We start from the raw sequence: 55,757 nt of genomic DNA, 5'->3' as shown, positions 1-55,757 counted from the left end.
CGGGGCCACGGTGTGAACATTTCCGATGGCGCCGCCATCTGGTGGGGATTCGGGATTGTGGCGGTGTCGCTGGGCATTACCGCCACCGGCTTCTTCGGTTTCCTGATGCTGGTGGGGGCTTACTGATTCCCCGACAGGCTCCGCAGCAGGTCCCGGAACCACACCAGCGCCGGTTCGCCTTCATAGGCCTTGTGCCAGTACAGGTGCACGTCTAACGACGGCAGCTGTGCCGGCGGGCTCATCACCTGAATATCGGAACGCTCGGCGATAATCCGGGCGTAGGTTTCCGGCATGGTCAGCAGCAGGTCTGAATTTTCCACCACCCGGCAGGCGGCATAGTAATGCTGGCACCGCAGGCGGATATTGCGGCGAACGCCACGGCGAGACAGCTCGAAATCCTCAATGCCCGGCCCCTCGGTTCGGGACGACACCAGCACGTGTTTCGCCGCCAGATAGCTGTCCATATCCAGCCCGCCTTTCACCACCGGGTGCCCTCCACGGGCCAGCACCACCAGCCGGTCCTGCCGCAGTAATTCATGGCTGGTGTGATTGCTCACCGGCAGCAGCACATCAATGGCAAAGTCCAGCTTGCCGGCGGCCAGCTGGGTTTCCATATCCCGCCGGGCCACCCGCTGGCTGACGATTTCCATTTCCGGATAAGGCTCCAGCCGGTTCATAAGCTGGGGCAGGAAGGTGGACTCCAGCACATCCCGCAAACCGAGCGAGTAGGTTTTACGCTGTGTGGCCGGGTCAAAGGCGTGGAACTGGTTCACCGCACTCTGGACCTGGTTCAGCCCCGGGCGCATAGACTCCAGAAACCTCCGAGCCAGCGGCGTGGGCACCATCTGGTTACCCTGGCGGGTAAACAGCGGATCGTTGAAGTGATCCCGCAACCGGGCCAGGGAATGGCTGATGGCGGGCTGGGTCAGGTGCAGGGCCTTGGCGGCACGGGTCAGGCTGCCTTCCCGGTAGATGGTGTCGAAAACGTGCAGCAGGTTCAGGTCCAGTCGATTCAGGGCCATGTGGGAATCCGTTATCTGAATTAGTGGTGCTAATGATAAATGATAAGAACAATTCAGTCGCGTAATAGCACATGGGCTCCTAGACTGTTCGCCATCTGACTGAAAGTGCGCCCCCAACGGGGCAGGCAAGCGCGAGGAGCTGCACCATGGATTTCAACATTTCCGAGAAAGGCCAGGATTACCTCAACCGCGTGAAAAAATTCATGCGCGACGAGATCTATCCCATCGAAGAGCAGTACCACAAGGAGCTTGCCTCCCTGGACAACCGCTGGGTGGTGCTGCCAGTCATCAAGGAGCTGAAAGAAAAGGCCAAGGCCCAGGGCCTGTGGAACATGTTCTTCCCGGACGACAAATACGGCTGCGGCCTGCTGAACTCCGACTACGCCCTGATTGCCGAAGAAACCGGCCGCAGCTTCATCGCCCCGGAAATCTTCAACTGCAACGCGCCGGATACCGGCAACATGGAAGTGCTGATCCACTACGGCTCTGAAGAACAGAAAGCCGAGTGGCTGCCGAAACTGCTGAGCGGCGAAATCCGCTCCGCCTTCTGCATGACCGAACCGGCCGTGGCCTCCTCCGACGCCACCAACATGGAAGCCACCGCCACCGTTGAAGGCGACGAAGTCGTGCTCAACGGCCGCAAATGGTGGAGCACCGGCATCGGCCACCCTGACTGCAAAGTTGGCATCTTCATGGGCGTAACCGACCCGGACGCCCAGAAACATCGCCGTCACTCCATGGTGCTGGTGCCGCTCGACACCCCGGGCATCACCGTTGAGCGCATGCTGCCGGTCTTCGGTGCCTACGACGAGCCCTATGGCCACGGCCAGGTACTGTTCGACAACGTACGCCTGCCCAAAAGCGCCATCATCGCCGGCCCCGGCCGCGGCTTCGAAATCGCCCAGGGCCGCCTTGGCCCGGGCCGCGTACACCACTGCATGCGCGCCATCGGCGCTGCTGAACGCACTCTGGAGATCATGATCAAACGCGCCATGACCCGCGAAGCCTTCGGCCGCCCGATCGCCAAACTAGGCGGCAACCCGGACATCATCGCCAATGCCCGAATGAACATCGAACAAGCTCGGCTCCTAACCCTGAAATGCGCCTGGGCGCTGGACACCAAGGGCATCATGGGCGCCTTGCAGGAAGTCTCCATGATCAAGGCAGTGGTGCCGAAGATGCTGCAGCAGATTGTGGACGATGCGATTCAGATTCACGGCGGTGCCGGTGTCAGCGACGACGATTTCCCGCTGACGGCGTTGTTCGGTTACGCTCGGGTTCTGAGATTGGCCGATGGTCCCGACGAAGTGCATCGAGCCATGGTGGCTCGCCTGGAGCTTCGGAAGTATAAGTCCTGATTTTGGGCTTGGGTGCTTTGGCTCTTCTGGCCTCTTGGCTCGGAGTGGGTGGCCGTTGGGGTGGCGCTTCTGAAAAGCGCTCCTTCGGCACGTCCATGTGGCGCTTGTGTTCCGCCATCCATGGCTCCACAAATTTTCAGAAGCGCCACCCCAACGGCCACATCCAACTTTTGGGAGGGACTTCCCTGAACAAATGCTGGTGGTTTTGCCAAGGTGGATCTCGAATGGGTTACCGAGCGGTGCGCCAAAGAATTTTCTTCTTTTGAACAGCATACTGGAGAGTATGGGAGTTGGTGCCAGAGGGCCCTTTCCAAAAATTTCGGAGGCCATGGATGGCCGGAGAGAAGCGCAGATGGGTGAGGCAAGCGTTTATGAAGCGAAGCTTCATGCGCAGCCGAACGACAGCAATCTGTGATTGCTGGCTGGACCCGCTTGCGGGTGCTTGTAGCGGTTTTTGGAAAGGGCTCTCTGGCACCAACTCTTTCTCATAAGCATAAAGAACGCGAACACCAAAATACAAAACGAACTCAAACGTAGAAACGGTGAGCACGAACATGACACAGAGAGTATTCATAACCGGCGGGGCCAGTGGCCTGGGCCGGGCGATTGCATTGCGGTACGCCAAAGAAGGCGCGAAAGTCTGCATCGGGGACATTAACCCGGAACAGGGCGTGGCCGTTGAGGCGGAGCTGAACAACGCGGGTGGCGAAGGCTACTTTGTTGAGTGTGATGTACGCCGCCTGAGCGACTTCGAGAAAGTCCGTGATGACCTGGTACAGAAATGGGGTGGTGTGGACGTTGTCGTCAACAACGCCGGCGTTGCCTCCGCAGGCTCCATTGAAGACACCACCATGGCAGACTGGGAATGGATCCTCGACATCAACGTACTGGGCGTAGTGCGTGGCTGCAAAGCCTTCACCCCGCTGTTCAAGGAACAAGGCTCCGGCGCGTTTGTGAACGTAGCCTCCATGGCCGGACTCATGCTTGCCCCCTTGATGGACAGCTACAATGTCTCCAAGGCCGGAGTCATTGCTCTGTCTGAAACTCTCAGCCAGGAGCTGCGGGATGCCGGTATTCACGTCAGCTGCGTATGCCCGGCGTTCTTCCAGACCAACTTGACCAGCACCATGCGTTCGGACATTCCCGGTATCCAGCAGAACGTGAACAAGCTGATGAAGCGCTCCAGCATTACCGCCGAAGACGTGGCCGAGGATATTTTCCGCAGTGTGAAAGACAAGGATTTCTGGGTGCTGCCCCACGCCAAGGAGCGCCGTATGTGGGTGCTCAAGCGCCATGCGCCCTGGGCGTTTGACTGGCTGATGCACCAGGAAACCAAGCGCTGGATGAGCAAGATGGGTGGCAAGGCGAACGCCTGAATACATCACAGGAGAGAATGAATGACACAGATCGACCAGGCCGTAGACATCCGCGAAGGCGAAGAGCTGGATATCAGCGCCGTCGACCGGTTCATGAAGCAGGCGATTCCGGGCCTGGAAGGCCAGCCGAGCATCAAGCAGTACCCGGGCGGTGCGTCCAACCTGACCTATCAGGTGGATTACGGCGACCAGTCCTACGTGCTGCGCCGGCCGCCGTTCGGCAAGATTGCCAAGTCTGCCCACGACATGCTGCGGGAAGCTCGCGTGATGGAGGCCTTGAAGCCGGCGTATCCCTACGTGCCCAATATTGTCGCCATCTGCGACGATCACAGCGTTCTGGGCTGTGACTTCTACGTGATGGAACGGCTCAAGGGCATCATTCTGCGCCAGGATTTCCCCAAGGATTTCGAGCTGAGCGCTGAAGACACCCGCAAGCTGTGCCTGAACGTGATCGACAAGCTGGTAGACCTGCATACCGTGGATGCCAGGGCCGCAGGCCTGGACAAGCTGGGTAAGGGCGCCGGTTACGTGCAGCGGCAGATTGGCGGCTGGAGCGATCGGTTCCGGAAGGCTCGTACGGAAGACGTGGGTGACTTTGAAGAAGTGATGGCCTGGCTCAATAACAAGATGCCGGACGACATTGCCCAGGTGGTGATCCACAACGACTACCGTTTCGACAACGTGGTGCTTAACCCGGACAACCCGTTTGAAGTGATCGGCGTGCTGGACTGGGAAATGGCCACCATCGGCGATCCTCTGATGGATCTGGGCAACAGCCTGGCCTACTGGATTGAAGCGGACGATGAAGGCCCGTTCCAGATGCTTCGGCGCCAGCCCACCCACCGCCCTGGCATGCTGACCCGGAAGGAAGTGGTGGACTACTACATGGAGAAGTCCGGATTTCGTGCCGAAAAGTTCGATTTTTATGAAATCTATGGCCTGTTCCGGTTGGCGGTGATCATCCAACAAATTTATTACCGCTTCTACCACGGCCAGACCAAGGACAAGCGCTTTGCCGCCTTTGGCCATGCCGCCAACTACCTGGAAAAGCGCTGCCAGCGGCTGATCCGCGAGAGCACCCTGTAATGGCCACCATCTATCTGGTACGCCATGGCCAGGCCAGTTTTGGCAAGGAAAACTACGATCAGTTGTCTCCCCGCGGCTGGGAGCAGGGCAAGATCCTGGGCCGCTGGCTGGCGGACAAGGTGGAGCCCGGCGCCATCTTTGGCGGCAACCTGCAGCGCCATCGCGAAACCGTAGAGGCCATCGCCACCGGCTATGGCTCCGCCTTGCCCGGCATGCAGGTGCTGGAAGGCCTGAACGAATTCGATCACCTGCAAGTGGTGGAACGCCTGCGCCCGGAGTGGGCGGATAAACAGGTAATGGCGCGGGACCTGGCCAGCTTTCCCAAGCCAGCCAAAGCGTTCCAGCAAGCGTTCGAGAAAGCCGTGGCCCGCTGGGTCAGTGGCGAGTACGACCACGAATACGCCGAAACCTGGATCGGTTTCCGGCAGCGGGTCGGTGCAGCGCTGGATGAGTTGATCGAGCTGGCGGGCGGCGCTGATGTGATCGTGTCCACCTCCGGCGGCCCCATTGCAGTGATTGCCCAGCATCTGCTGGAGCTCTCAGACCGCAAGGCGCTGGAGATGAACAACGTGATCGCCAATACCAGCGTGTCCCGCATCCTGTATTCCGGTCCCCGGCGCAGCCTGGCCGTTTTCAACAACTATAGCCACCTGGAAGCGGAGAACCCTTCCCTGGTGACATTCCGATAATTCTTTACCCGAAAACCAAGAGGGAACCCCATGAGCAACCTGAACCTGTTTGATCTGAGCGGCAAAGTCGCCCTGGTAACCGGTGCCAGCCGCGGCATTGGCGAGAGCATTGCCCGCACCCTGGCTCATTACGGCGCCCATGTGATTGTCAGCAGCCGCAAGATTGACGGTTGCGAAGCCGTGGCCAGCAGCATCCGGGAAGATGGCGGCAGCGCCGAAGCCTTCGCTTGCCACATTGGTGAGATGGACCAGATTGAAGCGGTGTGGGAACACATTGCCAAAGAGCACGGCAAGCTGGATATCCTGGTCAACAACGCTGCCGCTAACCCGTACTTTGGGCCGGTGGAAGATACCGATTTAGGTGCCTTCAACAAAACCGTAGACGTGAACATCCGCGGCTACTTCTTCATGTGTGCCCGTGGCGCTCAGATGATGAAGAAGAACGGAGGCGGTTCTATTGTGAACGTGGCGTCGGTTAACGGTGTGAATCCCGGCCACTTCCAGGGCATCTACTCGGTAACCAAGGCGGCGGTGATTTCCATGACCAAGTCCTTCGCCATGGAACTAGGCCAGCAGAATGTGCGGGTGAATGCCCTGCTGCCGGGCCTGACCGACACCAAGTTCGCCAGCGCGTTGACCACCAACGAGGCCATCAAGAAACAGGCCATGGCCCACATTCCAATGAAGCGTGTGGCGGATCCGGACGAAATGGCCGGCACTGTGCTGTACCTGGTGTCCAATGCGTCCAGTTACACCACCGGCGCCTGCATTAACGCGGACGGTGGTTACCTGACCGTTTAACGATTGCAGCGTAGCCAAACAAAAAGCCCGGATGACGGAAAATCATCCGGGCTTTTTGTTTGGCTGAATGAAAATTCAGCTACAAGTGAGGGTGGTGAAGTCGCCGTTCAATTCGCCGGCCTTGGCCAGCAGATGTTCCTGGTGCCGGCTGCTGCCTGCCTGCAGCAGGTTATGCATCAGCTCTGCCATGGCTTGCTGGCTCTCATCCAGCATTGCCTGGTACTCAGGCCCCCGGGCTGTCTCCGAGTTCACCACCAGCTCCCGGATATTGGCACTGAAGCCGGGTTGGTTCCGGGTTTCCAGCGTGGCCAGAAGGGCTTTTTGCCAGTTCTCCCGACCTTGCAGCCAGATTTCGGTTTGCCGGCCCCGGTCGGCAGACCAGGCCTCAACCAACGCCTGCTGCTGCGAATTCAGTGAACCCAGCCAGCGTTCCAGCCGCTCGCTGGTTCTTTCCGCCCGGGCCCTGGCTGTTTCCTGCTCGGTGCCAGCCAGCATTTCGTCTTCCAGTTCCCGCTGATCACGGGCCATGTTCCGGGCCAGCTCCTGAACCTGGTCATCTGACAGGGTTTTCAGCAGGTTGACTGCGACCGGCACGGCCCGGTCGAGCAAGTCCGGGATAAAGGCAGTGAGCTGCTGGCGGTGGTAGTGAATAGTATCGACATCGGGCGTGCCGCGGGCCAGGTCGGCTTCCAGTTCATCCAGCCAGAGGGTATAGCGGGGAAGCTCCGCGGAGCAGTGCCACTGGCGCAGGGCATCAAGGTCCCGGTTCAGGGTGGCTTTTTGTTCACCGGTCAGGTCGACGTAGTCTTCCACCCACCAGACCACACCCCAGTCGGCATAACGGTAGGCCAGTTTGGTTGAGCTGCACCCGGCAAGTATCAGCATCAGGACTGCGAGGCCGAGGAAGCCAGGGCGTTTGCTGAGCCTTCGATGATCCATCATGAAAGTCTCTCGGTAATAAGCCGTATGGAAAAATGTTGCATGCTTACTAAGATGCAAGCCTTACCTATACAATACGCCATCGCCGGCGGAACAGATGCCGGCAGACCCGATGGAATCCTGGAGTTGGAATGTCAAAGTTTACTGTAGCCCGTGCGCGCCAGTTTATCTTCTCGCTTTATATGTCCTGCATCATGTCGCTGATGATCTCCGGCATTATCACCCTGATCAACACAGGGATGTCGGACGGGTTCTTGTCCCGGTGGATCGGCGCCTGGCTGGTGGCCTGGGCGATCGCCTTTCCGTTGGTGATTTTTATTGCGCCGCTGGCGGGCAAGATGGCCGATGCCACCGTTGCGAGGCTATCAGGCCCGAAATAATTTTCGGGCCTATTGAATCGAGGTACTGGCGGAATCTGCCCGGGACACGGCGGTACCGGTAGGCGGCCGGTAGTGCAGGGAGTGCAGAACCCGGTCGAGTACGGCTCGGCCGTTCCAGGCCGGGGAATTATTGACCATACCAACGATTGCCCAGGTGGTGTTGTTTTCATCGCGGGCAAAGCCTGCAATGGAACGTACGTCTGCCAGGGTACCGGTTTTGATGCGCCCTTCACCATCCATCCCCGTGTTGCGTAACCGCCTGGCCATGGTTCCGTCCATGGCAATGATCGGTAGCGAGGCCATCAGGTCAGAGGCATACCGGCTTTCCCAGGCATGCTGCAGAATTCGGGCACCCTGCCGGGCGGTGATGCGGCCATGGCGGGTCAGGCCGGAGCCGTTGTCGATCACCATGCCAGCGGTGTTGATGCCTTTCTGCTCGAGCCAGTCATAAATGGCCCGGATACCGGCTACCCGGTCATCGTTGTCCGAGTCTTGCCGCACTTCTGCGCCAATGGCCAGAAGCATCTGCCGGGCCATTACGTTGCTGCTCCACTTGTTGATGTCCCGCACCATGGTTACCAGGTCGGGCGAGGTGGTTCGCATGACCAGCCGCAGGTCTTCCGGCGTGTGTTCAAAACGGTCGCCGCCGCTCACGATAATGCCCATTTCTGACAGTACCGTGCGAATGGTCGAGGCCGCGTAGTGATCGTGGGGTAGCAGTGACATATAGGTAGTGGTGCGGCAACCCTGAGGCAGCTCGCCGGTCACCTGCACGGTCACCCGCTGGTCGTCATGAAACACCGGTTGCCATTTGAAGTCCCGACGGGATGGGCAGGGGCCTTCCGGCACGGCGGTTACCCGGTTGTCGATGGTGACTTCGCCAAGGTTGGGGGTGGTCCAGGCCTGAGTGCCACGCTCGTCTGCCCGTACCTGGAAATGCAGCAGGTTCAGGTTGGTGAGGTAGGCCGAAGGCTCCACCAGGAAAGGCGCGTACGGGTTGTTGCCATTATCTTCAAAATGCGGGAAGCCGCCATCAACCTGAAAATAACTGCCGTCCAGCACCAGGTCGCCGCTGATGCGGTTTATTCCCATGTCTTTGAGTTCCCTGAGTGTGCCCCACAGCCGCTCCAGGGTCAGCTTCGGGTCGCCGCCGAAGCGCACATAAAGGTTACCTTCCAGGGTATCGCCCACCATCTGGCCATCGGTCAGAAAATCGGTATTCCAGTGGTGATTGGGGCCAAGCAGTTCCAGGGCGGCGTAGGTGGTTACCAGCTTCATGATGGAGCCGGGGTTCATCAGCTGGTCAGCGTTTACATACTGGTCGATGCCCGGGCCGTTCAGGGGCACGGCGGCAACGCTCAGGCCTTGCTCGTTGTTCAGGGATTTGGAGGCGTAGTCACGGATCTCGGAAGCCCACAGCCCGGAACTGGAGAAGCTTCTGGCCGCATCCTCCTGGCTCTGGGCCAGTGCCGGCGCGCTGAGTGAGAAGGCCGTAGCCGCAGCAATCAACAGACGGCTGGGTTTTGAAAATCTCCAGAGTGAGCATGCACTCACCCTTGAACCTTGCAGTCGCATGGCCTGAGTCCCTTGTTAGCTTCTTTTCCTACCATAGCCCATCTTACGGGTTTGTACTATGCAAAAAAGTGATACATGACGTTAAAAAATGACAGTAGCCACGTTGTTTCTATTGAAGTTTTGTTTCAATTTTCCGCTGGGCTTTGTGAATCAGTGAGTTACTGTGACCCCGGGTTTGTGGCCCTGCAGCCAATGGTGAGTGCAAAATATGTGGGACAATGCCTGAAATACTCAACAACAAAGGGAAACATCCATGTTTCGAGCCCTCAAGCATCAGGTTAACGTGCTGGAGTCTGTGGCCACGTCTTCGTTTTCGGCCTGGCGCGGGTGTCTTGTGGTCAAGGCCGTGCCGCAACCGGAAAAGCCGCTGATTCTCTTTGATATTGAAGCCTGCCCGTTCTGCCGCAAGGTGAGGGAAGCGTTGACTGCCCTGCACCTGGATGCAGAGATTCGCCCGTGCCCGAAAGGCGGCCGGATTTTCCGGGCGGAAGCCGAGGCCGTTGGCGGCAAAAAGCAGTTTCCGTTGCTGGTGGACCAGAACACCGGTGAAACCCTGTATGAGTCAGACGCGATTGTGGAGTACCTGTTCCGTCAGTACGCCAATCGTCCTGTGCCGGGTTATTACAAAGGCAAATCCTGGCAAACCGCCCTTGGCGCGGCTGGCTCTGCCGCCAGTGAGTTGAGGGGCATGCGGGCGAGGCCTGCCAAACGCCCGGCCCAGACGCTGCATTTGTGGAGTTTTGAGGGCAGCCCGTTCTCCCGTTTGGTTCGAGAACGCCTGTGCGAATTCGAAATTCCCTACACTCTGCATAACCTGGGCAAAGAGCATTGGACCGAAATCGGCCCGGCCGTTCAGCGCATCAAGCCCGGCCCCTATGAGCCCGAGGCTGGCGGCAAGCGTGATGCGTTCTTTCAGGCGCACGGTCGGGTACAGGTGCCGTACCTGGAAGACCCCAACACCGGCCAGAAGCTGTTTGAATCTGCCCGTATCCTGGCCTACCTGGAAAAAGAATACGCCATGTGACGCGCAGGCTGCTCCGGGTATGGCAATCGTGCCTGGAGCAGGTATCATCGGCGCCGGTAACCTGACAGCCGATTCCGGGAGAGTGCGATGTATACGGGCCAGTGTTTGTGTGGCGAGATCAAGTTTGAATACGGTGGCCCGCTTGGCCCCATCGCGTTGTGCCATTGCAGCCAGTGTCGCCGAGCCCACGGCAGTGCCTTCTCGGCCAGTGCTCCGGTTCAGAAGGTGCGTTTTCACTTTACCCGGGGCGAAGACAAGGTGACCGAATTCGAGTCTCGTCCAGGCAAGTACCGGGCCTTCTGCAGCTGCTGCGGCAGCCAGTTATACAGCCGGGTAGACGCCATTCCCGGTATTCTGCGTTTGCGCATCGGCGTGCTCGATGAACCGGTCGGCAAGAAAGCGGCCCAGCATGTCTACGTGGGTACGAAGTCTGACTGGTTCGATATTACCGATGATCTTCCGCAGTTCGAGAAAACCGAAAGAACCAACGATCCGCACTGACCGTCTATTTCGCCGGAACCATTCGGTAAACCTTGCCCCTTGGTGAATCTGTCAGTAACCAGAGGGCGCCGTCTGGCCCCATTCGTACATCCCGGATGCGCTCTCCCAGCTCGGTCAGTAAATCTTCCTCTTCGGTAACCTTCTCGCCATCAAAACTCAGGCGCACCAGTTTGCGCATTTTCAGCGCACCAACAAACACATCACCTTGCCACTGGGGAAACAGCTCTCCGGTATAGAACGCCATGCCCGATGGCGCGATGGAAGGATCCCAGTAGTGCAGGGGATCGGCCGCGCCCTCCATGGTGGTTCTGCTGGAAATCGGAACGCCTGAGTAATCAATGCCGTAGGTCACCTTCGGCCAGCCGTAATCGTTGCCAGCCCTGATGATATTGATTTCATCGCCACCCCGGGGGCCGTGTTCGTGGCTCCAGACCTCACCGGTGTCCGGGTGCAGGGTCATGCCCTGAATGTTGCGGTTGCCGTAGGTGAAGAAGGTGTCGTTGATGTCCGAATTGCTGAGGAAGGGATTGTCAGGTGCGGGTTCTCCGTTAATGGTGATGCGGTGCACGCCACCGGCGTCGTCCCGGGTGTCCTGGGCCCGCTCCATCTCGCCGCGGTCACCAACAGAAATGTATAGATGGCTATCCTGGCCAAGCACCATGCGCCCGGCAAAATGCCGGGTGGTGTTGCCTCGCGGCGATGCTTCGAAAATTACCTCCGCATCACTCAACGCCTTGCCGTCAAACCTGGCCCGGGCTACCCGGGTGGTCATGCCCTCACGATTTCTGTGGGCATAGCTGAGAAACAGCGTCTGGTTATCTTCAAACTCCGGATGCAGCAATACATCCAGCAGGCCGCCCTGGCCGGCAACTACTAAATCCGGCACACCGGTAACCGGCTCCTTGTGCAGCTCCCCGTCGCGAATCACCCGAAGCCGGCCGGCCCTTTCGGTGACCAGTTGCGAGCCGTCTGGCAGGAACGCGAGGCTCCAGGGGTGTTCGAGTCCCTCGGCAGCGGTTTCCAGCTGAACACGCCCATTATCGGAATCAAAGGTCTGATCCGCGGTGGCCTGGGTTGCGGCGATAAAGACTCCCAAAGCCAGTGCCAGCGGTTGGTGAAGGAACATAAAAACCTCCTGGTGTGTGCTTCCAGTCGATGCTCTGGCTTTAACCATAGTACCTGGATGCCGTTTCTTCTGAACCTAAGCTCTCCGGGGTTTGTAAAAATAATCTACCAGCTATTTCAAATCATAATGATTCGCATTAATATAATTGTGTCAGGTTTTGACCTTTAATCCTCCCACTCTTGATTCGTTAAACTACGGAGTCGTTTGATGTACCGAAATCCGGAACCCCGTTTTCGCCGCAAGGCCCTGATCACCGCTATTGTGTGCACCAGCTTGTCCGGCATGGCCGCCGCGCAGGAGAACGAACCCACGGCATTGGATGCATTAGACGTGACAGCGCCCCGGAGCCAGGTTACTTCCGAGTCGACGGGCAGTTACATCAGCGGCACAACAACGTCTTCTACCAGAATGGAGTTGACCCACCGCGAAACTCCGCAGGCTGTTACCGTGATCACCCGGGAACAGATGGACGATTTCGCCCAGAACGACATCAATGACGTTCTCGAAGGCACCACCGGTGTCACCGTCGAGTCGGTGGAAACGGACCGCACTTACTACACCTCACGCGGTTTCGACATCAACAACTTCCAGTACGACGGTGTTGGCATGCCAGCGGTATACGACAACGTGCAGGGCGAGCTGGATACCGCCTTCTTTGATCGCGTGGAAGTGGTTCGGGGCGCCAACGGTTTGATGACCGGTTCCGGCAGCCCGGCCGCCACCGTCAACTTCATCCGCAAGCGCCCAACCGCAGACACCAATGCCTCGGTTGCGGTGACTGGTGGTTCCTGGGACAAAAAACGGATTGTCGGTGATGTTTCCGGTGCCGTGTCTGAATCCGGTGCGGTGCGCGGCCGTGTGGTGGCCGGTTATGAGGACAAAGGCTCCTACCTGGACCGGTATAACAACGAAAAGCAGATGTTCTACGGGGTGCTGGAAGCAGGCCTGACCGATACCACGTTGCTGACTCTTGGCCACGCCATTCAGACGTCTGATACGGACAGCCCGTTGTGGGGTGCGCTGCCTCTGTTCTACTCCGATGGCTCAGCGACAGATTTTGCGCGTTCAACCAGCACGGCTTCCGACTGGTCCTACTGGGACAACACCCAGCACAACAGCTTTGTTGAATTGCGCCAGGAGCTCGCCGGTGGCTGGAGAGCGACAGGCACGGTGTTCCGGCTGGAGAATGAAAGCGAGTCCGAACTCTTTTACCAATACGGTACGCCTGATCGCCAAACGGGTGAGGGGCTTAAATCCTATCCGAGCCAATACGACCTGGATGTGGCGCAGTGGGTAGTAGATGCATACGCCACCGGTCCGTTCCAGCTGGCTAACCGCACCCATGAGCTGGTGTTGGGAGCATCCTGGTCTCGCTCGGAGACGGTAGACGAGTCCCGCTATGGCCGCGGCATCGGGGATCCATTGCCACCGCTGAATGAGTGGGATGGCAACTATCCCAAGCCCGCTTTCGATAATGGTGTTGGCGGCTCTGACTGGACTGACCGTGAAACGTCTACCTATGCTGCCGCTCGCTGGACGCTGACTGATCAACTCACAGCAATCACAGGGCTCCGTCTGACCTGGCTGGATAACAAGGGGGAGAGCTACGGTGCAACCAAGGAAAGCAGCTACGATGCGGTAGAAACGCCGTATGCGGGCCTGATCTACGACATCAACGATGATCATTCGGTCTACGCCAGCTATACCGAGATTTTCACTCCGCAGACTGAGGTGGACATCAATCGCGATCGACTGGATCCCATTGACGGGGTCAACTATGAGCTGGGCCTGAAAAGTGAGTTTCAGAACGACCGTGTGAACACCACTATTGCTTTGTTCCAGACTGAGCAGAAGAACGTAGCTGAGGCAGCAGGAGTGTTACCCGGGACCAATGATTCTTACTACACCGCTGTGGATGGGTTGACCAGCCGGGGTGTGGAGGCCGAAATAGTGGGTGATCTCACCGACCGAATCCAGCTTTTCGCCGGTTATACCTATGTGGATATTGAGGGCAAGGATGGTAAAGGGGCCAAGTCCTTCGTGCCGGAGCATCTAGCCCAGTTACGTGCTACCTGGAAGGTGCCTGGGGTCGAAGGGTTCAAGCTTGGTGGCAAGGTACGCTGGCAGTCTGAGATTACCCAGGAACAGGGTGTTGCTACCACCGGCCCGAATGCTGGTGAGACCATCGTCACAGAACAGGGGAGCTATGCGGTGCTGGATCTGATGGCAAGCTATGATTTCGCCCGAGACTGGAATGCAACCCTGAACGTAAACAACGTTACCGAGGAGAAGTACATCGAGAGCCTGAAGAAATTTGGTGCCTCGGCCCAGGGTTTCTACGGTGAGCCGGCCAATGCCAGCCTGACCGTTTCCTGGGTGTATTAACGAGTGTCAGGGCAGCCGGCGGTACTGGCTGCCCTTATTGTTTCAGCCCATACGTTCTTTTCGATAGATCCCACACGTCCCGCAATAGCCACCTCCTGGCAGTAAATATTTGAGGCAGCACCCTTTGCGCTGAGGGATGGCGCACCGCTGTTGGCTGAATTCCGCCGGAATCCAGTCAATATAGCGGTTGGCTTCGCATTTGAACTGCGCCAGCCAGCTACCGGCCTGTTTACACAACTCCTCTGGATTAACCTGGTTCCACACCACCGAATAGGGCGCCCCCAACGCCAGCCCGACACTGCTCCAATAGGCCCCCGGGCTGACACCAAAATGCTGTCGGAACACACCGTACCAATCTTGCATCTGCCCACTCAGAGACTGTATGAACGCCTCAGGCTCCAAGCGCTCCTGTGCACTGGCTGCATATTGCCAGCGGGACTGGCCTTCTGGTCCAGATGGTTCCCGGCACAGAAAAACCCGCTTGGGATTCAGGGCGACACTGCTGCCATCCCGGAACAGCCGGATCACCAGTGGTCCGATAATCTGAAGTGCCAGGCTCTGATGCAGGACAGAAAGCCGCGCCTTGCGAAGTCGCGGATGATCGGCATCCGGATAATCCTCGAGGACCTGTTGTTGCAGAAGGTCTGGATTTGCCAGTAGCTGGGCAAGGGAGAACAACGCGGGTTGTTCGCGGTTGGCGGGAGTCAGTGCGCTGTCCATCAGAGTGGTAGCGTCAAGGCCGTGGCGGGCCGACAGATTGTGGTAATCCGTCAGCCATTGCGTTGCTGCCTCAGCCGCGACCATGACGGCTTAGCCCCCACAAGAAGTACAAGCCGCCAACCAGGGCCGCCAGCAGTCCGGCGGGTAGCTGATTGGGATACACCAGAACCCGGGCCAGATAGTCTGCCAAGGAGAGCAGTAGCCCGCCGGCCAGGGCCGCGACCAGCATTTGCCGGCCCACGGTCTGCTGGCCCAGTACCCGGGCCAGGTGCGGGGCGATCAATCCGACGAAGCTTAATGGCCCGATGACCACGGTCGACGCTGCGGTAAGCACGGCAGCCAGCACCAATAGCAGAAGCCGTGCCCGCGGTACCCTCAGGCCGAGGGACGAAGCCGATGTTTCACCCAGCGGCAACAGCGTAAGCGGTCGCAGGGCAAGCAACAGCAAGGCACCGAGGCTGACCACCAGTGCCAGTAAACCGAAGGCTTCGGATTCGGAGATCAGCCAGGTTGAACCGTACATCCAGTTCAGCAGGCGAGAGGCAACGGTGCCGCCAGAGGCCATTACCAGCCTCAGGCCGGCATCCATGAATACGTACAGCGCCAGGCCGCCAAGCAACAGTTGATTGCCCGCGAAGTGGTGCTTGCGGGCCAGCAGCAGTAACAGCCCCAGGGCGCCGGCGGCACCCACCGTGGCGGCGGCCAGTTGGCCAAGACGGCCAATCTCGAGTCCGGTCAGAACCAGAACTACCATCACTAACGCTGCTCCGCCGCTGATGCCCAGCAGTTCCGGGCTGCCCATGGGGTTGCCGGTCATCCGCTGGATCAGGGTGCCGGCCATACCCAGCGCCATGCCGGCGAGGATGGCGGCCATTAATCTCGGGCCTCGCCATACCCACGCGTCTGTCCACTGTGCCACGGGCGTCCAGTTCCAGCCCTCAAGGCCCGGAGACCAGCCCATGGAGAGAATGATGGTCAGAGCCAGTATAGAGCACAGGGCTGCGGCGACCATTGCGGGATGTCGCCGGCGGGGCAGAAACCCCGCGGGGCTGCTGTCCTGACCGGGCATATGGTGCGTGTTACGGAAGCCTTGAAGTGCAAGCAGAATGATAGGCCCGCCAATCAATGCCGTGGTGGTGCCGGTAGGCACCAGCGAGCCACCATCCCAGGTGGTGGCCCACTGCGCGAGGGTATCAGCCAGCAATAGCAGGCCCCCGCCGGCCAGAGTGCTCCACAGCAGTCGTTCAGTCAGGCTCCTGGCCCCCAGCAGTCGCGCCAATACCGGTGCAGCCAGCCCCACGAAGGCCACTACGCCCACCCGGCTGACCACCACCGAGCTCATGATCACCACCAGAAACAGCGCAACAGCACGAAGCAGTGAGACTTTCGCCCCCAGTGAGTTTGCCGATGCCTGGCCGAGCTGAAGCAGCTGTAGCGGGCGCATCAGGGCCACCATCGCAGCGGCAATAACCAATACCCGGGGGAGCAGATCAAAGAAGGGGCCCCAGTTGTTCTGTACCAGGGATCCAGCGCCCCAGATAAACAGGTTGCCGAGCCATTCACCTTTCAACAGCAGGAATGCCATGTTGATGGCGCCCAGAAAGAAGGTGACAACCAGCCCGGCCAGAATCACGGTGACCGGCGAGAAGCCGAGTCGCCAGGTGAGCACTATGACCAGGCCGATGGCGAGCAAGCCGCCGGCCACTGCGGCAAGGTCAGGACTGAAAGCCAGCAAGCCCGGCGCAAACAGGGTGGCAACCGTGACACCAAACTGGCCCCCGGCTTCCACCCCCAAGGTGGTGGGTGAGGCCAGTGGGTTGCCCAGTACCTGCTGGGTAACGGCTCCCGCCAGACCCAGCGCGCAGCCAATCAGTATCGCGATGGAGACCCTCGGTGCCCAGCTGAAGTGGGCCAAAACGGAGGCGTAGTTATTGCCATCAAACGTCCAGAACGCCGATATAAGTTGTGGAAGCTGTAGCTGATCGAGCCAGGGCAAGGCGCTGGTGGCCAGTGCGGCCAGCCAGAGTAGAGCGACTGCAACGGGCAGCCTGGCGGGAATTTCTGGGCGATTGGAAACGCGCAGGGTAGACTCAACGGACATTGTCGCTGCCCCCTTCAATCAGGGCGTCGGTCAGGGCAACGGCCAGGCGTTTCACCGGGTATACGCCACCGAAAGGCCAGGCAGCAGGAATCCGGTAGATCTCCTCGTCTCGCACTGGTGGCAGGTAGGTCCAGAACGGGCTGTTGGCCAGACTGTCGGCCAGCCCTGGCATCAGGGGTTCTATCACCACGATGCGGCTGTTCCTGGCATCCGCCACAGATTCCAGGCCAATGGCTGAAAAACCCCAATAGTTGCCAGGATCTGACCAAGCATTGGTAAGCCCAAGGCTTTCCACGGCTGTCTGGAACAGACCGTTGGGGGCATAGATGCGTACATGGCGGTCATCCAGAAAGTTCACTAGAGCAACCGGTTTGTCGGTGATGCCGGCTTGCTCCAGCCGTTTCCGCTGTTGGTTCAGGGTCTGTTCGATATCGGCCAGTACCGCCTCTGCGCGATCTTTTCGGCCGGTGATTTCTCCCAGGGTTGTCAGCATTTCCCGGGCCTTGTCGTACGGTCGAGCGCCTTTTTTGTACACGCTGATGACGTAGGTGGGCGTAATTCGTTCCAACAGTTCGGCCGCCGGAGCCATTTCGGTGCTGGTGACGATCAGATCGGGTTTCAGCTCTGCAATCGCCTCGAGGCTGGGAGCGACCCGTGTGCCGACATTGGCAACACCCTCAGGCAGTTCCGGCTCCTGAACCCAGGTGGCGTAGCCGGCCTTATCGGCCACGCCAACGGGGGAGATGCCCAGCAATAGCAGGGATTCGGTGGCGGCCCAGTTCAGCGCGACAATGCGTTCAGGGGGGGCGTCGAGGGTTAGCGTGCCGCCTTCGTGTTGCCAGGTCTGGGTCATTCCTGCAATTGGCAATAACAGGAGCAGAGCGCCAAGCATGATAGCTTTTGGGTTAATGGACATAGGAAACCCATTGCCCCGGTGCCCGCTCCATCACGCCCATGGGGACGCTGTAGATGGACTCCAGAATCTGGCTGTCCATGATCTCCGCCGGCGTGCCATCGGCCACCACCTGGCCCGCTTTCAGGGCTACCAACCGGTCGCAGAAGCGGGAGGCCAGATCGACATCGTGCAGTACCACAATCACGGTCAGTTCTCGCTGGCTGGCAAGGCGCTGCACCAGACGCAGCGTTTCCACCTGGTGTTTCACATCCAGGGCGGAGATGGGTTCATCCAATAGCAGGCAGCGTGTTTGCTGGGCAAGTAGCATGGCAATCCAGGCCCGTTGGCGCTCACCGCCGGAGAGGGTGTCTACAGAGCGGTGTTGAAAAGGTTTTAGATCGGTATCGGCGATAGCCTGGTCAATCAGTGAGTGGTCTTTCTCGCTGTATCGGCCAAGCGGGCCGCGCCAGGGATAACGGCCCAGTGCCACCAGCTCCCTTACCGTCAGGCCATCGGTGCCGGGCGGGTGCTGGGGCAGGTAGCCGACAATCCGGGCAAAGGCGCGGGCGCCGAGGCTTTTCGCGGTTTTACCCTCAAGCCTGACTTCACCGGCACAGGCTGGAATCTGCCTGGCCAGTGATTTCAACAACGTGGATTTGCCTGAGCCGTTGTGGCCAAGCAGGGCGGTTACCTGGCCTTCGTTAAAGGCCAGGCTAATGTTTTGAAGGATAGCCGTGCTGCCAATGTGGACGGCGAGTTCGCAGACTTCGAAAAACGCGGACATTCAGATTCCCCTGTTTCTTTGGCTGGCAGGATAATCTAAATGCGAATACCTATCAATATTATCTCTGTGGCGGTGTGGCCTACTTACGCCTGCCCGGTTTGCACACGCCATTGTGCAGCGTAGGCGCCGTTATTGCGGATCAGGCTGTCGTGGTCGCCTTCCTCGACAATCCGGCCATTCTCGACCACGGCAATGGTGTCAGCATCCACAATGGTGGAAAGCCGGTGGGCAATCATGATGACGGTTCGGTTATGGCCAATGCGCTTGAGCGAGCGTTGGATGGCAGCTTCGGTTTCGTTATCCACGGCACTGGTTGCTTCGTCCAGCACCAGGATGGGCGGATTCTTCAGCAGCGCCCGGGCCAGAGACAGCCTTTGACGCTGGCCGCCGGACAGGCGAATGCCCCGTTCACCTACTGGTGTGTCCAGGCCTTCCGGTAGCGCCTCAATAAAGGACCAGGCCTCGGCAGTACGGGCGGCATCAATGATCTCTTCTTCGCTGGCATCGGGTTTGCCATAGGCAAGGTTGTCGCGGATGCTGCCCTCAAACAGGTAAACATCCTGGCTGACCAGGCCAATGGCATCGCGCAGGGACTTCAGGCTCACGTCACGAATGGGCTGGCCATCAATCCGGATGTCTCCATGGGAGGGGTCGTAGAACCGCAACAACAGCTTGATCAACGTGGACTTGCCGGAGCCGGTTGCGCCCACCAATGCCAGGGTATTGCCTGCTGGAACGTTCAGGGTAATGTCCTGTATGCCGGCGCCGCTGCCGGCGTAACGGAAGCTCACCTGATTGAATGAGACCTGTCCACGTACAGGTTGTTCGAGTGTCTTGCCGGCTTCATCCCGAACGTTTACCGGTTCGGCGAGCAGATCAAGAATCCGTCGGGTACTGGCCATGGCCCGTTCAAACAGGTCGATCACTTCCGCCAGACCGGTCAGGGGCCAGAGCAGTCGCTGGGTGAGGAACACCAGAACCCCGTATGCGCCGACGTTCAGGCTGCCCTCCAGCGCCATCATGCCGCCAACCGTGAAGGTAGCCAGGAAGCCGGCCAGAATGGCCATGCGAATGACCGGAATGAACGCGGAACTGATGCGAATGGCGCGGCGGTTCGCATCAACATAGGCTTCGCTCGCGTCCTTCAGGCGTTTTGCTTCGCGCTGTTCGGCGGTGAAGCTCTTGATCGTGGCGATGCCACCCAGATTGTTGGCCAGGCGGCTGGACAGGTCGCCTACTTTCTCCCTTACGTCTGCGTACAGCGGACCGGCTTTGCGCTGGAAATAGAAGGCGCCCCAGATAATCAGGGGAATCGGTGTGAACGCCAGCAGGGCGATCAGTGGCGACAGCACAAAGAACACGGCACCCACAGCTACTACGGTAACCGCTACCTGGATCATGGCATTGGCGCCGCCATCCAGGAAACGCTCCAGCTGGTTTACATCGTCGTTCATGGTGGCGACCAGTTGCCCGGAGCTGTTCGCCTCAAAGAAACTCATGTCCAGACGCTGGGCGTGTTCATAAGCGTCTTGCCGGAGATCGGACTGTAGTCGCTGGGCCAGGTTACGCCAGAGAATCTGGAACAGGTACTCAAACAGCGACTCGCCCGCCCAGATGAAGAAGGTGAGCACCGCCAGGATGGTGATCTGCTCCTGAGCAGTCTCAAAGCCCAGGCCGGCAACGAAGCTTTCCTCCTGGTTCACCACCACATCAATAGCGACACCAATCAAAATCTCCGGAGCAATGTCGAAGAGCTTGTTGATGATCGAACAGGTAGTGGCTGCAATGATCTGCCGGCGATAGCCCCGGGCGTATCGAAGCAGTCGGCCAAGGGCGGCGACGCTGCTGGTGTGAGGGCTGTTTGACGACATAATCCGCTTCCTTCTTGCTGTGGCTGGGCTTGCCAAAGGCAGGAAGGGTAGCGGATTCTCCGTTATTTTAAAATAGAATCATTATCACTTGTGGGTGTTGCGTTGCAGCCAACGGTCGAGTTGATCGGCGAACTCCTTTCGGTCGGCCTGGCCCAAGGGTGCGGGGCCGCCGGTGACTTGACCGGCACTGCGCATTTCTTCCATGAAGTTACGCATGGCCAGGCGCTGGCGGATATTCTCTTTGGTAAAGGCCTGTCCCCGGGGGTTGAACACATCGGCACCTTTTTCGATCGCTTCCGCTGCCAGGGGGATGTCTTGGGTGATCACCAGGTCGCCTTTGCTCATCTGGTCCATGATTTCGTTGTCGGCGACGTCAAAGCCCTGGGGAACCAGGCGGCGGCTGATGTAGGGGCTCGGCGGCAGGGTGATGACGTGGTTGGCGATGAAGGTGGTCTGGACTTGCCAGCGGGTAGCGGCGCGGCAGAGGATTTCCCGGATGGGTACGGGGCAGGCGTCGGCGTCGACCCAGATTGGCATTTAACTTTCCTTCGGTAACTTGGTGTATTGTCAGTTTAACCGTTCAGTGCGGGTGCGGGTTAGTTTTGGCCCGCTGATTCCTGGTGGTGGTATAATTCGATACTCATTCAATTAACAGGAAATGATAATGTCTCAACTTCCTCCATGCCCCCAGTGCAGCTCTGAATACACCTATGAGGACGGCGTTCAGCTGGTTTGCCCCGAATGTGGCCATGAGTGGACTGAAGCGGAACAGGCGGAGGCCGCAGCTGGCAAGGTGGTTCGCGATTCCAACGGCAACGAGCTTCAGGACGGTGATACGGTAACAGTGATCAAGGACCTGAAGGTGAAGGGTTCCAGCCTGGTGGTGAAAGTCGGCACCAAGGTGAAGAATATCCGGCTGGTAGATGGCGACCATGATATCGATTGCAAAGTGGATGGCGTGGGTGCCATGAAGCTTAAGTCAGAGTTTGTCAAAAAGGCCTGACCGCTTTGATGGCCATTGCCGCAACCACCCTGGCTTTTGTGGTTACCTGTGGGCTGTTGCGGCAAGGCCTGCCATATGAGCGGTGGGATGATTGAGTCTCAGCCCTGGCTGACGGCCCGCACTTGTTGATCAAGCTCTTTGGCCAGGCCGGGGTCGAGGTTCAGGGCCGCGGCCAGTTGGTCCAGCCACGCTCGTTCCATGGCGTTCTGGTCATCAATCATAACGGCGCTGACCACATAGATTTCCCGGCTTGCCTGGGGGGAATCCGCGTTTTTGGCAAGCGCCTGGGCGTCCAGCGGGGCATCAAACTGTTGTTGAATCCAGTTGTGTAATTCGTCGTCTGGCCCCAGTTTTTCGATTTCCTGAGTGAGCAGTGCGCGTTCGTTGGCATCTACGTGGCCATCAGCCCGGGCAGCCATGATCATGGCCTGCAGTATCTCAAGGCCACGTTGTTCCTGCTCGGCACCTTGCAGTTGTTCAAGAGGCCGGCCCTGTTGGGCTGGCGCTTGCTGAGGGGCGCCCTGTGCGTTGCTCTGGTAATTCTGGTAGGCCTTCCACGCCAGCGCGCCTACACCTGCAAGAGCGCCATATTTCAGCGCCGTGCCGCCCATCTTCCTGCCGCGTTTGGAACCCAGCATCAGGCCCAGGGCACCGCCGCCCAGCAGGCTCTTGACATCAATCCCGCTGCCGCCATTCCCGCCAGAGACCTGGTTGCCAAGGCTGCCCATCAGGCTGTTTATATCCATTCCACCGCTGCTTCGGGATTGGCCACCTTGAGCCTGGCCCATGATCTGATTCAGTACCGGCATGACGTTCATTGTTCAGCTCCTTCGAGGGGCGTTGCCCGTGTTTGCTCATTGAGTTTAGCCACAATAAACCATAACCAACATGAATCCGGGATGAACGTATTGTCAGGCGCCTGCCCGTAAAGTTCCTTTGATCATTTCCGAACCATCGTCTAAATATTAAACAGGGTGTCCGTTAGCACCCGGAGAAATCCCGCAGCGCGTAACCCGCGCCAACAACAAGACGAACCACCCCACCGCTGCCGTTGCCCGCCACAAGCAGGCTTTAGTGCAGCCAGGCTTTTATCGCGAAGCCGGGGGACAGGAGGATGGGATGAAAGAAGTCCACGAGTTTCATGTGGATAGCACCCGCTATCTGGATGATCACGGCAAGCCCCTGAGTGAGCTGCCGCGCCAGGCCGGGAACACCGACAGGGTTCTGGCCGCCTACCGCAACATGGTGCTGACCCGCACCTTCGATTCCAAAGCCATTGCCCTGCAACGTACCGGAAAATGCGGTACCTATCCCTCTGTGCTGGGGCACGAAGTGGTGGGCACGGCCATTGGCCAGGGCATGTCGAAGTCCGATGTGTTTGTGCCTTACTATCGGGACCAGGCTGCCCATATTCTGCGGGGCGTCAGCCTCAGGGAGTTGCTGCTGTACTGGGGCGGCGACGAGCGCGGCAGCGCCTGGCAGAACTGCCCGGAAGATCTGCCCATATCGGTACCGATTGCCACCCAGTGCTGCCATGCCGTAGGTGTGGCCTCTGCCATGAAAATTCGCGACCAGCAGCGGGCGGTGGTGTGCTGCATTGGCGATGGCGGTACCTCCAAGGGTGACTTTCTGGAAAGTATCAACCTGGCCGGTGCCTGGCACCTGCCGGTGGTGTTTGTGGTGATCAACAACCAGTGGGCGATTTCCACCCCGCGCAGCCTGCAAAGCGGCGCCGAAACCATCGCCCAGAAAGCCATCAGTGCAGGGTTGCCGGGCCACATTGTGGATGGCAACGACTACTTCGCGACGATTGAAGCACTGGACGCTGCTCTGGAGCGGGCCCATGGCGGCAAGGGTGCAACCGTGATTGAAGCGGTGACCTACCGGCTGGGCGACCACACCACCGCAGATGATGCCACCCGCTACCGCACCGCCGAAGATCTTAAACGCGCCTGGGAAAAGGATGGCATCAAGCGCCTGCAGAACTGGCTTCATGACAGCGGACACTGGAGCCCGGACAAGGAGAAGGCCCTGCAGGCGGACTGCAAGCAAGCCGTAGAAAAGGCCGTGGAGGAATACCTGGCCACCGAGGCCGAGCCACCCACCGCTATGCTGGATTACCTGTTTGAAACTCTCCCGGCCGCGCTGCAACCCCAGCGCGAGCAGATTGCCAGCAAATATCGGGGAGGTGCCGCATGAATACGGCAAAGCGTTCGAATGAAGCCCGTGACGTGCCCCTGGTGGAAGCGGTCAACATGGCCCTGCACCGGGCCATGGCGGACGACGAAAACGTGGTGGTGCTGGGCGAAGACATCGCCACTAATGGCGGCGTGTTTCGCGCCACGGTGGGCCTGAAAGAAGCCTTCGGATTCAAGCGGGTGATGGACACACCGCTGGCGGAAAACCTGATTGCGGGCACCGCCATCGGCATGGCCACCCAGGGCCTGAGGCCGGTGGCAGAGTTCCAATTCATGGGCTTTATCTACGCCGGTATGGAGCAGATTGTCAGCCACGCTGCGCGCATGCGTAACCGCACCCGGGGCCGGCTGCATTGCCCGCTGGTGTTCCGGGCCCCTTTCGGTGGCGGTATCCATGCGCCGGAACATCACTCTGAAAGCACCGAAGCCCTGTTTGCCCACATCCCTGGCCTGCGGGTGGTGATTCCCAGTTCGCCACAACGGGCCTATGGCCTGCTGCTGGCGGCCATCCGCAATCCGGACCCGGTGATCTTTCTGGAGCCCAAACGTATCTACCGGGCAGTGACCCAGAGCGTGGAGGACAACGGAGAGGCGCTGCCGCTGGATACCTGCTTCACCCTTCGAGAAGGCGATGACGTCACCCTGATCACCTGGGGTGCCTGCGTGATGGAAGCCCTGCAAGCGGCCGACAAACTGGCAGAGCAGGGCGTGAGCTGCGAGGTGATCGATGTAGCCACCGTCAGCCCGCTGGACCGGGAAACCCTGCTGTGCTCTGTCGCCAAAACCGGTCGGGCGGTGATTATCCATGAAGCCTGCCGAAATGGCGGAGTGGGTGCGGAGGTAGCCGCTTCCATTGCCGAAGCGGCTTTTCTGGACCTGCAGGCGCCCGTGGTGCGGGTAACCGGCTACGACACTGTGATGCCTTACTACCGGAACGAGCAGTATTACCTGCCCCAGGTGGAAGACATTGTGAACGCCGTCGAACAGGTGATCGCGCTCTAGGAGGCCAACCATGAAAAACTTCAAACTCCCGGATCTGGGTGAAGGCCTGCCGGAAGCTGAAATTGTTGAATGGCATATCAAAGTCGGGGACACCGTAGACGTCGATCAGGTACTGGTCAGCGTGGAAACCGCCAAGGCCATCGTGGAAGTGCCGTCCCCGCAGGCCGGCACCATCGCCAAACTCTACGGCGAGCCCGGCGACATCATCCACACCGGCGAACCCCTGTTGGCCTTTGAAGGGGCGGGTGACGACACCGGTACGGTGGTGGGTGAGCTGAAATCCTCCCGCAAAGGGGATGGACAGGGCGCGCAGAAAGACCAGTTCATCGTCGGCGCTGCTGCTTCCAGCAAACGGGCCCGCGCCAACCGGGCCACTCCCGGGGTGCGGGCGCTGGCGGAGCGACTGGGTGTCAGCCTGGAAACCATCAAAGGCAGCGGCCCCGGCGGCCTGATCACCACAGACGACGTACACAAACAGGCTAGCCACCAGAAACAGCTGGGCGATGCCGAACCCTTGCGCGGCACCCGCCGAACCATGGCGAAGAACATGGCGTTGTCCCACGCCCAGGTAGTGCCAGTCTCCATTTTTGAGGATGTGGACATCGGCGACTGGAAAAAGGGCACCGACACCACCATGCGCCTGGTGCAGGCCATCGGGAAAGCCTGCGATGCGGTGCCAGCGCTCAACTGCTGGTTCGATGGCGACAACCTGAGCCGCCAGTTACTGAGCGAGGTGCACGTAGGCATCGCCGTGGATACGCCCGAAGGTCTGTTTGTGCCGGTGCTGAGAGACATTACCCACCGTAACCTGAAAGACCTGCGCAAAGGGCTGGAGAACCTGCGGGAAGCGGTGGCCACCCGCAAGATTCCACCAAAGGAGATGCAGGGTGCCACCATCACCCTGTCCAATTTCGGCACCATGACCGGCCAGTACGCCAACCCCATCGTCAGCCCGCCCCAGGTGGCTATCGTGGGTGCCGGGCGTATTCGGGAGAAGCTGGTGCCATATAATGGCGCTGCGACCATTCGTCGCATTCTGCCCCTGTCCCTGACCTTCGACCACCGGGCTGCCACTGGTGGCGAAGCCTCGCGGTTTCTGGGCGCGCTGGTCGATGCGTTGCAGAAAGCAGGCTGAACGCGCGGGCCGGTGTTCGCCGGCCTGCTGTTCCGGGTACTTGCCAACCGGCGCGTTGGCGACAACACTAAGGGCCTTCAAATGCCTGAAACCATCACCGTGCGAGACACCATGAACCGATTCAATAAACTGACCTCCGCGCTGCTGTTGGCCTGTACCACCCTGGCAACACCGTTACTGGCGGCTGATCATGGTAACCATGCTGGGCACAGCATGGTCCAGATCGACAACCCCTGGAGCCGGCCAACACCGCCGGGCACGCCCATGGGAGTGGGTTACCTGGCCATCACCAATAGCGGCGAGCAGGACATCACCCTGGTTGCGGCACAGAGCCCGAGAGCTGGCCATGTCTCCATCCACGAAACCTCCATGCACGAAGGCGTAATGCGCATGCAGCCGGTGAAGGGTGGCCTGGCCATTCCGGCCGGCGAAACCGTGGAACTGAAACCCCGCAGTTATCACCTGATGTTGGAGCAGTTACCCCAGCCCCTGGTTGAAGGCGAGAAAATTCCGGTGCAGCTGGACTTCGACGGTGCGGACGACATGGATATTGAGCTGGTGGTTCAGCCGCTGGATGGCATGCCTGTGGACCACTCGAAGATGGATCATTCCAAAATGAAACACTGAGGCGGCCTGAGGGTGTTCTGGTCCGGAAACGCTTAACGCTTCACGCAGGCAAAGATCGCGTTTCCGGACTCTCCATCCCAGGGCAAAATGCGTTCGTAGTCGTGCTCGAAGATGTGTACCTCGAACCACGGCTTCAGCAGCGCTTCGAACTCTCCGAAACTGAGTGCCACCATCGGGTGCTCATCCTGCCAGGACTCGCACACACCGTTGGTGTTGCGGTCAATACTCAGCCGCAATGATTGCCGCTCACCGGGGCCGGCGTAGTGCCAGCCGGAACGGAAACTGAACTCGCTGCCATCATGCTGCGCTGTGTGGCTGACATACAGGTTGTTATTGATGCGGGTTTTGTCCACCGCATTGAAGCAGAGCAGCCCGTTTTCTGATAACGCCTGGTGGGCACTGCGGATGCAGCCTTTGAGTTTCTCGATGCCATCGCTGTAGTGGATGGAATACAGAAAGCAGGTGACCAGGTCGAACGGCTGCGCTACCTGAAATGCACACATATCCCCAACGCTGAATACCGCCTCCGGGCAACGCTGCTGCGCTACATCCAGCATCGGCTGGTTGATATCCAGCCCCTGACACTGAAAACCGTCATCCAGGAAGTGACGAATATGCGGGCCGGTACCACAGGCCAGGTCCAGGTGGCTGTTGCCTCCGTTACCGAACAACTGATGCAGGCGTCGGATACCCCGGCTTTGCGCCCGGTAGTCGATATCTGCACACATCAGGTCATAGTACCCGGACAAGTCCGTGTATAAGGCATTGGTGGACACTGGAAAGCCTCTGCAGGATTAACTGGATCACCTCTGGCGATCAGCAGCTGCAGGGCAGGCAAGGCGCAGCGGGCGGGCGTTTCGAGGGCGGGGTATGGTACCGAATTTGCCCGTTAGCCGGTAGCACTTCCAGAAGCGGTTTCCGACTTATATTGACGGGTGGCATAAAGTCATTGTGGTCACTCTCCTTCGCTATTACGGCACTGCCTTGCACCTCGGGGCGTTGCGGCGGTTCTGAATTGAATGCAGAATGCCGTAACGGTTTAATCTGCTATTCAACAGCCCCGAGAGTGGAGTTCAGCTATGTCGCCAAAGGATATTGTGGCGCAGTTTATTTCAGACATTCACGCCCAGCGTTTTGACGAGGCCAAGACCTTGCTGGCGGAGGATGGCTTCGAGTATGTGGGGCCCAACATGCGCTTCCTCAGCCGGGACGACATGCTCGCTTACCAGTTCGGCATGGCCGCTATCCAGAAAGACCTTGTGCTGCGGCAGCTAAGCGCAGACGGCGAGCACGTGTTTGCGATCCTGGACTACCGGACGCATTTTGAACCCATCGGAGATGTGCGGCTTGCGGTATGGTTTCGCGTTCGTGATGACAGAATCCATACCATGGAAACTTTCTATAATGCCGCAGTAGTGGAGAATATGTTGGGGGGTAACCTGCCAACGGCAGGCTGAACAAGGCAGGTTCACATTGTTCAGCCCTGGCAGGCTGCCTTCAGGCACGCTCCCTGAAGGCAGGTTCTGATTACTGCCTTGCGCGCTTGCGGGCAGCGCCCAGGCCAAGCAGGCCCAGACCCAGAAGCGCCATGGTGCCGGGCTCCGGCACAGGCAATTCGGTGACGTTGAGGCGAGCTAGCATATTCACGGACGTAATGGCGTTCTCTGCAGTCAGGAAGGTTTCAAGGTCGCCTTCAAAACCGAGAAGGTCCAGGCTATACAGTATTTCGGTCGCGCCTGGACTGTAGTGATCTCTCGTTGCCTTACGGTAATGCTCCCGGCATGAAGAAACCGGCAAGCCGTGCTATCAATTGAGAGGGATTATTATTTTCTTCTGAAGGAATGGGCATGGCTTACTGGTTGGTGGACAGCCCGGGTTCTGGCGATGGCTCTCGCGACAGCGATTTCTGGCTGAAGCACCTGCGCGAGCAGGGCATAAATGAGGTAACCGTTTGCAAGCTGGGTGATGCCGAAAATTGGATTCGTCATGTGTCTGAAGGCGACTGCCTGATGGCTGCAGGTGGTGATGGCACGGTGAACGGGGTGGCTTCGCTGTGCCTGCGTACCGGGGCGACCCTGGCGGTTCTGCCATCAGGCACTGCTAATGACTTCGCCCGAAACCTGGGCCTTCCTGAGGATCCTTCAGAGGTTGTTCGGCTGGTGGCAGAGGGTGGCTCGCAACGGATTGATGTGGCGGAGTTTTCAGATCGCATTTATTTGAACGTGGCTCACATCGGGCTTGGAACCTTGCCCTCCCGAAAAGCCAGTTCTCCAACCAAGCAAGCTTTGGGCAAGTTCAGCTACCTGGTCACATTGTTTCAGCAGGTGGGTGCCAAGCGGGGCTTCCGGGCCAGGATTCAGACGGATCGCTCATCGCTCGAAGGCCGCTGGCTCTCCATTGCGGTTGCCACGGGAGCCTACTTTGGCGGCGGCCAGGAAATACCGGAAGCCTCGGCTGACGATGGACTGCTGGATATCATTGCTATACGCCCCCGCCCGCTAGCCCAGTTGTTACTGACCTTCCTGACGGTCCGATTGAACCGGAAAACGCCCCGGAGAACCAGCACGGTTATTCAGATCAAAGGCAAGTGGTGCCAGATAGACACCCAGCAGCCCAGAACCGTAACCGTAGACGGTGATGTAGCCGGCAAAACGCCCTTTCGGGCGACTTGCCGGCCGGGCGCTATCCGAGTGATTGGCAAGAGGGTAGTGCATACCGGCGAGCAGCCGGCAACGGGTTAGACTGAGATGCCGGCTTTACGGGCCCGGGCCGCGTGCAGCTTTTTGTAGCTCTCGATCATCTTCAGGTGCCGGTCGAGGCCGCGCAGGTCCATGCCGGTTTCTTCAAGGCCATAGAAACGCACGGTGCCGTTGATGGAACCCTCGACGGCATCCATCACTTCGTCACCAAACATGCGGCGGAAGTTGTAGAGGTAGTCTTCCAGCTCCAGTGCTTCGTTCAGCGTGGCTTCCAGGGCTGCGTTCATGGCCTGGTAGAACAGGCCACGCTCAACGGTGTTGTCGTTGAACTGCAGGAACATCTCCACCAGCTCCTGGGCTTCTTCCAGTTCACCCAGCGCCAGGTATATCAGCAGTTTCAGTTCCAGAATGGTGAGCTGGCCCCACACGGTGTTTTCATCGAACTCGATACCGGTGAGAGTGACGATGGTCATGTACACGTCCAGCTCGGCCTCTTCCAGCCGCTCCACCAGGCTGGTTAGTTCGTCTTCATCCAGGCGGTGGAGATTGAGGATGTCTTCCCGGAATGCCAACGCCATGTTGGTGTTGTCCCACACCAGGTCTTCTACCGGGTAGACCTCAGAGTAGCCCGGCACCAGGATACGGCACACCGGCGCACCCAGATAATCGAAGCCGGCTACGTAGCACTCCTTGCCCATGTCCGCGAGCATCTGGAACAGGGTGGCCGCTTCTTCTTCGTTGGTGCCGGAGAAATCCCATTCCACGAAATCGTAGTCGGATTTGGCACTGAAGAAGCGCCAGGACACCACCCCGCTGGAGTCGATAAAGTGCTCAACGTAGTTGTTAGGCTCAGTCACCGCCATGGAGTTGAAGGTGGGGGCGGGCAGGTCGTTCAGGCCTTCAAAACTGCGGCCCTGCAGCAGTTCGGTCAGGCTGCGTTCCAGCGCTACGTGGAAGCTGGGGTGAGCGCCAAAGGAGGCAAACACGCCGCCGGTTTTCGGGTTCATCAGGGTTACGCACATCACCGGGAACTGGCCGCCAAGGGAGGCGTCTTTTACCAGAACCGGGAAGCCCTGTTCTTCCAGGGCCTTGATGCCTTCGACAATCCCCGGGTATTTGGCCAGTACGCTGTCCGGCACATCCGGCAGGGCGATTTCGTTCTCGATGATTTCTTTTTTCACTGCCCGTTCGAAGATCTCGGACAGGCACTGCACCTGCGCTTCCTGCAGCGTGTTGCCCGCGCTCATGCCGTTGCTCAGATACAGGTTTTCGATCAGGTTGGAAGGAAAATACACGGTTTCCCCATCGGAGTGGCGCACGTAGGGAATGCTGCAGATACCTCGCTCCGGGGTGCCGGAGTTGGTGTCGAACAAGTGGGTGCCCAGCAGCTCACCGTCGGGGTTGTAGATGGCCAGGCAGTGGTCGTCCAGGATGCCCTCGGGCAGTTCGCCTTCCGGACCCGGCTGGAACCATTTCTCGTTCGGGTAATGCACGAACTCGCTGTTGGCGATGTCCTGGCCGAAGTACTGGTCATTGTAGAAGAAGTTGCAGTTCAGGCGCTCAATAAACTCGCCCAGGGCCGAGCACAACGCGGCTTCCTTGGTGGCACCCTTGCCGTTGGTGAAGCACATATGGGCGGCGGTATCGCGCACGTGTAGGGACCAAACATTGGGCACGATGTTGCGCCAGGAGGCAATCTCGATCTTCATACCGAGATCCGCCAGGATGCCGCTCATGTTGGCAATGGTCTGTTCCAGCGGCAGGTCTTTGCCTTCGATGTAGGTGCTGGAGTCTCCGCCCGGGGCGGCAGTCAGCAGGGCCTGGGCGTCTTCGTCCAGGTTCTCCACCAATTCAATCTGGAAATCCGGGCCGGTTTGCACCACCTTTTTGACCGTGCAGCGGTCGATGGAGCGGAGGATGCCCTGACGATCCTTTTCGGAAATGTCTTCCGGCAGTTCCACCTGAATCTTGAAAATCTGCTTGTAGCGGTTTTCCGGGTCTACAATGTTGTTCTGCGACAGCCGGATGTTGTCTGTGGGAATATCCCGGGCATTGCAGTAAACCTTCACAAAGTAGGCTGCGCACATGGCCGATGAGGCCAGGAAGTAGTCAAAGGGGCCGGGCGCCGAGCCATCGCCTTTGTAGCGGACGGGCTGGTCTGAGATGACGGTAAAATCGTCAAACTTGGCCTCAAGCCTCAGGTTGTCGAGATAATTGACTTTGATTTCCATGGGCAGCTTACCGGATTCAGAAATATGAGCAGTTTACGCGGAATAGACGAGGTGATCCCCGATGCGCGGGATGGTCTCACAAAAACGGAACGGACGATACTTTACGTCCTGAGCGAGACCCAGAAGGAATTGGGCGGCCGTAATGTGCCTACGGTGATGCTGTATGGCCGGGTGCTGGAGTATGTGAATATCAGCGTGGACGAGCTGCACCTGTACCTGGACAGGCTGGGCGTTAAAGGGGATGGGCTTTAGGTCTTGTGGGTGCTGAAGTCTCTCGGATCTAATCGGTAATAGCCGCACATCGCCTTGTAGACCTCCGGTTGCGCCTCTAGCAGGTGTTCCGGTTGCTGAAAAAAGGTTTCCGTCAGCACCGCAAAGAACTCCGCCGGCTCGGTGGCGCCGTAAGGGTCCAGCCAGGGTTTATGATGGTGTTCCAGCCGATGTTGCAGGTGGTCCCAGGCCTTGGTCATGGTTTCCTGCCAATGCTTTGCGTCTTGCCCGCTCAGTGGCGGAGCCCCGTCTGCCGAGCCATCCAGGTAATCCAGTTGATGGGCAAATTCATGAAGGATCACATTATGGGCCCCGCTGGGGTTGGCAATAGCTTGTTCACACTGGCTCCAGGCCAGAATCACCCGGCCGTGAGACCAGGCTTCCCCGGCCCGGGTTTCTTCACTGGTACTGACCACCAGGCCGTCGCTGTCGGTGTCCTGAACCCGGTAGATATCCGGGTAAACCAGAATGCTCTTTACATCGTCGTAGTTCGAGAAGGCTCGTTCCAGCAATAACAGGCAGGCATGACCGGCGATGGTCACCCGTACCCTGTCATCGATGTGAAAGCCTGCGCATTCGTAGAACTCCTTTTCTGCGATAAACAGCTGAACCAGGTTCTCCAGCCGGGATTTGTGGCTGGTGGAGAGCCGGTTATAGATGGGGACATTGTCCTTGAGGTGGCGCCGCCAGGGCTCAGGGAAGGGCTGTTGCAGTTCTCGCTGGCGTCGCCAGTTGCGGTAGAAAAACAGGTAGAAGACCGACCCGGAAATCAGGATGGCAGCGGCCAGGGAAAAGATCAGTGCGGGCGACATGGGTAGGCCTGGCTAATGATCATGTTGCAGTCTGTGTAGTTGCAGGTCTTTTTCCAGCCGGTAAGTGTCGAAATCCCGGGCCAGGAACAGGTGGCCCTTGTAATGCTGCAACGCCTCGGCGGCGAGCTGGTTGATATGGGGCGTGCCCCCCGGGGCGGATTGGTAGCGGGAGCTGAAGTGGGTGAGTACCAGGTTGGGCAGCTTTACGCTCTGGGCAAATCGGGCGACCTGCTGCGCTGAGCTGTGCTGGGGCCAGGGGCCGACCCGGTCGGCGACGTCCTGGGTGTAGGTGGCCTCGTGAATCAGTACTTGGGTGCCGTTGCAGGCATCTTTCAGCAGTTCCGGTGTGTCATTATCCCCACCCACAATGATGCGCCGGGCGGTTCTGGGTATCTCTGTGTAGTCATCGCTCCTCAACAACCGGCCGTCATCCAGCAGAACGTCTTTGCCCTTCTGCAGGTCGCCCCAGGAAGGACCCGCCTCTATGCCGTCCGCCGTCAGTTTTTCCTGCTTTAGCTGGCGTTCCAGATTTCGTTCAGTAAAGACATAAGCGTGACAGGCAACCCGGTGCGAAAGCGCCACGTTGGTAACCCCCACGTTGTCATCCTGCCAGTAAAAATCGTGCGCCTCGGAATTGATGAAGTTCAGCGGGTAGCTCAGGCTGGAGTCGCTGTTATCTATCGTCGCCTCTATGAACCGACGCACCTGTGGCGGCGCAATGATGTCCAGGGGCTCTGTACGGCCCAGCATGGAGGCACTGGTGAGCAGCCCGGGCAGGCCAAAGATGTGATCACCGTGGATGTGGGTGATAAAAATCGCCCGCAGCTGCATCACCGAATAGCGGGTGCGGATCAGTTGGTGCTGGGTGCCTTCTCCGCAATCGACCAGGTACCAGGGTTTGGGACCGGACCGGCAAAGGGCCAGGCCAGTAACGTTCCGTGACCGGGTTGGTGTTCCGGCAGATGTGCCCAGGAAAGTAAATTCCATCGTGCCTCGATTCGCGGTAATGTGCCCCCTAATAATACGAAACCCTGCTCTGAGATGATACGGAACCCATCATGTCTGAACTCGCAAACTACGAAAGCTTTAACATCGAAGTAAAAGACCACATCGCCCACGTACAGTTCAGCCGCCCTGAAGCGCTGAACTCCATGAACAAGGCGTTCTGGCTGGAGTTGCCCCGCTGCGTGCAGGACATCGAAGCCAACACAGACGCCCGGGTAATTGTGATCTCCTCCACCGGCAAGCACTTTTCCGCCGGCATGGACCTAGGTGTGTTTTCTGATCCGAAATCCGTGCCCATGAGCGGTGACCCCGGCCGTATGGCCGAGAACCTGCGTAGAGTCGTACTGCAGTTGCAAGACACCCTGAGCTCTCTGGAAAAAGTACGCCTGCCGGTGCTGGCGGCGGTTCACGGCGGCTGCATTGGCGGCGCGCTGGATCTGGTGTGTGCCGCTGACAGCCGTTACTGCACGGCGGATGCCTACTTCACCATCAAAGAAACTGAGCTGGGAATGACCGCCGATGTAGGCACCCTGCAGCGTTTGCCCAAGCTGATGCCCGAAGGCGTAGTGCGGGAACTGGCCTACACCGGCCGCAAATTCGGCGCCGAAGAGGCCCAGCGACTTGGTTTCGTGAATACCGTTTACGAGCACCAGGAGGCGATGCTGGAAGGTGTGATGGCCATTGCTGCCCAGATTGCCGCCAACTCGCCGCTGGCGGTGACCGGCTGTAAGGAAATGATCAATTTCAGCCGTGATCACAGTGTGGAAGACAGCCTGAAGTACATGGCTACCTGGCAGGCCGGCATGTTCCGCCCCGGAGACATGATGAAATCCTTCCAGGCCAAGGCCCAGAAACAGGCTCCGAGCTACGATGCCCTGTTCCCCGTCAAGGATCTGTTCGACAACTGATCCATGCCTGAACGCGGAAGTCCCTCCATGCCTTCAGCCACCGCCCTGATGTTTCAGGGCGGTATTGGTTTACTCGGCCTGTTTGCTGTCTGGCTGTTTGAGATCCCGCTGCTTCTTGATGGCCTGAATGCTGTTGAGGTGGTGTTGTTCGGCACAGTGGGGGCGGTTGGTACCTACCTGGTGCTGGTGTTGTTATCCCGCGTGCCCTGGCTTTTTCCGGATAACCTGAGCGGCCAGATGCAAGCGCTCTATAACTTTGCCGCCAGTTATCGCTGGCCGGTACTTGGGGCGTTGTCTTTGCTGGCGGGTGTCGGGGAAGAGTTGTTGTTTCGCGGGGCTATTCAGGGCTGGCTGCTACAGCACACCGGTCCCTGGACGGCGGTTATTGCCGCTTCCGTGTTGTTCGGCCTGGTGCACTATGTTTCGTTCACCTATTTCGTGATGGCCACAGGCCTTGGTGCAGTGTTGGGCGTTGCCTACCAGTTCAGCCAGAGCCTGGCGCTGGTTATGGCCTGGCATGCGCTGTACGACATGGTCGCGCTCTATTGTCTGCTGCGGTATCCCCACTGGTTTGGTGTACGCCGGCCCCGGCCCTGAACCAGAAGGGTTCCCACCTGTGAGGCGCGCGGGTATCCTTGCGCCAGTTTTTTCGGAGTAGTTGGAATGCTTGAGAGTTACCTGACCGGTCTGCTGGTGTGTGGCGGTATTATCGTGGCCATTGGTGCCCAGAACGCTTACATCCTGAGCCAGGCCATTCGCCGGGAGCACCACTGGTGGGCAGCCGGGTTGTGCATGGTGTCAGACGTACTGCTGTTTACGCTCGGCATGTTCGGCGTGAGTGCGGCCCTGATGGCGGCACCCCAGGCGCTGGAAGTCTTGCGCTGGCTGGGTGTTGCCTTCCTGGGCTGGCTGGCCCTGCAGGCGTTTGTGCGGGCGGGCCGTGGCCGGGCAGCGCTGAAGGCGTCTGGTGATGTGGGGCGAAGCCTGAAACGGGTTATCCTGACGACCCTGGCCGTAACCCTGCTTAATCCGCAGGTTTACCTGGACACCCTGTTGCTGATCCCGGCAGTCGGTGCCCAGCAGAGTAGTGCAGTGACTTTTGTGGCCGGCGCCAGCAGCGCGTCGATCCTCTGGTTTGGTGGTCTTGCCTGGTTCGGATCCAGGCTGGCACCGGTTCTTTCCAAACCCGGTGCCTGGCGAGTGATTGATGGCGTTATTGGCCTGATGATGGCGGCTATCGCTTTACAGTTGGCCCTTGGCGGCCTTTGATATCTCGCCTTTCTCAACTTGTTCCAGAAACGCCCGGATATCTTCGAAGGCTTCTTCGGCTTCCGGCAACAGCGGTGTGAAGATGTGCCACACATGTACCATCTTTTGCCAGGTGTGCAGTTCAACCGGTGAACCTTCGGCCCTGGCCTTTGCGGCATAGCGGGTAGAGTTGTCCAGCAGCATTTCTGTGGAGCTGGCATGGATCAGCGTTGGCGGCAGTTTGTTCAGGTTGCCGCGCAACGGCGAAGCCACCGGGTTGGTGGGGGAGATCCGGAATGCTGCCAGGGTGCCCCACCAGAGCACCGGCAAAGGAATCTTGGAGAGCCCGCCAAACACCGGTCCTAGCAGGGGGTCGGTGCGGATGTTGTCGCGGTTGCTGGGGGCCGTCAGGGTGAGGTCTGTGGACGGCGACAGTGCCACTGCGGCATCCGGCTGGCGGATACCATTGTCCCGAACCCAGGCAATCAGCGACAGGGTATGGCTGCCGCCTGCGGAATCACCGGCAACCACCATAAAATCTGCAGTTTCTTCACCGTCCGGGCCGTGGGCTAACAGCCAGGTATAAGCCTGGCGGCAGTCACGGATGCCATCCATAAACCGGTGCTCCGGCATCAATCGGTAGTCGAGGGCGAAAACGGCGGCATTGGCCAGCTGCGAGAACCTGTCGGTAATCGCCCGGTGGCTGCGGGGGCTGCCCGCGGCCCAGGCGCCACCGTGGATATACAGAACCCGTCGTCGGGTGTCCACGCCCGGGGCGATAACCCATTCGCCCCTGGGTTGGTCGTTATGACGAATCTCTGAAGTTACTTCAACATCCTCACCCAGACTGTCCAGGTGATTCCTCAGGGCAATCAGCCTGGTTTTGCCTTTCAGTCCCTTTGATGCCCGGCCCATATCTTTAATGCGTGACAGCACCTCATCGTGAGCCGGATTGGGTGCGACTTCCTTCACTGCCCACTCGTTGCCGTCAAATTCGGACAGGTCTTTGACCCGGAACAGCAGGAAAGTGGCAACAACAATCAGCGCGACAATGGCGAGCAAGGTCCAGAGCATGGGTGTTCCTTTTCGGGAAGCAGTGGTTTTGTTCTGTGGATCAGTGAAATCCTAACACGGCAACTATCACATCCGTGCGTTGTGTTGCCATTGGCCGGGCGGCCGGGGTGCAGGGCAATGTTCGGGAGGCTTGCAGGAAAGGGGGTAGAGAAAAAGGGCCCGGAGAACCGGGCCCAAGCACGGCTTAATCGTGGCCGTAGATGCGCATGCTGGTGTTCTGCACAGACAGGTTGTCCAGCATCACGGAACCGATATTAGTGCCGCCAACCAGAATCTGACCGATCTTCATGTCTGCATCGAATTGTTTCAGGTCGATAGCAAGGGCTTCGTCGGTGCTGCCGAAACGTGCACCCTTGTATACGTCCAAATCGATCTTGGCACCAAGATACGAGACGCTCGCCTTTCCAGGCTGGCCATTGTCGATCCTTGTGCCCATGTAGTTGGCGCCGGTCATTTTAAAATCACGGATACCAATGCCTAAGAGGTTGACATCAACGTCCAGATCGGAAATGCCCACTTGAGTGGCCAGATTCAGGTGATCGGTTTCTGTATCCACCCTGATTTCAAGCTCGTTGACAGCGCCAACCATGTTAAAGTTACTGGCCAGCAGGGTGGAATCGGTGTGACCTTCCAGGGTCCACTCACCGGTGCTGACGCCGAAGTCGATAGGTGCGATAGTTAAAGGCCTCACGCTGATGATCGCATCACCGTCATCCGCTATGTCAATGTTGATCTTGATGTTGTCAATGAGGTCGCTGGTCTCACCGAACAGAAGGTTATGATTGGCCTCGCCGTATTGGTCCGCGTCTCTGATCTCGGTGAACAGCTCGGTGGTATTCGCACCGCCAATCGAGATGTCTTTGATAGACAGGGAGCCTTCATCGGTGTACCGGAATTCGCCGATGTCCACACGGGTTTCCAGCTCGATAGTCACACCGGCCTGACCGGTGATGCTGCCCATCTGGGCGTCATCAATGGGTTTCAGATCGGCCTGGGCCACAAACGGGAGGCCTGCCATGGCCAGCACTAACGCAGATTTTTTCAGGCTTTTCATTTCGTCGTTCCTTTTTTGGTTTTGTTTTCTTTTCTTTCCTGATTCGGGTTACAGCCGGCCGATACCGGCTGTAACCCTTTCCGGCCAAGCCGGAACTTTTAGAACTGAGGAGTCAGGTCCAGGTTGATGGTGTTGCCCGGGCCAGTCATGAACTGGTTCAGCAGGCTGGTCAGCAGGCCGCAGTTTTCCAGCGCGCCCAGCTCGTAGACACCGCTTACGGTACCGCCAGTGGCCGGTGAGAAGTTGGAGCCTTCAACCGACTTCAGCTCGATGTTGATCGGATCGCGGGTCTGACACTCGGAACCACCACCAATGCGAATTGGCAGCCAGCCGATCTTGATAGCAACCTTGGGTACTTTCACATACAGCTGGGAGTTGGCAGTCAGCTTGCCGTTTACCAGGGAGCCGGTGGTTACCGCAGCCTGCTCGAATTCCACGTTGGCGGCAGCATTGATCTTGCTGAACAGCACCTTGATGGAGAAGTTGCCGGAGGTTGGCTGAACTTCCAGGTCTGCTTCAAAAGTGCCGGCAGCCAGGTCGAGAAGGGTAGCGATAGAACCGGTCAGGGGCAGGGAGCCGCCGGTTGCCTTGATCAGTGTGGAGCCTTCCAGGCCCAACAGCAGTTCAATGGGGTCTGGGCCGCCGGTGCTTTCTTCATAAGACTCTGCGCGCACCGGAATGGTTACGGTGGTGCTTTCTTCGTCGCTGGAGTTCACGACCAGGGCCGCGCTATACACACCCGGTGCACCGGCAGCAAAGCTCAGGTCGACAGAGCAGCTGGCGCCAGCGGCAACCGTGGTGCAGTTATTGGTCTGCAGGAAGTCAGCGGCATTGGCACCTTCCAGGGCAATGCTGTTGATTTGCAGGGCGGCATTACCGTTGTTGGCAATGGTAACCTGCGCGGATTCGCTGGTTCCGGACAGAACGCGACCCAGTTCGACCGATTCCGGAGATACCGAGATTTCCGGTGTCGGAGCCAGGGTGCCGCGGCCAGACAGGGCAACGTCGATGCTCGGGGTTTCGGCATCGGTAGACTCGATGGTCAGGGTTGCGCTACGGGTGCCATCGGTGCTTGGAGCAAAGGTGACATCAACCGCACAGGAAGCGTCCGGCGCAAGGCTGGAGCCACACTGGTTATTCAGGGTGAAGACGTCAGCATCGTTACCACTGATGGCAATGTTGTTCAGGCCCAGGGCTGCACTGCCGGTGTTGGTGATGGATACGGACTGCTGAGCGCTCAGGCCGGCCTGGACTGCGCCGAAGGCCAGTTCTTCAGCGCCTACGGTAATACGCGGTGTTTCAACCACTTCACCACCCACGGTGATGGTTTGAAGCAGGTTGTCCTGGCCCGGCAACTGAACACAGTCAGTCAGGATTTCACCGATCGGAGCCGGGGCAATGGCGCCATTGGCGGTGCGCGCAGTCAGGTCCAGTTGCAGGGCGCCAACACGGATGACCAGTTCGCCAATATCATCCTCTGTAACCAGGAATTCCGGAGACATGCCGGAGGCCGGAACATTGAATTCGCCTGACGTTTCGGGAACCGGCGTGGGCGGAATGTCCAGCTTCACAATTTGTTCAACGGTTCTGCCTGCGGTCACAACACTGTTGTAACTGGTGGCAACGCCTTCGAGTGTGGCGGACTGAACCAGTTTAAGACCGGTGCGGGCATCGTCATTGACCACGGTGATGGCATCAACGGTGAATGCGGGGATGGTGTCACCTACAGACACTACGGAAGGAATATCCGCGCTGATGGTAGCCCGGATGGGCTGGTCCCCAATCAGCGGGAACGGACATTCAAAGGCCAGTTCGGTAGAGACCTGTTCGGCTGCCGCATTTGACGCACCGCCGGCCATCAAGGCCGCCGCCGCAACGGCGGGACCGAGCTTGCGAACGCTCGTTTTGAGGTTCCTGAGTTTCATGAGTTCGTCCTCTGTGTATCTTCTTTGTTGTAGTTGGGGTTGCAGACAACACCGATAAGGACTGCTCGATCGGACTTGCAAAGATCCCGTGCCATACGCGTTTACGCATGAATGCAGGGTTATTAGACGGGGAGTGGGTGCCGCCGGTCATTGCTGGTGGCGGCACCATTTTTGTCTTAAACGGAAATCAGGGTGGGTTATTGTTCAAACCGTGAACGGTGTCAAAACGGCCGGGGAACGCCGGTCACTTTTTACTGCGGGCCTGCCGGCGAATGTCGCCCGGGGTCTGACCGGTCCAGGAACGGTAGGCCTTGGTGAAACCGGCCTGGTCACTGAATCCCAGTTTTTCTGCGATGGATTCCAGCGGCACATTGGTGTCTTTCAGGTACAAGGTGGCAAAGTTTTCCCGGATCTCGTTACGCAGTTCCCGGAAGGATGTGCCGGCGCTGGCAAGGTGCTGCCGCAGTGTGCGGGGGCTGATCTCCAGGCGGCGGGCGATATTCTCGGTGGTGCAGGGGCGCCCGGGCTGGCTCATGATCAGTTCCGGTACCTGCATAACGGTCTCGTCTGCTTCCCGGGGTGTCTCCCGGGCACCGTGCCGGGTCCTGGCCACCAGGAATTCCAGGCTGGCGTCGTCTTTGCGAATCGGGGTGCCGTTCAGGGGCATGATCACCTGGCTGATGCCAGCATCGAATTCGAACTCGCTGTCTGGCGCCAGCAATTGCCAGTCTTTCTGGCTGGCTTTGCCCGGGAAGTCGAACTGGAAGGTGAAATGGCTGCATACCTGGGAGGAGACCCGGTGAATGCTGCCCATGTAGATCTTGGTCAGGCAGGGCCGAAGATCGCCCACTCCCCAGGTATCGATCAACCGGATGCGAATGGTGGAACCGCTGGATTCCAGCTCCATATCCATCAGTGGCAAGCCCACCCGGAGGTATTGAACAATCATGCTGACCAGGCGGCGGGGATTTTCCTGGCCCAGCACGGCAAAGCCGAGCAAGCCGTGGCTGGGCAGGTCCAGCTGCTGTCCGAATTCGAAGGCGGCCCGTTCGTCGTGCATCAGCCAGTCGGCCTGGCGGAGCAGGAGCAGCACCTGGCTCATGGTTACGCTGGCATCGGGGTTGTTCAGAAGGTCGTCGGTAATGCCGGTTTCCGCCATGATGGCGTGGCGTTTAACGCCGCGGTTTTCCATAAACCGGATAAAACGGCGGGCATAACGGGCCGAAATGATCGGCACCTCCAGTGCAAGGTTGTTCAACGAATCCATGTTTCCGTCTCTGTGCCGAGGCTGTGTACGGGGTTAGTATAGGCGCGGTGTTACGGTGGATATCCGGCAACTGGTCACAAATTGGCCGCATGGCCGGATATGACAATAAAACTTCAGACAGGTTTGTCCCCCATGATTTCAGGTGGTGCCACAGCATCCAATACAGAGTTGTCCGAGCCCTGTTCGGTTTGTGAGAGCCGCACACTCGCACCGTTTATGGAGGTAGAAGGCAAACTTTACCTGCGTTGTGGCACTTGCCAGGCAACCCTGATGGCGCCGGGGTTCTACTTGTCTGAGCAGGAGGAACGGGCCGTCTACCAGTTGCACGATAATCAGCCAGAGGACCCCGGCTATCGAAAGTTTCTGTCAAAGCTTGTCGGGCCTCTACTGGCAAAGCTTTCCCCGGGCGCCCACGGGTTGGATTTTGGCTGTGGCCCCGGGCCCGCGCTGGCTAGCATGTTTGAGGAGGCTGGCCACCCGATGTCGGTTTACGATCCGTTCTTCAGTCCAGAAAGGGAAGTGCTGAACCAGGCCTATGATTTTGTGACCTGTACCGAAGTCGTGGAACACCTGCACCAGCCTGCCCAGGTGTTCAGACAGCTCGACGCCTTGGTAAAGCCCGGAGGCTGGCTGGGTATCATGACTTGTTTCCAGAACGCGGATGACCGCTTTGCCACTTGGCATTACCGCAGAGACCCGACCCACGTGGTGTTCTACCGGGAAGAAACCTTTGCCTGGCTGGCCGCACATTTCGGCTGGGAGCTGGAGGTGCCGAGAAAGGATGTTGTGCTGTTCCGAAAGCGGGCCTGACCCGGTTCAAGGCGCCTCGACAGGACATTGGGGAATGGCCGGGCATTGCTGCGTGGCGTTTTGGATCGGGCCGGGCAGGCTGTCTGCTTTATTTTTGAAGCGGTCAGGGGCAAGGGCGCTTGCGCAACCCCGGGCTTTCCCGGCTGTTTCAGGGCAGCCATTGGCCGACAGGGCATAGGCCAGGTTGTTCCAGCCTTCAGGGGCTTGCGGGAATAGCTTCACAGCTTTCAGAAAGTGCTCGATCGCTTGTTGCGGCTGCTGTTGCGCATAGGCCAGGTTACCCAGTGCCATGATCGGGGCAGAGTGTTCGGGCCAGCGTGTTTGCGCGGTCTGGTAGGCCTCCCGTGCCGCACGGCTGTGACCGGTGGTTTCCAGGTCATGGGCGGCCCTCAGCCAGGGCAGGGGCTCGGCGGTTGCCGGTAACGTGTCCGGTGGCAGGATCACCACGGCCCACCGTTCAGCCCGGTTCCAGGTGGCATGAAAGGCTTTGTAGGGCATCCGGTAATGCTGGCGGGTGTCGGTGTTCAGCACCAGCTCCTCCTCCCGGGCGTCGTAGCCCACCACCACGGCAAAGTGCCATTGTGGCCACCAGTTGAAGCGCAGGTTCTGCATGACCAGTACCGGGTTGCCAGCCGCAACTTCCGCCAGTACGGCATCAATTTCCGGTTGTAGTGGATACACCACCATATTGTGGGAGCGCGCCCCGGCAACCATCTCCACCTGCAACGAGCCTTCCCGGCCGGGAATGTACACCAGCTCTTTCAGGATGTCCGGATCGGTGGACAGCCCCTGAGTGTTCAGCATGGTGGCCAGCGAGGCCGGGCCACACTGGTACTTTTCCTGGGGATAGAACGGTACTTTCTCCAGCAAGGTCGATGCGGGCTGTACATCATTGTTGGTGGCTGATGGTTCGGGCCAGGGCGGCGTAATTGCGCAGCCGGCCAGCAGGACCAGGCCCGTGAGGGCCATCAACCGGCTGAAACCGGAGAGCTTCCTGAGCATGGTTCGGTGGTTTACCGGATACAGTTAATGAACGAGAAGAGATCGGTGGCGCACAGCATGTCGGTGATGATGAACACCAGCAGGAACAGGACGATCACACCGACAACCCCTTCACCGGTGGGTGCTTCGGCCAGTTGCTGCTCGAAGTCTGCCAGTTCGGCGGGGGTCAGGTTCTGGATGCGCTCGGCCACCTGGTCTTCACTGACACCAAGCTCGGACAGCTTTTCTTTCACTTCCTGCTGTTCCAGCATCTCCAGCAGCTGTTGCCGGTCGAGCTCGGTCTGTTGTTGCTGGATCAGCTCACCGGTGCCCACCATGCCGGCGTGGGCAGAAACGGAGAAGGTGGTGGCAAAGGCCATCAGTAGGGCCATCACCAGAGAAAACTGCTTGGTGTAACGTCGCATGGCGTTCATGACAGACTCCTTTCTCAGTTGTTTACAAAGACACTAGTTTGAACTGTGTCGCTGTTCAACATACAAAACGTTCACCAAGAAGAAAGGGTTCCTCAGAAAGTGGAAAGCCCTGTGGCTTCCATCACCCGGTACTGCCAGTAACGGAACCTGGAGGCCTCCTGCCACCTTGCCCACGGCAGGCTGAGTACCGGGTTGCTGTCCGGGCCATGGTTCCAGTGCAGCTCGAAGTAATCAGTCGCCTTAGTGGCAACGGGGTGGTCGGCCGGGAGTTGCACCCATGCGTTGGATTCCAGGTTCAGGTCGTCTAGGTTGCGGCGGGTGAAGTTGGCAGAGCCCAGCAGCATTTCCTGTTGGCCATCGCTAGGGGTTCGGATCAGCAGCTTGCTGTGGCATTGCTCCCCGTGGGTGTTACACCAGCGTACAGCAACTCCTGCCTGGTTCAACTCGTTAGCCACCGGGCGGTTGGGAATGCCGTTCTTCTCGTGGCCGAAGGCGTCTTTGTTGGCATCCAGCAACAGCCGGATGCTCACGCCCCGTTGCTGAGCGGATATCAGGGCTTCGATGATGGGGCGGTGGGACAGGTAGAACATGGCCATGTCGAGACTGTCCCCGGGCTGGCTCTGGTCAATCATCGCTAGGGCCTTGTCCCGGATGGCGGATTCGGTGAGTACCTGAATGCTGCTGCCGGATTCCTGGTGTTCGCCGGCCATGGCCTCCAATGTGTTGATCCAACGGTCAATTGTGGTGGTATCTGCGCCGGACATATGCAAAACCGCGCGTTCGCTGCGAACCACATCGGTGACTGCCGGGCCATTGAAGGCCAGGGCGGTGTTGCTGTGCCGGCTGCTGCCATCGTGGGGGTTGGCGGAGGTGATCACAGCACGGAAGCGATCTCCCTCGTCGGCAACCAGTACCTTGCGATGGTTGGCCTTGAAGTTGGGCAGGGCCAGGTAGCTGCGAACGGTGGCGGGCTCCGTGCCCAGTGCGTTGGGCAGCCAGCCACCATCGGGGTTGTTGCCCAGCCACTGGCAGCAGAGCCGCCATAATGATGACCAGGCCGGGTTGCTGTCCCGCAGGGATTCCAGCCGGGTGATGACCAGTTGAATGCCGGCATTTTCGAGGGCTTCGAACAGTGTCGATCGGGTGCCGCCGTAGAAGGTGTTAAGCGGGTCTGTGATGACCACAATGTCGATGCCGGGCTGCGATTGCTTTCGGGTAATCAGAGCATCGACGGTCTGCTGTGCCAGGGGCCGTAATCCCTTGTCTTCGGGGCCGGTACTGTTGAACAGGAACATATCCAGCAGGATGAATGTTTCGGCCTGTCCGATCAGCCGGAACATCTCGTCGAAAATTTCGTGGTCCAGCTCGGAGCGGCCATCAGGGAAGTGCAGGGTGGTGTCGGTCAGCAGTTCAGGCGCTTCGAGGGGCAGAACATCGCCCTGATAGGCAAGGCCGGCCGGCAAGGGCTTGCAGGTGTGCCATAGCCCGAGGCTGACCAGAATCAATAACAGGGCTGCGGCGAGTAACTTCATTGTCATGGCAGCATCATTCCTTTGAGTGTGGGGCGCCTGGCTCAGGTTTCGCTGTGCCGGAGGATCCGTTCCGAAAACAGCTGCAGCAGGCGGGCTGCGTTTTCGGCCGGTTGCACCGAGGCCATCAAACCATTGGCATCCAGCCCTTCGGCCTGAAGGTCAGGGTACTGGACTTCCAGATACGCCTTCATGATGTGTTCGGTGAACTCGGGGTGAAACTGCACACCCCAGGCATTGTCACCGACCCGGAAAGCCTGGTGCGGCTCAAAGTCGGACTCGCCCAGCAAAACAGCGCCAGGGGGTAGCTCCAGCACAGATTGCTTGTGAGTCAGCTGAGCCGGAAAGGTTTGCGGAAGCTGGCTGAACAGGGGATCGCTCTGTGCAGCAGCAAACAGGCGAACCAGTCGGGTGCCGGTTTCACGGCCTTTGGGATGGTAATCCACCTTGCCGCCCATGGCATGTGCCAGAAGCTGGTGGCCGTAGCAGACACCCAGAAGCGGAACATTGTCTTCTACTGCCTGGCGCACCCAGTTGGCTGCTTGTTCGCTCCAGGGTTCCCGGTTACTGACCATGGCCGGCGAGCCGGTGATAACGATGCCTTGCCAGTCCGAGGGGTGGCCCGGAGGTGAAGCACGGGTTACGTCGACGACTGTCAGTTGCAACTGGCTGGACAAGCCACGGGTAAACCAGGCATCAAAGTCTCCGAACTGATCCTTGATTTGCGGATAGGTGCTCCCTGTTTTCAGGATAACCACCCGCGGGGCCTGTGTGTTGCCTGTGCCAGCCATACTGCGCTCCGGTGACAGCTAAACGGGAGAGGGTTATTCCTCTTCCGGAAGTTCCGCGTTGTGGAACACGTTCTGAACGTCGTCCAGATCGTTCAACATGTCGAGGAACTTCTCGAACAGGGGAATATCGTCGCCCTGAACAACTGTAGTGGTCTTCGGCAGGAACTGGATCTCGTCCACATCGAACTCGATGCCTTCGAAGGCCGCTTCCAGTGCCTGCTTGGCCTTGGCGTATTCGGTGTTGGGCGTGAATACGGTGATCTTGCCGTCTTCATTTTCGATGTCGGTCACGTCTACATCGGCTTCCATCAGTGCTTCAAGAACGGCTTCTTCATCCTGGCCGTTGAACGCGAAAATAGCGCAGTGGTCGAACATGTGGGCAACCACGCCGGGGGTGCCGATCTTGCACTTGGTCTTGGTGAAGGCCAGGCGAACGTCGCCGAAGGTGCGGTTGGGATTGTCGGTCAGGCAGTCGACAATCACCATGCAGTTGCCGGGGCCATAACCTTCGTAACGGGCTGTCGAGTAGTCTTCCCCCGCGCCGCCCTTGGCCTTCTCGATGGCTTTTTCAATAACGTGCGTGGGAACCTGGTCTTTCTTGGCGCGCTCGATCAGCCCGCGAAGCGACAGGTTGGCCTGGGGGTCGGGGCCGCCAGACTTGGCGCTCATGTAGATTTCCCGGCCGTACTTGCTGTAAACCTTGGTTTTAGCCGCGGCCGTCTTGGCCATGGATTCTTTACGGTTCTGGTAGGCTCTGCCCATCGTTGGTGCCTCTCGGATTTACGATCAAAAGCGGGATTTTACTGAACCTGAGGGATTTGCGACAGGGGTGATTGCGCAAGGAATGCAGAAGGAGGTTTCCGCATCCCTGCGGAAACCGGGGAAATCACACAAAATCGACCGGCGGACGGTAGTTGTCCTGGGTCATCAGGTCGATACCGCAGTCCATGCTGCTGACCCAGTTCAGGAAGCGGTCAACCATGGCCGGCCCCTCAAAACGTTTGCCGTGCTGGGGCACGATCATGGCCACGTCCATATCGCGAACCATGTTGGCCCACAGCTGGCACACCTTTTTAGAGGCAATATACCGGCGGTGGAAGCCAATCATGTGCTGGATGTGGTTGTCGAAGTCTTCCACCGGTTTGTGATCGTCTTCACCCCCGAGCGATGCGCCCAGGTCTCCGGAGAACAGAATCTTCGAGACCGGATCATAGAACTGCAGGTTACCCACAGAGTGCATGAAGTGGGCTGGCAGACACTGGATATGGGAGTCGCCGAAACGCACTTTCGCACCCTGGTCCGGAATGCTGATGATGCGATCGTACACGCTGCCGCTGAGCTGGTTGGTTACGTAACTGGACACCAGGTGGGGCAGGAAACGGGCCCACAGCTTGGAGGTTACGATGCTGGCCTTGGTGTGCACAATCCAGCGGTCAATCGCACCGATGATGTCCGGGTCCTGGTGGGAGGCAAATACATAGTCCATCTCACGGATGTTCATGTACTTGGAGGCAGCCACCGACAGCGGGGTATAGGTAAGGTCTCCGCCGGGATCCAGCAGGGCTTCGTGGTCACCATCTACAATCAGGAACTGGTTGGACTGAACGCCCTCGCCGGTTACCAAAGAATCAAACATCAGGCACTTGTGGTGCCCGTTGTCGAACAGAACGATCGGCTCAACTGCCATTAGGGTCTCCCGCACAACAATAGGTTACAGGCCATGATCGCGGTGCCCAGGCACCGCGATGGCCGGATATTGCAATAAGGTTTGGAGACTACCGAACAGCGGGAAGCCGGGCCTTGCCACAGGTCAATTATCTGATATTCATCAAGTAGCGGATTGTTGCTATGGCTACGCCAGTTCCGGAACCCGGCGGATGCCACGCTTCAGGCCCTGCTCCAGCGCTGCACTGACCACCTTGCCTGAAAACGGCACGATATCTTCGAAGGTGATGGTATAGCTGACCCGGGTTTGACCTTCCTGCGTGTCATAAAAACGAATACGCCCCATATGATTTCGAATCGGGCTAAGGCTGGTGATGGTGTATTCAATCAGCGAGTCCGGCTCGAAAACCAGTACGGTTTCCTGCAGGGACAGGGGGCCAATGCCGATTTTACGTACCGAGCCGGTACCGTTCGGATCGGCCTGGTCACTGTCTTTGATGCGTTTTACCGGAGCACCGATCATTTTCCCGAAACGGTGATGGTCGGCAAACAGGGCGAAGACTTTTCGCCTTGGTACATCAAAAGTTTCATCAATTTCAATGGTGTAGCTGGCCATCTCGGTGTCCTTGCTTGTTGTTGTATTTCGCAAGGGTAACTGTTCGCGTTCTTAAACAAAAGTCGTAGGTCAATTGGTCTTTGGTTGAGTGTTCGGTGGGCAAAAACTGATCTCGGTGCCCGGAGGGATAACTGCGGTTTCGTCGCTACGAATAGCGTCCATATTGAACACGGTGAGGAACTTCGCAGCACCAAAGCGGGTTTGCACATCGTAGGCGATGGCATTCAGCTCGTTGTAGGGCGGCAGGGCAACCAGCTTGTCCAGCAGGTCCATCCGGTTGGAGGCTTTGCGTGGGAAGTCTTCGTTGGGGGCGCCTTCTTCATCCAGCCAGCGATTCCAGTGCTGGTTTATATCATCCAGCACTTCCCGGTTAGCCCGCTGGGGCAGGTTCAGGAACCGGCAGTGGCCAAAATTATCCAGCTTCTGTTTGTTGGTATCCCACTCGCCGATATCGATTTTGACGTCGGCAAAGCAGACTCCGGCACCAGAGCTGGCACTCTGGCGGACCGCAGCGCCAATCAGGCTGCCTGGGCCTTTGTGGCCGTACAGCAGGGTAACGCCCTTGGTGGGCAGCCGGAAGCCGTCATGCTGGAAGTAGTCGGGCCTGCAAATAATATGTGTGTCGGGCTGGGAATCACCCTCAAAAAAGAAGAACGTTTTGGCCCCGATAACAGACACGTTAGTGAATCCTTGTGACAGTTCAGTGCGCCCCACACGGTGCTACGGCAATATTGCCAGACTCAATAATTGGTTATGTTAACATTGTACACATTTTTGGAAAAACATACCCTATACCATACAGGTACTGTACATGCAGCAATCCAGAAGCCGGCAATCCCGGAATGAGCTGACCCATCCCACGGCACCGATCAGTGGTAATACGCTGATGAACCTTAAACTGGTTCTCGAAAGTGTAGTGGGTGATGGGGAAATCCGGGACCTTGACCTTGCCATGTTGCTGAACGTGCCGGTAAACCGCCTGGGCCGCCTGAAAAAGGCCGGTGCCCCCGCTGGCGCTGCTGAAACGCCGGAACCGGATGACGAGCAGGATGATGCGGCCGCCGCGACGATTCGCCCCAACCAGGCCATCCTGGTTCGCCTTCTTCTGAAACGCCCGGAATACGCGCCGCTGACCATGCGCCCGGGTAATGCCGAGATGTTCGAACTGATTTCTCCGCTGATGCCAGGCACGGGCAGCAATGGCAAGATGGCCGGCAAGCAGGGGTACGCGCCGCTGTTTGGCCGCTCCTACGTGTCGTCCTACAAAATGCTGGCCGAGGCGGAATCCACCAGCTTGCCGGTTGTCCGTTTGCAGTTGTTGATTGTTGGCCGGCTGGGGGAAATGTTCCGGGAGCTGTGCCTGACAAAAGTACAGCAGGCCGCCAAGAAAGTGCCGGACTATGTCTTGCAAAGCCTGAAGCACGATGCCGGTTGGCAGCTGCTGAGAGCCAGGGACTCCCTGACCGACTGGATGCCGGATGTGGTTTTCGAGGAATTCAGTGCCCAGCTGCTCAGCCAGTGGCGCACCTGGTTCAATGAATGCTACCTGACCGTGCTGCGCGACGAGGCGTTGTCACGGGACCTGGACCCGAACAAGGTGATGCTCAAAGGTAACTGGACCAACCGGAAGAACGTAGAGCCGGCAGATCTCCAGAACTACGACCGGGCCACGCAACCGATTCTCGGCTGTGAAGACAGCCTGTTCAGTATTTTCCGGGAAAGCTTCGGGCTGACCAGTGCCGAGGCGTTCTGGGCGCTGGGGCTGCAGGTGAAAGCGTTTTACCGTTTCCGCCAGCGCGCCCGGCAACGCATCGATGCACCGTCTGCCCTGCTGGTACGTTACCTGTTCCGCTACCCGGACGACATCCGCCACATTATTCCAGCACCACCCAGTGGCGAAAGCATCCTGCAAAGTATTCAACAGGACGATCCGGCCTTCCGCACCAGCCAGCTGGGCCCGATGTTTGGAGCCTCCCGGGTGATGAGCTACGAGTTTGCGGCAGACCAGCACTCGAGCCCCTTTTTCGCCCGCCGCCTGGCCACCATTTACGCCGAGCAAAAGCGTCGGGGCCAGCCGATTTACAGCCAGTTGCGGGAATGCGTGGAAGACGAGCTGAAGGCGAGAGGGCTGGATTCCAGGGAGTTTTGGCGTGATGGGCGTTGGAACCCATAGCTTTGTCCTGGCGGGACGAATGCCTGGGCGATTGATGGGCCTTGGCTTTGAGTCAAACCAGTAAATTGAGGTGCAGTTCGTTTGTAATCCAAAATGGGCCAGTTATAATCGGCGCTGCTCAGGACGAGTGAGTTATAACCATCTAAACTTCAGGGACCGAAGGTATGCCCCAGGCAAGCGGATTGCAGTTCACCGCCCGTGTAGGCGAATTCCCCTCTGATCACTTTTCGGTACTTGGCTTTGCGCTGACCGAACAGCTGTCTTCCTTGTTTCATGGCCGGTTAGAACTGGCGAGCACCGACCCCGATGTGGCTGCTGCTGACGTTCTGGAACAACCGGTGGACCTGGTAGTCTGGCAAGACGGCCAGCCGGTACGGCGCTTCACCGGCGTGGTCAACGAATTCGTCCGAGGCAACACCGGCCACCGCCGCACCGCCTATGAAGTGGTCATCCAGCCCCCGGCCTGGCGCCTGGGCCTGATGCACAACAGCCGCATCTTCCAGACCCAGACCACCGATGCCATTGTGCGCACCTTGCTCGAAGAGCGAGGCATTGTTGACTCCATCTTCGACTTCAAACGCCCCCCAGAAGAACGCGAATACTGCGTTCAGCACCGGGAAAGCGACTTGCAATTCCTGGAACGACTGGCCGCCGAAGAAGGCTGGCATTACCGCTATCAGCACGGCAGCGTGGATGGTGAGGAACAACCAGCCCTGATCATTGCCGACCACCACGGCGATGCTCCGAAACTGGAATCTGTGACCTGCAACACCAAAGCCGGCGGCAGCACCCAACAAGCCTGCGTATTCAGCTTTGCGTATGAAGAGCGGGTGCGCGCGTCCTCCGTGGCGATGAAGGACTACACCTTCAAGAACCCCGCCTATGCCCTGATGCACGAACACAGCGCGGGCGGTTTGAACCACCGGGAAGACTATCAACACTACGACTACCCCGGCCGCTACAAGGCCGACGCCAGCGGCCAGCCGTTCACCCAGAACAGACTGGATGCCCTCAGAAACGACGCGTCCATGGCCAACGGCAAAAGCAACCGCCCGGACTTCACCCCCGGCGCCAAAGTGGAGCTGCAGGACCATGACAGCCAGACCCTGAACCGGGAATGGCTGCTCACCGCTATTACCCACACCGGCCAACAGCCCCAGGCCCTGGAAGAAGAGGGTGGCAGCGAACCCACCAGTTATCACAACGATTTCAGTGCGATCCCCGCCGATAAAACCTGGCGGCCCCTGTGTGAACACAAACCGATGATGGACGGCCCTCAGATGGCCATCGTCACCGGCCCCGAGGGTGAAGAAATCCATTGCGACCAATATGGCCGGGTGAAAGTACGATTCCCGTGGGATCGCTACTCGAAGAACGACGAACACAGCAGCGCCTGGCTGCGCGTGGCCCAGGGCTGGGCCGGTGGTCAATACGGCTTCATGGCATTGCCCAGAATCGGCCACGAAGTGATCGTGTCTTTCCTGGACGGCGACCCGGACCAGCCGATCATCACCGGAAGAACCTATCACGCCACCAACACACCGCCGTACGCGCTGCCGGAACACAAAACCCGGACCACCCTGAAGACCAAAACCCACAAGGGCGAGGGCAGCAACGAACTGCGGTTTGAGGATGAAGCCGGCGAAGAGCAAATCTACATCCACGCCCAGAAAGACCTGGACCTGCTGACCGAAAACAACCGCACCGAAGTCATCAAGAACGACAGCCACCTTACGGTGGTGAACAATCGCTTCAGCCATGTGAAAGCGGCAGACCACTGCACCACTGATGGTGAAAGCCGAGCCTCCGTCGGCGCCGATTGCAGCCAGACCATCGCCGGCAGTTTCCACCAGAAGACCGGCCGCACCATGGCCTCGGAAGCCGGCACAGAAGTTCATCACAAAGCCGGTGCGAAAGTGGTGCTGGATGCCGGGGCGGAGCTGACGATTTCTGGTGGTGGGAGCTTTATCAAGCTGGACCCCAGTGGGGTTACCTTGGCTGGGCCTGGGATCAAGATAAATTCTGGTGGGGCGCCGGGGAGTGGTGCGGGGCAGGGGGCTGTGATGCCGGGGATGCCGCAGGTGTTTCAGGGGGATAGGCCCGTGGCGCCGGCTCCGGATACGTTGTCGGTGGTTGGGCGTCGACAGAATGCGCCGGCCATAAATGTAGAGTCCCAGATTGCGGCGCTGAAGAAAGGCAAGGCAACGTGCCCGGTATGTGAGGAAAGGCCTGTATGAATCAGGATTGCGGTGTTGTTTCCGAATCGCCCTTCGTGTTTTGGACCTGGCCCGACAACTCGCCTGTAGCTTTGGTACTGGACGGTGTCGGTATTACAGATTTAGGAAAACAAATTTACCTGTGGGCGGATGGAGCCGAAGTGGAGGCTGAGTGTCTGTATGCATCGACGCAATGGGAAGCAATCGCAGAAGTGTCGCCCTGGATTGTCTGGCTGAAAGGGCCAGATGATCCGGTACTAGCCGCATTCCTGGAGCTTGGTGCGCCGAAAGAGCATGGCTACCTGATGATTGCTGGCGCAGATAAGCCCGATGTAATGCATTGGATTCGTGCTCACCTGCAGGTTGAAAAGGCGCCTGACTACGAAGAACTGGTGCGCATTTCACACCCTGCACTTGCCAGTTCAGTCATTGGTGAACAGCTGGGGAAGTGCCCACCTTCTGGCGTGATCCGGCAACTACTGATACCTGATCAAATCAGTCAACGATGGCACCGCATTGAACCGAGCGAGTGGGTTATCGGAGACGCAGACCATAACCGGAGCTCTCTGATCTACTCTGACGAACTTGCGCAGGCTTTCGACGCATTTAATATGCGACAGGTCTCGCTTGAGATCTGGCAGAGTCTTGATGCCAGCGTCAGGATAGCAATTGGGGGCGTGTCCCTTAAAGATGCTTACCCAAGGCTGAGTTTGTTGCTTGGCAAAGCACGCGAAGCCGGCCATGAGAGCCCAAGGGATATGATGCGGTTCTTGTTTTCGGCCCTTTCTGATGAGGGCGTTCCTGTAAAGCAAGGTGATGAAACTGCTCTTTACGATCAAGGATGAATAATGGTACGAAAAGCCAGACCAGCAGACGATAGAGAAGGTAGTGACCTCCTGTGCTGGGAGCAGTCGGGCACTCCAGCAAATGAACCTGAATCATGTCCTTTGCTTCAGTCGGTTGTCCTTTTGCCCTTGCGATATGGCAGGGTGGAGGTCACTCCTGCAGGAACAGACTCCGGATATCCTTACCAACTGACATCCCGGCCACTGGGATACCGCCTCCTCCGGGAGGGATACTTGTATGTGCTTGATGCAGATATCGGCGAGTTGCACGAGTACATGCATGAAGCGGGTGAGCTGTCTGGCCATAATGAGGGCAAGCTTGAGTATCCAAAAGCCCATACGTTGTATGTGGCTTTCTCGGATATCGCGTGGACGGATCGCAAGAAAGCCCAGGTGTTGGACGACCCGGAGGAGCGCAACGCGCTGCTCCAGAAAATTGATCTCGCTACCGCGTCGCCCTCGTCTGGAGGAAAACACCTCCTTACCCCGGCGCAGGCAAAACTGTGGGTAGCCGAGTTTGCGGAAGAGAGTATTGAGCAGGCGCCAGAGGGAGCGCATTCCCAAGAGAGTGAGCCTTACTATTGGGAAGGTCAGCCTTATTTCCATAAGACTCGCTTCGGCAAACTGATTAAACAGCAGGAAATAGACGATCCCTCCAACTGCTTGTGCCTGGTGGTAAAGGATGATGTAGGTGTCATGCTTGACCTTGCTCACCACCAGGACGAAGTGGTGGGTTGGATCGCAGAGTGGGCAGAGAGCGGCGATACTGAGCGGGATTACATGCTGGGCGCCTATATCGAATCCTTAACCACGCTTAGTGATGAGGTGCTGGCGGGGGCCGCGGCGTCGACTGGTAATGAACAGCTTAAGGCCCTTTATGGCAGCACCACAGAATCCCAGCGGCAGACCATCTACGATTACGTGCAGGTTCGAAATGAATACCGGGGCCCGCACCCAATGGGCACGGAAGATTATTTAAGGGAACATCACGGCGACAACCCATTGGTCAAGAGTCAGCTTGCCATGATTGATTCTCTTGGCCCGGAGAAGTTTGAAACCCATAGGGACGCGATCAACCAACTTAACCTGCGTAACTTTCATTTACTCAATGGCGCGAGCTTGGGGCAGAGAGGCATCAACGATCTGATTGATCGTCCGAAAATGGATACTTTCATGGCGGCGCAGCGGGTGAAACTCTCGAGCTGGCAGGCCTTGCTCAAAGATATTACCTACGACCGTGTTTTCTTATTGACGGATGCCCGGTACCACGCTGCAACCTGGTATTTCGACCCCGAAGCTGAGAGCCAGGTGGAAGCAGCGCTGGATCTTCAATATGCGTGCCTGAAAGATATTTGCCGCTCGGACTACGCAGCGAAGCAGGTACTCGACTGGATTGAAAAGCATCCCCAGTACACCCATCCGTTATTCCACACCCTGCCTAGGGTAGACCAGGCTGCTGATGGCGGTTTGGTGGATGCCTACGCTAATATCGCAGCGACCGGCTATAGCGTGGTCACCAAGGCGTCGGAATGGATTCTTGACATTAAGGCGGCTGAAACGGAGAAACTACCGGATATCGCAAAACTGTCCCGCGACATTCAGCAGAAGGCCAGTAGTGTTGGTGACACACTCAACCCGGCAGTATCCCTAGGCGTGGCAAGGACGCTGAGTAAGCTTTACAGCGGAATTGACAGCCAGAACATACCGCCACTGGACGAACTGTTCCGCGACTTACCATTCTTCTTCAAACGCAGAATGCTGAACGCCATCGATGCCGGAGAGGCGGAGTTCCGCGTTGCCTCACAAGCTGAGATGGCTACCTTCAGAGACAATCTGACCCAGATGCTGGCGCTTAATGAGCGTCTGGAAGAACTCAACAAAGCCCACGAACTTGCAAAGCAAACCCACGGCCACCGGTCCGATAAAGCTCGGTCTCTGAATAGCCAGTTCAGGGCCACACGGGAGGAGCATCGGGCTGTGGGTAAAAGAGTGGCGGCTGCCCTGAGCCCGGTAGAGGAAGTTGAGACAGGCTTGAAGTTAGAGCCCGCCGAAACGGGTCGAGCAGGTTTGACTTTGATTGTGGCCGCTACAAAGCAGCAGGAAATTGGTTCGCTGATCGGGCACTTTCGTCAGGGGGTGGGGTCGGCACCCCGGGTGAACCTTATGGGGGATGGGTTGGGCGTTTTGGTGTTTGTGGTGCAGTTTTGGAATTTTGCTATAACAGCGTTGGAAGTAAGCTCTCAGAAACCCACTGAGCGCGCGTATGGGCAGTTGTTTGAGAGCATGGCATCGGCAACAGGTGCTGGCTTTTTGGCTGCTCAAGGCTTGATGGACACTGCTTTCGGAGCCCGGGCAAGCTCACTGACGAATGCTTGGCAGGGTACTTCCCTGAAAGCGGTTCACATTCAGATGGGAAAGTTGCATGTGCTGCTGGGGGGGCCGGCCTATTTGTTTGGTGCAATCAGTGCCGCCCTCAGTACCCGTGAACATTGGAACAACTGGCAGGAGGCCGTTCATGCCGGAAACCAGCAGGCCCAGGCCGCTGCTGTGCTTGGGATGTTGGGGAGTGGCGGCCTAACGACCACGGCTTCGATAGGGTTTGGTAG

Annotated in this window: 53 protein-coding genes and 1 pseudogene (1 of these 54 running past the window's edge); 26 read left to right on the top strand and 28 right to left on the bottom strand. The window is 58.5% G+C overall.

Features of this window, described 5'->3' with window-relative positions; all coding sequences use genetic code 11:
* Positions 1 to 126 carry the end of a hypothetical protein gene (locus LWH94_RS00270; protein ID WP_232900717.1) on the top strand. Its footprint begins 231 nt before the window's first position, so 126 of the gene's 357 nt are visible here — the last part of the coding sequence; its start codon lies off the left edge, out of view; it ends in the stop codon at positions 124 to 126.
* Here LWH94_RS00270 and LWH94_RS00265 read toward each other — a convergent pair.
* On the bottom strand, positions 120 to 1,022 hold the full coding sequence (locus tag LWH94_RS00265) for a LysR family transcriptional regulator (RefSeq protein ID WP_232900715.1): 903 nt from the start codon (positions 1,020 to 1,022) through the stop codon (positions 120 to 122). The genes LWH94_RS00270 and LWH94_RS00265 overlap by 7 nt on opposite strands.
* Positions 1,023 to 1,168: 146 nt before the next feature.
* On the opposite strand from LWH94_RS00265, the gene LWH94_RS00260 reads away from it, so the two are divergent.
* The 5 genes from LWH94_RS00260 to LWH94_RS00240 all read left to right on the top strand — a co-directional run bounded on the left by LWH94_RS00260 (position 1,169) and on the right by LWH94_RS00240 (position 6,332).
* Positions 1,169 to 2,380 carry an acyl-CoA dehydrogenase family protein gene (locus LWH94_RS00260; RefSeq protein ID WP_232900713.1) on the top strand — a complete coding sequence of 404 codons (1,212 nt, stop codon included), beginning with the start codon at positions 1,169 to 1,171 and terminating at the stop codon, positions 2,378 to 2,380.
* Between the two features lie 554 nt (positions 2,381 to 2,934).
* Positions 2,935 to 3,756, top strand: coding sequence for an SDR family oxidoreductase (locus LWH94_RS00255; protein ID WP_232900711.1), 822 nt, complete (start codon positions 2,935 to 2,937; stop codon positions 3,754 to 3,756).
* Between the two features lie 21 nt (positions 3,757 to 3,777).
* The gene (locus LWH94_RS00250) at positions 3,778 to 4,842 is read left to right on the top strand and encodes a phosphotransferase family protein (protein ID WP_232900710.1); all 1,065 of its coding nucleotides are present in this window, start codon (positions 3,778 to 3,780) and stop codon (positions 4,840 to 4,842) included.
* Positions 4,842 to 5,531, top strand: a complete 690-nt coding sequence (locus LWH94_RS00245) for a histidine phosphatase family protein (protein ID WP_022988612.1) — start codon at positions 4,842 to 4,844, stop codon at positions 5,529 to 5,531. The genes LWH94_RS00250 and LWH94_RS00245 overlap by 1 nt, the downstream gene beginning before the upstream one ends.
* A gap of 30 nt (positions 5,532 to 5,561) precedes the next feature.
* A complete protein-coding gene (locus tag LWH94_RS00240) occupies positions 5,562 to 6,332 on the top strand; it encodes an SDR family oxidoreductase (RefSeq protein WP_022988613.1) in 771 nt (256 codons plus the stop codon).
* Between the two features lie 75 nt (positions 6,333 to 6,407).
* Here the strand turns inward: LWH94_RS00240 and LWH94_RS00235 are convergent, their stop codons facing one another.
* Entirely contained in the window at positions 6,408 to 7,274 is an 867-nt protein-coding gene (locus LWH94_RS00235) for a DUF6279 family lipoprotein (RefSeq protein WP_232900709.1), read from the bottom strand.
* Positions 7,275 to 7,402: 128 nt separating this feature from the next.
* Between LWH94_RS00235 and LWH94_RS00230 the strand changes: the two genes are divergently transcribed.
* Positions 7,403 to 7,651: a DUF2798 domain-containing protein gene (locus LWH94_RS00230; RefSeq protein WP_058340264.1), complete on the top strand. Its 249-nt coding sequence runs from the start codon at positions 7,403 to 7,405 to the stop codon at positions 7,649 to 7,651.
* 9 nt (positions 7,652 to 7,660) lie between these two features.
* Here LWH94_RS00230 and dacB read toward each other — a convergent pair whose 3' ends face one another.
* Positions 7,661 to 9,226: a D-alanyl-D-alanine carboxypeptidase/D-alanyl-D-alanine endopeptidase gene (gene dacB / locus LWH94_RS00225; protein ID WP_232900707.1), complete on the bottom strand. Its 1,566-nt coding sequence runs from the start codon at positions 9,224 to 9,226 to the stop codon at positions 7,661 to 7,663.
* A gap of 253 nt (positions 9,227 to 9,479) precedes the next feature.
* Between dacB and LWH94_RS00220 the strand changes: the two genes are divergently transcribed.
* Positions 9,480 to 10,250, top strand: coding sequence for a glutathione S-transferase N-terminal domain-containing protein (locus LWH94_RS00220; RefSeq protein ID WP_232900704.1), 771 nt, complete (start codon positions 9,480 to 9,482; stop codon positions 10,248 to 10,250).
* An 87-nt stretch (positions 10,251 to 10,337) separates the two neighbouring features.
* On the top strand, positions 10,338 to 10,751 hold the full coding sequence (locus tag LWH94_RS00215) for a GFA family protein (protein WP_232900702.1): 414 nt from the start codon (positions 10,338 to 10,340) through the stop codon (positions 10,749 to 10,751).
* 4 nt (positions 10,752 to 10,755) lie between these two features.
* Here LWH94_RS00215 and LWH94_RS00210 read toward each other — a convergent pair whose 3' ends face one another.
* The gene (locus tag LWH94_RS00210; RefSeq protein ID WP_232900700.1) at positions 10,756 to 11,877 is read right to left on the bottom strand and encodes a PQQ-dependent sugar dehydrogenase; all 1,122 of its coding nucleotides are present in this window, start codon (positions 11,875 to 11,877) and stop codon (positions 10,756 to 10,758) included.
* A gap of 207 nt (positions 11,878 to 12,084) precedes the next feature.
* Between LWH94_RS00210 and LWH94_RS00205 the strand changes: the two genes are divergently transcribed.
* Positions 12,085 to 14,262: a TonB-dependent siderophore receptor gene (locus tag LWH94_RS00205; RefSeq protein ID WP_232900698.1), complete on the top strand. Its 2,178-nt coding sequence runs from the start codon at positions 12,085 to 12,087 to the stop codon at positions 14,260 to 14,262.
* A 42-nt stretch (positions 14,263 to 14,304) separates the two neighbouring features.
* On the opposite strand, the gene LWH94_RS00200 is transcribed toward LWH94_RS00205, so the two are convergent.
* The 6 genes from LWH94_RS00200 to LWH94_RS00175 form a co-directional block, all read right to left on the bottom strand.
* Positions 14,305 to 15,066, bottom strand: coding sequence for a (2Fe-2S)-binding protein (locus tag LWH94_RS00200; protein WP_232900697.1), 762 nt, complete (start codon positions 15,064 to 15,066; stop codon positions 14,305 to 14,307).
* A complete protein-coding gene (gene fhuB / locus LWH94_RS00195) occupies positions 15,053 to 17,083 on the bottom strand; it encodes a Fe(3+)-hydroxamate ABC transporter permease FhuB (RefSeq protein WP_232900696.1) in 2,031 nt (676 codons plus the stop codon). Before fhuB ends, LWH94_RS00200 begins: the two co-directional genes overlap by 14 nt.
* On the bottom strand, positions 17,073 to 17,999 hold the full coding sequence (locus LWH94_RS00190) for an iron-siderophore ABC transporter substrate-binding protein (protein ID WP_232900695.1): 927 nt from the start codon (positions 17,997 to 17,999) through the stop codon (positions 17,073 to 17,075). The genes fhuB and LWH94_RS00190 overlap by 11 nt, the downstream gene beginning before the upstream one ends.
* Positions 17,989 to 18,762 carry an ABC transporter ATP-binding protein gene (locus LWH94_RS00185; RefSeq protein ID WP_232900694.1) on the bottom strand — a complete coding sequence of 258 codons (774 nt, stop codon included), beginning with the start codon at positions 18,760 to 18,762 and terminating at the stop codon, positions 17,989 to 17,991. The genes LWH94_RS00190 and LWH94_RS00185 overlap by 11 nt, the downstream gene beginning before the upstream one ends.
* An 83-nt stretch (positions 18,763 to 18,845) precedes the next feature.
* On the bottom strand, positions 18,846 to 20,633 hold the full coding sequence (locus LWH94_RS00180) for an ABC transporter ATP-binding protein (protein ID WP_232900693.1): 1,788 nt from the start codon (positions 20,631 to 20,633) through the stop codon (positions 18,846 to 18,848).
* An 84-nt stretch (positions 20,634 to 20,717) separates the two neighbouring features.
* A complete protein-coding gene (locus LWH94_RS00175) occupies positions 20,718 to 21,170 on the bottom strand; it encodes a YaiI/YqxD family protein (protein ID WP_232900691.1) in 453 nt (150 codons plus the stop codon).
* Between the two features lie 127 nt (positions 21,171 to 21,297).
* Between LWH94_RS00175 and LWH94_RS00170 the strand changes: the two genes are divergently transcribed.
* Entirely contained in the window at positions 21,298 to 21,636 is a 339-nt protein-coding gene (locus LWH94_RS00170; protein WP_022988622.1) for a zinc ribbon domain-containing protein YjdM, read from the top strand.
* A gap of 98 nt (positions 21,637 to 21,734) precedes the next feature.
* Here LWH94_RS00170 and LWH94_RS00165 read toward each other — a convergent pair whose 3' ends face one another.
* A complete protein-coding gene (locus LWH94_RS00165) occupies positions 21,735 to 22,454 on the bottom strand; it encodes a tellurite resistance TerB family protein (RefSeq protein ID WP_232900689.1) in 720 nt (239 codons plus the stop codon).
* A 301-nt stretch (positions 22,455 to 22,755) separates the two neighbouring features.
* On the opposite strand from LWH94_RS00165, the gene pdhA reads away from it, so the two are divergent.
* From pdhA to LWH94_RS00145, 4 genes are all read left to right on the top strand, one after another.
* Positions 22,756 to 23,835 carry a pyruvate dehydrogenase (acetyl-transferring) E1 component subunit alpha gene (pdhA, locus tag LWH94_RS00160; protein ID WP_232900687.1) on the top strand — a complete coding sequence of 360 codons (1,080 nt, stop codon included), beginning with the start codon at positions 22,756 to 22,758 and terminating at the stop codon, positions 23,833 to 23,835.
* Positions 23,832 to 24,836: an alpha-ketoacid dehydrogenase subunit beta gene (locus LWH94_RS00155; RefSeq protein WP_232900685.1), complete on the top strand. Its 1,005-nt coding sequence runs from the start codon at positions 23,832 to 23,834 to the stop codon at positions 24,834 to 24,836. Before pdhA ends, LWH94_RS00155 begins: the two co-directional genes overlap by 4 nt.
* A gap of 10 nt (positions 24,837 to 24,846) precedes the next feature.
* Complete coding sequence (locus LWH94_RS00150; RefSeq protein WP_232900683.1) at positions 24,847 to 25,971, top strand: dihydrolipoamide acetyltransferase family protein; 1,125 nt, start codon at positions 24,847 to 24,849, stop codon at positions 25,969 to 25,971.
* A gap of 81 nt (positions 25,972 to 26,052) precedes the next feature.
* Positions 26,053 to 26,598 carry a copper chaperone PCu(A)C gene (locus LWH94_RS00145; RefSeq protein ID WP_232900681.1) on the top strand — a complete coding sequence of 182 codons (546 nt, stop codon included), beginning with the start codon at positions 26,053 to 26,055 and terminating at the stop codon, positions 26,596 to 26,598.
* A gap of 32 nt (positions 26,599 to 26,630) precedes the next feature.
* Here the strand turns inward: LWH94_RS00145 and LWH94_RS00140 are convergent, their stop codons facing one another.
* Entirely contained in the window at positions 26,631 to 27,374 is a 744-nt protein-coding gene (locus LWH94_RS00140) for a class I SAM-dependent DNA methyltransferase (protein WP_232900679.1), read from the bottom strand.
* 303 nt (positions 27,375 to 27,677) lie between these two features.
* Here LWH94_RS00140 and LWH94_RS00135 point away from each other — a divergent pair, with 303 nt between their 5' ends.
* Positions 27,678 to 28,055 carry a nuclear transport factor 2 family protein gene (locus LWH94_RS00135; RefSeq protein ID WP_232900678.1) on the top strand — a complete coding sequence of 126 codons (378 nt, stop codon included), beginning with the start codon at positions 27,678 to 27,680 and terminating at the stop codon, positions 28,053 to 28,055.
* Between the two features lie 70 nt (positions 28,056 to 28,125).
* On the opposite strand, the pseudogene LWH94_RS00130 reads toward LWH94_RS00135, so the two are convergent.
* A pseudogene (locus LWH94_RS00130) lies at positions 28,126 to 28,320 on the bottom strand (PEP-CTERM sorting domain-containing protein); the annotation flags it as partial.
* 125 nt (positions 28,321 to 28,445) lie between these two features.
* Between LWH94_RS00130 and LWH94_RS00125 the strand changes: the two are divergent.
* Positions 28,446 to 29,339 (top strand): diacylglycerol/lipid kinase family protein, encoded by an 894-nt coding sequence (locus LWH94_RS00125; RefSeq protein WP_232900674.1) that lies wholly within the window; start codon positions 28,446 to 28,448, stop codon positions 29,337 to 29,339.
* Here LWH94_RS00125 and LWH94_RS00120 read toward each other — a convergent pair.
* Positions 29,336 to 31,528 (bottom strand): OsmC domain/YcaO domain-containing protein, encoded by a 2,193-nt coding sequence (locus LWH94_RS00120; protein ID WP_232900673.1) that lies wholly within the window; start codon positions 31,526 to 31,528, stop codon positions 29,336 to 29,338. The two genes, LWH94_RS00125 and LWH94_RS00120, sit on opposite strands and share 4 nt — an antisense overlap.
* Before the next feature lie 24 nt (positions 31,529 to 31,552).
* Here LWH94_RS00120 and LWH94_RS00115 point away from each other — a divergent pair, with 24 nt between their 5' ends.
* Positions 31,553 to 31,780, top strand: coding sequence for a hypothetical protein (locus tag LWH94_RS00115; protein WP_022988633.1), 228 nt, complete (start codon positions 31,553 to 31,555; stop codon positions 31,778 to 31,780).
* On the opposite strand, the gene LWH94_RS00110 is transcribed toward LWH94_RS00115, so the two are convergent.
* On the bottom strand, positions 31,777 to 32,610 hold the full coding sequence (locus tag LWH94_RS00110; RefSeq protein ID WP_232900672.1) for a zinc-dependent peptidase: 834 nt from the start codon (positions 32,608 to 32,610) through the stop codon (positions 31,777 to 31,779). The two genes, LWH94_RS00115 and LWH94_RS00110, sit on opposite strands and share 4 nt — an antisense overlap.
* A 12-nt stretch (positions 32,611 to 32,622) precedes the next feature.
* Positions 32,623 to 33,597 carry a ribonuclease Z gene (locus LWH94_RS00105; protein WP_232900671.1) on the bottom strand — a complete coding sequence of 325 codons (975 nt, stop codon included), beginning with the start codon at positions 33,595 to 33,597 and terminating at the stop codon, positions 32,623 to 32,625.
* A 71-nt stretch (positions 33,598 to 33,668) separates the two neighbouring features.
* Between LWH94_RS00105 and LWH94_RS00100 the strand changes: the two genes are divergently transcribed.
* The 3 genes from LWH94_RS00100 (at position 33,669) to LWH94_RS00090 (ending at position 35,792) form a co-directional block, all read left to right on the top strand.
* On the top strand, positions 33,669 to 34,523 hold the full coding sequence (locus LWH94_RS00100; protein ID WP_232900670.1) for a crotonase/enoyl-CoA hydratase family protein: 855 nt from the start codon (positions 33,669 to 33,671) through the stop codon (positions 34,521 to 34,523).
* 27 nt (positions 34,524 to 34,550) lie between these two features.
* Positions 34,551 to 35,120 (top strand): CPBP family intramembrane glutamic endopeptidase, encoded by a 570-nt coding sequence (locus tag LWH94_RS00095; protein ID WP_232900669.1) that lies wholly within the window; start codon positions 34,551 to 34,553, stop codon positions 35,118 to 35,120.
* A 66-nt stretch (positions 35,121 to 35,186) separates the two neighbouring features.
* The gene (locus LWH94_RS00090; protein WP_094624725.1) at positions 35,187 to 35,792 is read left to right on the top strand and encodes a LysE/ArgO family amino acid transporter; all 606 of its coding nucleotides are present in this window, start codon (positions 35,187 to 35,189) and stop codon (positions 35,790 to 35,792) included.
* Here the strand turns inward: LWH94_RS00090 and LWH94_RS00085 are convergent.
* The 4 genes from LWH94_RS00085 to LWH94_RS00070 form a co-directional block, all read right to left on the bottom strand.
* Complete coding sequence (locus tag LWH94_RS00085; protein ID WP_232900668.1) at positions 35,766 to 36,845, bottom strand: alpha/beta hydrolase; 1,080 nt, start codon at positions 36,843 to 36,845, stop codon at positions 35,766 to 35,768. The two genes, LWH94_RS00090 and LWH94_RS00085, sit on opposite strands and share 27 nt — an antisense overlap.
* Positions 36,846 to 37,029: 184 nt before the next feature.
* Positions 37,030 to 37,899: a DUF6160 family protein gene (locus tag LWH94_RS00080; RefSeq protein WP_232900667.1), complete on the bottom strand. Its 870-nt coding sequence runs from the start codon at positions 37,897 to 37,899 to the stop codon at positions 37,030 to 37,032.
* 98 nt (positions 37,900 to 37,997) lie between these two features.
* Positions 37,998 to 39,824 carry a choice-of-anchor D domain-containing protein gene (locus LWH94_RS00075; RefSeq protein ID WP_232900666.1) on the bottom strand — a complete coding sequence of 609 codons (1,827 nt, stop codon included), beginning with the start codon at positions 39,822 to 39,824 and terminating at the stop codon, positions 37,998 to 38,000.
* A gap of 244 nt (positions 39,825 to 40,068) precedes the next feature.
* Positions 40,069 to 41,091: an AraC family transcriptional regulator gene (locus LWH94_RS00070; RefSeq protein WP_232900665.1), complete on the bottom strand. Its 1,023-nt coding sequence runs from the start codon at positions 41,089 to 41,091 to the stop codon at positions 40,069 to 40,071.
* Between the two features lie 132 nt (positions 41,092 to 41,223).
* Between LWH94_RS00070 and LWH94_RS00065 the strand changes: the two genes are divergently transcribed.
* Positions 41,224 to 41,901, top strand: coding sequence for a class I SAM-dependent methyltransferase (locus tag LWH94_RS00065; protein WP_332875475.1), 678 nt, complete (start codon positions 41,224 to 41,226; stop codon positions 41,899 to 41,901).
* Between the two features lie 6 nt (positions 41,902 to 41,907).
* On the opposite strand, the gene LWH94_RS00060 is transcribed toward LWH94_RS00065, so the two are convergent.
* The 8 genes from LWH94_RS00060 to LWH94_RS00025 all read right to left on the bottom strand — a co-directional run bounded on the left by LWH94_RS00060 (position 41,908) and on the right by LWH94_RS00025 (position 48,595).
* The gene (locus LWH94_RS00060; protein WP_232900664.1) at positions 41,908 to 42,903 is read right to left on the bottom strand and encodes a PA2778 family cysteine peptidase; all 996 of its coding nucleotides are present in this window, start codon (positions 42,901 to 42,903) and stop codon (positions 41,908 to 41,910) included.
* Between the two features lie 11 nt (positions 42,904 to 42,914).
* On the bottom strand, positions 42,915 to 43,316 hold the full coding sequence (locus LWH94_RS00055) for a PA2779 family protein (protein WP_022988645.1): 402 nt from the start codon (positions 43,314 to 43,316) through the stop codon (positions 42,915 to 42,917).
* A 92-nt stretch (positions 43,317 to 43,408) separates the two neighbouring features.
* Positions 43,409 to 44,854, bottom strand: a complete 1,446-nt coding sequence (locus LWH94_RS00050; protein WP_232900663.1) for a phospholipase D family protein — start codon at positions 44,852 to 44,854, stop codon at positions 43,409 to 43,411.
* A gap of 35 nt (positions 44,855 to 44,889) precedes the next feature.
* Entirely contained in the window at positions 44,890 to 45,636 is a 747-nt protein-coding gene (locus tag LWH94_RS00045) for a glutamine amidotransferase (RefSeq protein WP_232900662.1), read from the bottom strand.
* A gap of 33 nt (positions 45,637 to 45,669) precedes the next feature.
* The gene (locus LWH94_RS00040) at positions 45,670 to 46,398 is read right to left on the bottom strand and encodes a YebC/PmpR family DNA-binding transcriptional regulator (protein ID WP_022988648.1); all 729 of its coding nucleotides are present in this window, start codon (positions 46,396 to 46,398) and stop codon (positions 45,670 to 45,672) included.
* Positions 46,399 to 46,522: 124 nt separating this feature from the next.
* Positions 46,523 to 47,323: an MBL fold metallo-hydrolase gene (locus LWH94_RS00035; protein WP_022988649.1), complete on the bottom strand. Its 801-nt coding sequence runs from the start codon at positions 47,321 to 47,323 to the stop codon at positions 46,523 to 46,525.
* Positions 47,324 to 47,488: 165 nt separating this feature from the next.
* Complete coding sequence (locus LWH94_RS00030) at positions 47,489 to 47,917, bottom strand: SRPBCC family protein (RefSeq protein ID WP_058340229.1); 429 nt, start codon at positions 47,915 to 47,917, stop codon at positions 47,489 to 47,491.
* Positions 47,918 to 47,986: 69 nt separating this feature from the next.
* A complete protein-coding gene (locus LWH94_RS00025; protein ID WP_232900661.1) occupies positions 47,987 to 48,595 on the bottom strand; it encodes a hypothetical protein in 609 nt (202 codons plus the stop codon).
* Between the two features lie 133 nt (positions 48,596 to 48,728).
* Here LWH94_RS00025 and LWH94_RS00020 point away from each other — a divergent pair, with 133 nt between their 5' ends.
* The 4 genes from LWH94_RS00020 to LWH94_RS00005 form a co-directional block, all read left to right on the top strand.
* Complete coding sequence (locus tag LWH94_RS00020; protein WP_232900660.1) at positions 48,729 to 50,090, top strand: hypothetical protein; 1,362 nt, start codon at positions 48,729 to 48,731, stop codon at positions 50,088 to 50,090.
* Between the two features lie 164 nt (positions 50,091 to 50,254).
* On the top strand, positions 50,255 to 52,327 hold the full coding sequence (locus tag LWH94_RS00015) for a type VI secretion system Vgr family protein (protein ID WP_232900659.1): 2,073 nt from the start codon (positions 50,255 to 50,257) through the stop codon (positions 52,325 to 52,327).
* A complete protein-coding gene (locus tag LWH94_RS00010) occupies positions 52,324 to 53,151 on the top strand; it encodes a DUF4123 domain-containing protein (protein ID WP_232900658.1) in 828 nt (275 codons plus the stop codon). Before LWH94_RS00015 ends, LWH94_RS00010 begins: the two co-directional genes overlap by 4 nt.
* Positions 53,152 to 53,154: 3 nt before the next feature.
* Positions 53,155 to 55,757: toxin VasX (locus LWH94_RS00005; protein ID WP_332875474.1), on the top strand; the 2,603-nt coding region annotated here is incomplete at its 3' end.

The sequence above is a fragment of the Marinobacter sp. G11 genome, assembly GCF_021282325.1.
GTDB classification, from domain to species: Bacteria; Pseudomonadota; Gammaproteobacteria; order Pseudomonadales; family Oleiphilaceae; genus Marinobacter; species Marinobacter vinifirmus.
Note: the sequence above shows the minus strand (reverse complement) of the source record. Positions and strands in the feature narration are given on the sequence as shown.

Bases quoted from the DNA above. Each gene is read 5' to 3' on its own strand.
- LWH94_RS00125 (WP_232900674.1), top strand. From the start codon at position 28,446: ATGGCTTACTGGTTGGTGGACAGCCCGGGTTCTGGCGATGGCTCTCGC.
- LWH94_RS00175 (WP_232900691.1), bottom strand. From the start codon at position 21,170: ATGCCAATCTGGGTCGACGCCGACGCCTGCCCCGTACCCATCCGGGAA.
- LWH94_RS00040 (WP_022988648.1), bottom strand. From the start codon at position 46,398: ATGGGCAGAGCCTACCAGAACCGTAAAGAATCCATGGCCAAGACGGCC.
- LWH94_RS00205 (WP_232900698.1), top strand. From the start codon at position 12,085: ATGTACCGAAATCCGGAACCCCGTTTTCGCCGCAAGGCCCTGATCACC.
- LWH94_RS00035 (WP_022988649.1), bottom strand. From the start codon at position 47,323: ATGGCAGTTGAGCCGATCGTTCTGTTCGACAACGGGCACCACAAGTGC.
- LWH94_RS00185 (WP_232900694.1), bottom strand. From the start codon at position 18,762: ATGTCCGCGTTTTTCGAAGTCTGCGAACTCGCCGTCCACATTGGCAGC.
- LWH94_RS00105 (WP_232900671.1), bottom strand. From the start codon at position 33,597: ATGGAATTTACTTTCCTGGGCACATCTGCCGGAACACCAACCCGGTCA.
- LWH94_RS00100 (WP_232900670.1), top strand. From the start codon at position 33,669: ATGTCTGAACTCGCAAACTACGAAAGCTTTAACATCGAAGTAAAAGAC.
- LWH94_RS00165 (WP_232900689.1), bottom strand. From the start codon at position 22,454: ATGAACGTCATGCCGGTACTGAATCAGATCATGGGCCAGGCTCAAGGT.
- LWH94_RS00095 (WP_232900669.1), top strand. From the start codon at position 34,551: ATGCCTTCAGCCACCGCCCTGATGTTTCAGGGCGGTATTGGTTTACTC.
- LWH94_RS00120 (WP_232900673.1), bottom strand. From the start codon at position 31,528: ATGGAAATCAAAGTCAATTATCTCGACAACCTGAGGCTTGAGGCCAAG.
- LWH94_RS00230 (WP_058340264.1), top strand. From the start codon at position 7,403: ATGTCAAAGTTTACTGTAGCCCGTGCGCGCCAGTTTATCTTCTCGCTT.
- LWH94_RS00015 (WP_232900659.1), top strand. From the start codon at position 50,255: ATGCCCCAGGCAAGCGGATTGCAGTTCACCGCCCGTGTAGGCGAATTC.
- LWH94_RS00265 (WP_232900715.1), bottom strand. From the start codon at position 1,022: ATGGCCCTGAATCGACTGGACCTGAACCTGCTGCACGTTTTCGACACC.
- LWH94_RS00110 (WP_232900672.1), bottom strand. From the start codon at position 32,610: ATGTCGCCCGCACTGATCTTTTCCCTGGCCGCTGCCATCCTGATTTCC.
- pdhA (WP_232900687.1), top strand. From the start codon at position 22,756: ATGAAAGAAGTCCACGAGTTTCATGTGGATAGCACCCGCTATCTGGAT.
- LWH94_RS00050 (WP_232900663.1), bottom strand. From the start codon at position 44,854: ATGACAATGAAGTTACTCGCCGCAGCCCTGTTATTGATTCTGGTCAGC.
- LWH94_RS00070 (WP_232900665.1), bottom strand. From the start codon at position 41,091: ATGGATTCGTTGAACAACCTTGCACTGGAGGTGCCGATCATTTCGGCC.
- LWH94_RS00115 (WP_022988633.1), top strand. From the start codon at position 31,553: ATGAGCAGTTTACGCGGAATAGACGAGGTGATCCCCGATGCGCGGGAT.
- LWH94_RS00235 (WP_232900709.1), bottom strand. From the start codon at position 7,274: ATGATGGATCATCGAAGGCTCAGCAAACGCCCTGGCTTCCTCGGCCTC.
- LWH94_RS00080 (WP_232900667.1), bottom strand. From the start codon at position 37,899: ATGAAAAGCCTGAAAAAATCTGCGTTAGTGCTGGCCATGGCAGGCCTC.
- LWH94_RS00190 (WP_232900695.1), bottom strand. From the start codon at position 17,999: ATGTCCATTAACCCAAAAGCTATCATGCTTGGCGCTCTGCTCCTGTTA.
- dacB (WP_232900707.1), bottom strand. From the start codon at position 9,226: ATGCGACTGCAAGGTTCAAGGGTGAGTGCATGCTCACTCTGGAGATTT.
- LWH94_RS00010 (WP_232900658.1), top strand. From the start codon at position 52,324: ATGAATCAGGATTGCGGTGTTGTTTCCGAATCGCCCTTCGTGTTTTGG.
- LWH94_RS00170 (WP_022988622.1), top strand. From the start codon at position 21,298: ATGTCTCAACTTCCTCCATGCCCCCAGTGCAGCTCTGAATACACCTAT.
- LWH94_RS00210 (WP_232900700.1), bottom strand. From the start codon at position 11,877: ATGTTCCTTCACCAACCGCTGGCACTGGCTTTGGGAGTCTTTATCGCC.
- LWH94_RS00055 (WP_022988645.1), bottom strand. From the start codon at position 43,316: ATGAACGCCATGCGACGTTACACCAAGCAGTTTTCTCTGGTGATGGCC.
- LWH94_RS00045 (WP_232900662.1), bottom strand. From the start codon at position 45,636: ATGGCTGGCACAGGCAACACACAGGCCCCGCGGGTGGTTATCCTGAAA.
- LWH94_RS00145 (WP_232900681.1), top strand. From the start codon at position 26,053: ATGCCTGAAACCATCACCGTGCGAGACACCATGAACCGATTCAATAAA.
- LWH94_RS00215 (WP_232900702.1), top strand. From the start codon at position 10,338: ATGTATACGGGCCAGTGTTTGTGTGGCGAGATCAAGTTTGAATACGGT.
- LWH94_RS00245 (WP_022988612.1), top strand. From the start codon at position 4,842: ATGGCCACCATCTATCTGGTACGCCATGGCCAGGCCAGTTTTGGCAAG.
- LWH94_RS00220 (WP_232900704.1), top strand. From the start codon at position 9,480: ATGTTTCGAGCCCTCAAGCATCAGGTTAACGTGCTGGAGTCTGTGGCC.
- LWH94_RS00075 (WP_232900666.1), bottom strand. From the start codon at position 39,824: ATGAAACTCAGGAACCTCAAAACGAGCGTTCGCAAGCTCGGTCCCGCC.
- LWH94_RS00090 (WP_094624725.1), top strand. From the start codon at position 35,187: ATGCTTGAGAGTTACCTGACCGGTCTGCTGGTGTGTGGCGGTATTATC.
- LWH94_RS00065 (WP_332875475.1), top strand. From the start codon at position 41,224: ATGATTTCAGGTGGTGCCACAGCATCCAATACAGAGTTGTCCGAGCCC.
- LWH94_RS00030 (WP_058340229.1), bottom strand. From the start codon at position 47,917: ATGGCCAGCTACACCATTGAAATTGATGAAACTTTTGATGTACCAAGG.
- LWH94_RS00135 (WP_232900678.1), top strand. From the start codon at position 27,678: ATGTCGCCAAAGGATATTGTGGCGCAGTTTATTTCAGACATTCACGCC.
- LWH94_RS00150 (WP_232900683.1), top strand. From the start codon at position 24,847: ATGAAAAACTTCAAACTCCCGGATCTGGGTGAAGGCCTGCCGGAAGCT.
- LWH94_RS00240 (WP_022988613.1), top strand. From the start codon at position 5,562: ATGAGCAACCTGAACCTGTTTGATCTGAGCGGCAAAGTCGCCCTGGTA.
- fhuB (WP_232900696.1), bottom strand. From the start codon at position 17,083: ATGTCCGTTGAGTCTACCCTGCGCGTTTCCAATCGCCCAGAAATTCCC.
- LWH94_RS00085 (WP_232900668.1), bottom strand. From the start codon at position 36,845: ATGCTCTGGACCTTGCTCGCCATTGTCGCGCTGATTGTTGTTGCCACT.
- LWH94_RS00250 (WP_232900710.1), top strand. From the start codon at position 3,778: ATGACACAGATCGACCAGGCCGTAGACATCCGCGAAGGCGAAGAGCTG.
- LWH94_RS00155 (WP_232900685.1), top strand. From the start codon at position 23,832: ATGAATACGGCAAAGCGTTCGAATGAAGCCCGTGACGTGCCCCTGGTG.
- LWH94_RS00255 (WP_232900711.1), top strand. From the start codon at position 2,935: ATGACACAGAGAGTATTCATAACCGGCGGGGCCAGTGGCCTGGGCCGG.
- LWH94_RS00020 (WP_232900660.1), top strand. From the start codon at position 48,729: ATGCAGCAATCCAGAAGCCGGCAATCCCGGAATGAGCTGACCCATCCC.
- LWH94_RS00060 (WP_232900664.1), bottom strand. From the start codon at position 42,903: ATGCTCAGGAAGCTCTCCGGTTTCAGCCGGTTGATGGCCCTCACGGGC.
- LWH94_RS00200 (WP_232900697.1), bottom strand. From the start codon at position 15,066: ATGGTCGCGGCTGAGGCAGCAACGCAATGGCTGACGGATTACCACAAT.
- LWH94_RS00180 (WP_232900693.1), bottom strand. From the start codon at position 20,633: ATGTCGTCAAACAGCCCTCACACCAGCAGCGTCGCCGCCCTTGGCCGA.
- LWH94_RS00260 (WP_232900713.1), top strand. From the start codon at position 1,169: ATGGATTTCAACATTTCCGAGAAAGGCCAGGATTACCTCAACCGCGTG.